This is a genomic window from Enterocloster sp. 210928-DFI.2.20, assembly GCF_020554465.1.
GTDB classification, from domain to species: domain Bacteria; phylum Bacillota; class Clostridia; order Lachnospirales; family Lachnospiraceae; genus Enterocloster; species Enterocloster bolteae.
Map to the genome: position 1 here is coordinate 1 of NZ_JAJCHK010000035.1, position 57,671 is coordinate 57,671.

The 57,671-nt window shown below is 49.7% G+C and carries 55 protein-coding genes (1 of these 55 running past the window's edge); 49 read left to right on the top strand and 6 right to left on the bottom strand.

Annotation, left to right across the window (positions count from 1 at the left end; all coding sequences use genetic code 11):
- Positions 1–198: 198 nt before the first annotated feature.
- From LI015_RS23035 to LI015_RS23060, 6 genes are all read left to right on the top strand, one after another.
- Positions 199–1,089, top strand: a complete 891-nt coding sequence (locus LI015_RS23035) for a PfkB family carbohydrate kinase (protein WP_118017220.1) — start codon at positions 199–201, stop codon at positions 1,087–1,089.
- 47 nt (positions 1,090–1,136) lie between these two features.
- Positions 1,137–1,976: a sugar phosphate isomerase/epimerase family protein gene (locus LI015_RS23040; RefSeq protein ID WP_118017222.1), complete on the top strand. Its 840-nt coding sequence runs from the start codon at positions 1,137–1,139 to the stop codon at positions 1,974–1,976.
- A 62-nt stretch (positions 1,977–2,038) separates the two neighbouring features.
- On the top strand, positions 2,039–3,361 hold the full coding sequence (locus LI015_RS23045) for an ABC transporter substrate-binding protein (RefSeq protein ID WP_227126462.1): 1,323 nt from the start codon (positions 2,039–2,041) through the stop codon (positions 3,359–3,361).
- A gap of 66 nt (positions 3,362–3,427) precedes the next feature.
- The gene (locus LI015_RS23050; RefSeq protein WP_118017226.1) at positions 3,428–4,309 is read left to right on the top strand and encodes a carbohydrate ABC transporter permease; all 882 of its coding nucleotides are present in this window, start codon (positions 3,428–3,430) and stop codon (positions 4,307–4,309) included.
- Positions 4,310–4,320: 11 nt separating this feature from the next.
- Positions 4,321–5,160 (top strand): carbohydrate ABC transporter permease, encoded by an 840-nt coding sequence (locus LI015_RS23055; protein ID WP_207660726.1) that lies wholly within the window; start codon positions 4,321–4,323, stop codon positions 5,158–5,160.
- 166 nt (positions 5,161–5,326) lie between these two features.
- A complete protein-coding gene (locus LI015_RS23060; protein WP_119204373.1) occupies positions 5,327–6,136 on the top strand; it encodes a histidinol-phosphatase HisJ family protein in 810 nt (269 codons plus the stop codon).
- Here LI015_RS23060 and LI015_RS23065 read toward each other — a convergent pair.
- The 3 genes from LI015_RS23065 to LI015_RS23075 all read right to left on the bottom strand — a co-directional run bounded on the left by LI015_RS23065 (position 6,133) and on the right by LI015_RS23075 (position 8,539).
- The gene (locus LI015_RS23065) at positions 6,133–7,011 is read right to left on the bottom strand and encodes a YitT family protein (RefSeq protein ID WP_002568413.1); all 879 of its coding nucleotides are present in this window, start codon (positions 7,009–7,011) and stop codon (positions 6,133–6,135) included. The genes LI015_RS23060 and LI015_RS23065 overlap by 4 nt on opposite strands.
- A 72-nt stretch (positions 7,012–7,083) precedes the next feature.
- Positions 7,084–8,052: an SIS domain-containing protein gene (locus LI015_RS23070; protein ID WP_227126463.1), complete on the bottom strand. Its 969-nt coding sequence runs from the start codon at positions 8,050–8,052 to the stop codon at positions 7,084–7,086.
- Between the two features lie 235 nt (positions 8,053–8,287).
- Positions 8,288–8,539, bottom strand: a complete 252-nt coding sequence (locus tag LI015_RS23075) for a GntR family transcriptional regulator (protein WP_227126464.1) — start codon at positions 8,537–8,539, stop codon at positions 8,288–8,290.
- Positions 8,540–8,729: 190 nt separating this feature from the next.
- Between LI015_RS23075 and LI015_RS23080 the strand changes: the two genes are divergently transcribed.
- The 13 genes from LI015_RS23080 to spoIIID all read left to right on the top strand — a co-directional run bounded on the left by LI015_RS23080 (position 8,730) and on the right by spoIIID (position 23,299).
- Positions 8,730–9,401 (top strand): aspartate/glutamate racemase family protein, encoded by a 672-nt coding sequence (locus LI015_RS23080; protein ID WP_002568410.1) that lies wholly within the window; start codon positions 8,730–8,732, stop codon positions 9,399–9,401.
- A gap of 153 nt (positions 9,402–9,554) precedes the next feature.
- Positions 9,555–10,574, top strand: a complete 1,020-nt coding sequence (locus LI015_RS23085) for a DctP family TRAP transporter solute-binding subunit (RefSeq protein ID WP_002568409.1) — start codon at positions 9,555–9,557, stop codon at positions 10,572–10,574.
- 10 nt (positions 10,575–10,584) lie between these two features.
- Positions 10,585–11,067, top strand: a complete 483-nt coding sequence (locus tag LI015_RS23090; RefSeq protein ID WP_002568408.1) for a TRAP transporter small permease — start codon at positions 10,585–10,587, stop codon at positions 11,065–11,067.
- A 1-nt stretch (position 11,068) separates the two neighbouring features.
- Positions 11,069–12,340, top strand: a complete 1,272-nt coding sequence (locus LI015_RS23095; RefSeq protein ID WP_002577375.1) for a TRAP transporter large permease — start codon at positions 11,069–11,071, stop codon at positions 12,338–12,340.
- A gap of 164 nt (positions 12,341–12,504) precedes the next feature.
- Positions 12,505–13,242 carry a FadR/GntR family transcriptional regulator gene (locus LI015_RS23100; protein ID WP_002568406.1) on the top strand — a complete coding sequence of 246 codons (738 nt, stop codon included), beginning with the start codon at positions 12,505–12,507 and terminating at the stop codon, positions 13,240–13,242.
- A 100-nt stretch (positions 13,243–13,342) separates the two neighbouring features.
- On the top strand, positions 13,343–13,696 hold the full coding sequence (locus tag LI015_RS23105; RefSeq protein WP_117625691.1) for a cupin domain-containing protein: 354 nt from the start codon (positions 13,343–13,345) through the stop codon (positions 13,694–13,696).
- 32 nt (positions 13,697–13,728) lie between these two features.
- The gene (locus LI015_RS23110; protein WP_002568403.1) at positions 13,729–14,541 is read left to right on the top strand and encodes a 3-keto-5-aminohexanoate cleavage protein; all 813 of its coding nucleotides are present in this window, start codon (positions 13,729–13,731) and stop codon (positions 14,539–14,541) included.
- 18 nt (positions 14,542–14,559) lie between these two features.
- Positions 14,560–15,978 carry a four-carbon acid sugar kinase family protein gene (locus LI015_RS23115; RefSeq protein ID WP_227126465.1) on the top strand — a complete coding sequence of 473 codons (1,419 nt, stop codon included), beginning with the start codon at positions 14,560–14,562 and terminating at the stop codon, positions 15,976–15,978.
- 350 nt (positions 15,979–16,328) lie between these two features.
- Entirely contained in the window at positions 16,329–17,237 is a 909-nt protein-coding gene (locus LI015_RS23120; RefSeq protein WP_002568401.1) for a MurR/RpiR family transcriptional regulator, read from the top strand.
- 229 nt (positions 17,238–17,466) lie between these two features.
- Entirely contained in the window at positions 17,467–18,252 is a 786-nt protein-coding gene (locus tag LI015_RS23125; RefSeq protein ID WP_021895430.1) for an ABC transporter ATP-binding protein, read from the top strand.
- A gap of 22 nt (positions 18,253–18,274) precedes the next feature.
- Positions 18,275–20,902 carry an extracellular solute-binding protein gene (locus LI015_RS23130; protein ID WP_227126466.1) on the top strand — a complete coding sequence of 876 codons (2,628 nt, stop codon included), beginning with the start codon at positions 18,275–18,277 and terminating at the stop codon, positions 20,900–20,902.
- A 98-nt stretch (positions 20,903–21,000) separates the two neighbouring features.
- The gene (phnW, locus tag LI015_RS28415; protein WP_002568398.1) at positions 21,001–22,878 is read left to right on the top strand and encodes a 2-aminoethylphosphonate--pyruvate transaminase; all 1,878 of its coding nucleotides are present in this window, start codon (positions 21,001–21,003) and stop codon (positions 22,876–22,878) included.
- A 145-nt stretch (positions 22,879–23,023) separates the two neighbouring features.
- On the top strand, positions 23,024–23,299 hold the full coding sequence (gene spoIIID / locus LI015_RS23145) for a sporulation transcriptional regulator SpoIIID (RefSeq protein ID WP_002568397.1): 276 nt from the start codon (positions 23,024–23,026) through the stop codon (positions 23,297–23,299).
- Between the two features lie 132 nt (positions 23,300–23,431).
- On the opposite strand, the gene LI015_RS23150 is transcribed toward spoIIID, so the two are convergent.
- Together LI015_RS23150 and LI015_RS23155 are read right to left on the bottom strand one after the other, a co-directional pair.
- Positions 23,432–24,967: a sodium/proline symporter gene (locus LI015_RS23150; protein WP_002568396.1), complete on the bottom strand. Its 1,536-nt coding sequence runs from the start codon at positions 24,965–24,967 to the stop codon at positions 23,432–23,434.
- Positions 24,968–25,200: 233 nt separating this feature from the next.
- Positions 25,201–25,794, bottom strand: coding sequence for a TetR/AcrR family transcriptional regulator (locus LI015_RS23155; RefSeq protein WP_002570329.1), 594 nt, complete (start codon positions 25,792–25,794; stop codon positions 25,201–25,203).
- Positions 25,795–26,012: 218 nt separating this feature from the next.
- Between LI015_RS23155 and LI015_RS23160 the strand changes: the two genes are divergently transcribed.
- The 13 genes from LI015_RS23160 to rpsR all read left to right on the top strand — a co-directional run bounded on the left by LI015_RS23160 (position 26,013) and on the right by rpsR (position 36,574).
- On the top strand, positions 26,013–27,053 hold the full coding sequence (locus tag LI015_RS23160; RefSeq protein ID WP_080548717.1) for a branched-chain amino acid aminotransferase: 1,041 nt from the start codon (positions 26,013–26,015) through the stop codon (positions 27,051–27,053).
- A gap of 126 nt (positions 27,054–27,179) precedes the next feature.
- Positions 27,180–27,605 carry a protease complex subunit PrcB family protein gene (locus LI015_RS23165; RefSeq protein ID WP_002568393.1) on the top strand — a complete coding sequence of 142 codons (426 nt, stop codon included), beginning with the start codon at positions 27,180–27,182 and terminating at the stop codon, positions 27,603–27,605.
- Between the two features lie 179 nt (positions 27,606–27,784).
- Complete coding sequence (gene cysE, locus LI015_RS23170; RefSeq protein WP_002568392.1) at positions 27,785–28,435, top strand: serine O-acetyltransferase; 651 nt, start codon at positions 27,785–27,787, stop codon at positions 28,433–28,435.
- 26 nt (positions 28,436–28,461) lie between these two features.
- Complete coding sequence (locus tag LI015_RS23175) at positions 28,462–29,334, top strand: tRNA 2-thiocytidine(32) synthetase TtcA (RefSeq protein WP_002570327.1); 873 nt, start codon at positions 28,462–28,464, stop codon at positions 29,332–29,334.
- Between the two features lie 72 nt (positions 29,335–29,406).
- Positions 29,407–31,020 (top strand): DUF3794 and LysM peptidoglycan-binding domain-containing protein, encoded by a 1,614-nt coding sequence (locus tag LI015_RS23180; RefSeq protein WP_002568390.1) that lies wholly within the window; start codon positions 29,407–29,409, stop codon positions 31,018–31,020.
- A 174-nt stretch (positions 31,021–31,194) separates the two neighbouring features.
- The gene (locus tag LI015_RS23185; RefSeq protein WP_002568389.1) at positions 31,195–32,106 is read left to right on the top strand and encodes a DUF2156 domain-containing protein; all 912 of its coding nucleotides are present in this window, start codon (positions 31,195–31,197) and stop codon (positions 32,104–32,106) included.
- On the top strand, positions 32,103–33,230 hold the full coding sequence (locus LI015_RS23190) for a GNAT family N-acetyltransferase (RefSeq protein WP_227126467.1): 1,128 nt from the start codon (positions 32,103–32,105) through the stop codon (positions 33,228–33,230). Before LI015_RS23185 ends, LI015_RS23190 begins: the two co-directional genes overlap by 4 nt.
- A gap of 88 nt (positions 33,231–33,318) precedes the next feature.
- A complete protein-coding gene (locus LI015_RS23195) occupies positions 33,319–34,041 on the top strand; it encodes an NAD-dependent protein deacylase (protein ID WP_002568387.1) in 723 nt (240 codons plus the stop codon).
- Positions 34,042–34,059: 18 nt separating this feature from the next.
- Positions 34,060–35,052, top strand: a complete 993-nt coding sequence (locus LI015_RS23200) for an aldo/keto reductase (protein WP_002568386.1) — start codon at positions 34,060–34,062, stop codon at positions 35,050–35,052.
- Positions 35,053–35,093: 41 nt separating this feature from the next.
- Positions 35,094–35,297 carry a DUF951 domain-containing protein gene (locus tag LI015_RS23205; protein ID WP_002577390.1) on the top strand — a complete coding sequence of 68 codons (204 nt, stop codon included), beginning with the start codon at positions 35,094–35,096 and terminating at the stop codon, positions 35,295–35,297.
- 168 nt (positions 35,298–35,465) lie between these two features.
- Positions 35,466–35,753, top strand: a complete 288-nt coding sequence (gene rpsF, locus LI015_RS23210) for a 30S ribosomal protein S6 (RefSeq protein ID WP_002568384.1) — start codon at positions 35,466–35,468, stop codon at positions 35,751–35,753.
- A gap of 49 nt (positions 35,754–35,802) precedes the next feature.
- Positions 35,803–36,267 carry a single-stranded DNA-binding protein gene (locus tag LI015_RS23215; protein WP_002568383.1) on the top strand — a complete coding sequence of 155 codons (465 nt, stop codon included), beginning with the start codon at positions 35,803–35,805 and terminating at the stop codon, positions 36,265–36,267.
- Positions 36,268–36,304: 37 nt separating this feature from the next.
- Complete coding sequence (rpsR, locus tag LI015_RS23220; protein WP_002568382.1) at positions 36,305–36,574, top strand: 30S ribosomal protein S18; 270 nt, start codon at positions 36,305–36,307, stop codon at positions 36,572–36,574.
- Between the two features lie 110 nt (positions 36,575–36,684).
- Here rpsR and LI015_RS23225 read toward each other — a convergent pair whose 3' ends face one another.
- Positions 36,685–37,026 carry a cyclic-di-AMP receptor gene (locus LI015_RS23225; RefSeq protein WP_002568381.1) on the bottom strand — a complete coding sequence of 114 codons (342 nt, stop codon included), beginning with the start codon at positions 37,024–37,026 and terminating at the stop codon, positions 36,685–36,687.
- A 387-nt stretch (positions 37,027–37,413) separates the two neighbouring features.
- Here LI015_RS23225 and LI015_RS23230 point away from each other — a divergent pair, with 387 nt between their 5' ends.
- The 17 genes from LI015_RS23230 to LI015_RS23310 form a co-directional block, all read left to right on the top strand.
- The gene (locus LI015_RS23230) at positions 37,414–39,099 is read left to right on the top strand and encodes an ABC transporter substrate-binding protein (protein ID WP_002568379.1); all 1,686 of its coding nucleotides are present in this window, start codon (positions 37,414–37,416) and stop codon (positions 39,097–39,099) included.
- Between the two features lie 139 nt (positions 39,100–39,238).
- Positions 39,239–40,219, top strand: coding sequence for an ABC transporter ATP-binding protein (locus LI015_RS23235; RefSeq protein WP_002568378.1), 981 nt, complete (start codon positions 39,239–39,241; stop codon positions 40,217–40,219).
- Positions 40,212–41,231 (top strand): ABC transporter ATP-binding protein, encoded by a 1,020-nt coding sequence (locus LI015_RS23240; RefSeq protein ID WP_227126468.1) that lies wholly within the window; start codon positions 40,212–40,214, stop codon positions 41,229–41,231. The genes LI015_RS23235 and LI015_RS23240 overlap by 8 nt, the downstream gene beginning before the upstream one ends.
- Positions 41,228–42,175, top strand: coding sequence for an ABC transporter permease (locus LI015_RS23245; protein WP_002568376.1), 948 nt, complete (start codon positions 41,228–41,230; stop codon positions 42,173–42,175). Before LI015_RS23240 ends, LI015_RS23245 begins: the two co-directional genes overlap by 4 nt.
- Before the next feature lie 41 nt (positions 42,176–42,216).
- Positions 42,217–43,170 (top strand): ABC transporter permease, encoded by a 954-nt coding sequence (locus LI015_RS23250; protein WP_002568375.1) that lies wholly within the window; start codon positions 42,217–42,219, stop codon positions 43,168–43,170.
- Between the two features lie 33 nt (positions 43,171–43,203).
- Positions 43,204–44,097: a LysR family transcriptional regulator gene (locus tag LI015_RS23255; protein ID WP_002568374.1), complete on the top strand. Its 894-nt coding sequence runs from the start codon at positions 43,204–43,206 to the stop codon at positions 44,095–44,097.
- A gap of 231 nt (positions 44,098–44,328) precedes the next feature.
- On the top strand, positions 44,329–45,507 hold the full coding sequence (locus tag LI015_RS23260) for an efflux RND transporter periplasmic adaptor subunit (RefSeq protein WP_195638349.1): 1,179 nt from the start codon (positions 44,329–44,331) through the stop codon (positions 45,505–45,507).
- 14 nt (positions 45,508–45,521) lie between these two features.
- The gene (locus LI015_RS23265) at positions 45,522–48,575 is read left to right on the top strand and encodes an efflux RND transporter permease subunit (protein WP_002568372.1); all 3,054 of its coding nucleotides are present in this window, start codon (positions 45,522–45,524) and stop codon (positions 48,573–48,575) included.
- A 480-nt stretch (positions 48,576–49,055) separates the two neighbouring features.
- Positions 49,056–49,364, top strand: a complete 309-nt coding sequence (locus tag LI015_RS23270) for a hypothetical protein (RefSeq protein ID WP_002577400.1) — start codon at positions 49,056–49,058, stop codon at positions 49,362–49,364.
- 18 nt (positions 49,365–49,382) lie between these two features.
- Positions 49,383–51,398 carry a V-type ATP synthase subunit I gene (locus tag LI015_RS23275; RefSeq protein ID WP_264468419.1) on the top strand — a complete coding sequence of 672 codons (2,016 nt, stop codon included), beginning with the start codon at positions 49,383–49,385 and terminating at the stop codon, positions 51,396–51,398.
- A gap of 2 nt (positions 51,399–51,400) precedes the next feature.
- Positions 51,401–51,883, top strand: a complete 483-nt coding sequence (locus tag LI015_RS23280) for a V-type ATP synthase subunit K (RefSeq protein WP_002568369.1) — start codon at positions 51,401–51,403, stop codon at positions 51,881–51,883.
- A 42-nt stretch (positions 51,884–51,925) separates the two neighbouring features.
- Positions 51,926–52,519: a V-type ATP synthase subunit E gene (locus LI015_RS23285; protein WP_002570322.1), complete on the top strand. Its 594-nt coding sequence runs from the start codon at positions 51,926–51,928 to the stop codon at positions 52,517–52,519.
- Positions 52,520–52,540: 21 nt separating this feature from the next.
- A complete protein-coding gene (locus LI015_RS23290; protein ID WP_002568367.1) occupies positions 52,541–53,509 on the top strand; it encodes a V-type ATPase subunit in 969 nt (322 codons plus the stop codon).
- A complete protein-coding gene (locus LI015_RS23295; protein WP_002568366.1) occupies positions 53,502–53,822 on the top strand; it encodes a V-type ATP synthase subunit F in 321 nt (106 codons plus the stop codon). The genes LI015_RS23290 and LI015_RS23295 overlap by 8 nt, the downstream gene beginning before the upstream one ends.
- A 15-nt stretch (positions 53,823–53,837) precedes the next feature.
- Positions 53,838–55,613, top strand: coding sequence for a V-type ATP synthase subunit A (locus LI015_RS23300; protein WP_002568365.1), 1,776 nt, complete (start codon positions 53,838–53,840; stop codon positions 55,611–55,613).
- Entirely contained in the window at positions 55,613–56,986 is a 1,374-nt protein-coding gene (locus tag LI015_RS23305) for a V-type ATP synthase subunit B (protein ID WP_002568364.1), read from the top strand. Before LI015_RS23300 ends, LI015_RS23305 begins: the two co-directional genes overlap by 1 nt.
- A 108-nt stretch (positions 56,987–57,094) precedes the next feature.
- A protein-coding gene (locus tag LI015_RS23310) for a V-type ATP synthase subunit D (RefSeq protein WP_002568363.1) crosses the window boundary here: on the top strand, positions 57,095–57,671 show its 5' portion. 107 nt of this gene lie beyond the right edge of the window; only the first 577 of its 684 coding nucleotides appear in the window; its start codon is at positions 57,095–57,097; the stop codon falls past the right edge of the window.

Sequence of the window (57,671 nt, forward strand, 5' to 3'; positions counted from 1 at the left end):
GAATGTTGGAAGTGTGCTTTTCAGCACACCCCAACATTCAGTATAGAACCTTTTTTGATTAATATGCATAAAAATAGTCCTGACAAATTTACATATCATACAAAAATAAGAATTTGCAGCATTTCATGTTTACAAATAATACATAACGTTATATAATGATTGTATAATATTTAAGACACAATTACAAGGGGTGAGGATATGTTAAGAGTTTTGGGGTTAGGAGATAATGTGGTGGATAAATATATGCATACACATACTATGTATCCAGGTGGGAACGCATTAAATTTTGCAGTATATGCCAAAATGTTTGGAATTGAGGCTGGTTATTTGGGTGTGTTTGGTGATGATGAAGCTGCGATTCATGTATACAACACAGCCCATGAATTACGATTAGATCTTTCGCACTGCCGTTTTCATACAGGAGAGAATGGATATGCAGAGGTACGACTGGATGATGGTGATCGGGTGTTTATTGGCTCTAACAAGGGTGGTGTATCTAAAAAATACCCGTTGGGACTGACAAAAATGGACAGAGAGTATCTTGCAGGCTTTGATATTGTTCATACAAGTATCTTCAGCTATGTGGAAGACATGCTTCCTTTTGTCAGGGATGCAGCTGGATTTGTATCCATGGATTTTTCTGACTGTGTAGATGATGCATATTTAAGACGTTGTCTGCCTTTCATTGATTGCGCCAGCATTTCCTGCGGAGATATGTCAAGGAATGAAATACTAAACCAGATAGAACAAATTCGCGAATATGGCTGTCGTCATATAGTGATTGCAACAAGAGGTTCCAAAGGGGCTCTGGTTTCTGTAGATGGCACTCTGTATGAACAGTCCCCTTGCTTGGTAGCTGCAACGGATACTATGGGGGCAGGTGATTCTTTTATCACATGTTTTTTAATAAACTATGTGGATGCTATGAAAGATGCTAGGGATTTCCCAGTTGTTTCGGGGGATAGGGGAATCACTACCATTGTAGATTATCAGAAGCTGGTTGTAAAAACTAGCCTGTACCGGGCGGCCGTATATTCTGCTTGCAATTGCCAAAAGGAGGGGGCCTTTGGATTTGGCAAGGTGTTTTAGATACAATAATAACAATATTATTCATAGCAAAGGAGATGCTAAATAAAATGAAACAAATTTTAGAAAACCAGATAGCGGTTGCAAACTATCCATATGGAAAATACTCTTTTGAATATGCGTTGGATTCATTAGAACGAATTGGTGGCAAAAAGATGGAATTATATGCTTGTGACCCACATTTCCATATTGATGATCTTTCACCATCTGATATTTCAGCAGCCAAAAGAAAGATACGGGACCATCATTTGCAGGTAATTTGCGTTACGCCGGAACAGTGTATTTATCCTATAAATATTGCAAATAAAAATTTGGTTTCAAGGAACCGCAGCATACAGACTTATGTGAGGTGTCTGGAGATTGCTAATGAAATGGAGTGCTCTCTATGTCAATTTTTGTCTGGTTTTGGTTGTCTAGATGAAGAGGATGCAGATATTTGGAAGAGAAGTAGGGAAGCCCTTGAATATCTCGCGGATATTGCGGAAACATATGGCGTGGATATTGCCTTGGAAACTTCTCCTAAATCTTATACGTGTTTAACAAGCGCCAGGGAGACAATAAAAATGCTTTCGGAAATTAAATCCCCTCGGCTTTACGGAATGCTGGATACAGCAGTTTTGGGGTATAGCGGTGAAGAAGTAAAGGAAGTTATTGAAACTTTAGGAAAGAGTCTAAGGCATATACATTTTGCAGATGGAATACCCAACGGACATTTGGTTCTGGGAGAAGGTGATTTGGACTTGAGATATATGCTTCAAAGTATTAACGAAGCAGGATATGAGTATGCCATATCTCTTGAAATCATGAATGGAAAATATGTGGAAGACCCAGAACGCGCTATGAAAGTATCTTTTGAATGGTTAAGAAGAGAAATCAAAGAGCTGGCGTAAGTAAAATATATTAAGAAATACTTGTACTAATAATATAAAATATATTGTGAGGAGGATATGTAATGAATAGAAAATCGTTGGTAAGTATTTTGACCATAGTGATGACAGGAGCTGTTCTGAGTTTGAACGCATGTGGAGGTTCAAATACTTCTGAAGTCGGTGAAACCTCTAGCGTAGCTAAAAGTGACAAGGTTACTATTTCATTTTGGCACAAATATTGCCAGCCTGGTCAAGTGGAGGTTTTTGAACAAATCTGCAAAGACTATGAAGCAAACCATCCTAATGTAGAAATAAAGATAACAACAACAACAGATGACGATATAAAAACAAAATTACAGGTTGCATTAGGAAGTGCAGAACTTCCGGATGTTTATCAAACATGGTCTGGAGAATACTGTGAAAAATTTGCAAGGGGCGGTTATGCGTTGGATTTAAAGCCTTACCTTGACAATGATTCCCAATGGAAGGATTCTTTTTATCCGGCGTGTTATAGCGCGTTCACCTACGGAGAGGCCCAGTTTGCACTGCCTACAAGATTTGACAGTCAGGTATTTGTATATAAAAAATCTGTTTTTGAACAGTATGGCTTAAAAGAACCGAAGACGTGGGACGATTTAATGAAGATTTGTGAAACATTAAAGGAAAATGGAGTTATTCCATTTATACTTGGAGATGGCACAACGTGGGATGCGCCACATTGGTACGGCGCATTATGGCAGCGGTGTGTACCTGAAGATGTTCTGGAAGGTCAGGATTTTAATGTAAAGACAGTAACTCTAGATGATCCGGGTTATCTGAAAGGGTTAGACTATTTCAAGTATGTGTTGGATAAGGGGTATTTTAAAGAGAACTGTGTGTCGTTGGAACATAATATGGCTCTTGAAACTTTTTATGCTGGAGAGGGTGCAATGGCCTATGTGGAGGTAGTGGAGTTTAATGACGTATACAATGGACTCGATGGTGATTTTGGGTTCTTTGCAATGCCTGAGTTTACTGATGAAGCTGGAAATCAGGGAAAGATTTTTGGCGCACCTGAAGGAATGATTGTCAATGCGAAGAGTAATCATGTAGAAGAGTCTGTAGACTTCTTAAAATACCTGACATCTCTTGATATTCAGAAAAAACTTGTGAGTGAGGCAAAACATACCAGTTCAATTATTGGAGCTACAACAGAGGATAATGCCATACCGCAATTAGTTGATGTTATGGACATGATTATGAATTTTTCAGGTATGAGCAACTGGACTGACTGCGGTTTGGAGTCTAGCATTGTTGATGTAATGAGAGCGCAGGGACAAGAATTCTATGCAGGAAAAATAACGGCGGAGCAGTATATGCAGAAGATGCAGGAGGCTGCTGTGAGGGTAAGGGACAGTAATCAGTAATCGGTTTTAAATATGAACTAGCTTGCAGCTAATTCAAGCTAGTTCATATTTTAGGAGGTATAGGACATGAAAATAAACAGTAGGAAAGTCTTGCCATTCCTTTATCTTTTTCCAGCCATTTTAATCCTTGGGGTATTTGTTTATTACCCTATTATCGAAAATATCTATAACAGTTTTTTTGATTGGTCAGTTTTCAAACCGGACAGAGCCTTTGTGGGGTTGGAATATTATAAAGAGCTATTTCGTGATGAGATTTTTTGGATATGTCTAAAAAACAATGCCTTATATGCATTGGTTTCCTTAATTGGACAGGTGTTTTTTGGGCTGATTATAGCAGCAGTTCTGGAATCAAAAATGTTTAGGAAGCATTCGGGATTTTTTCGTACCACTTATTTCCTTCCGTCTGTAATGTCTTTTATTGTGGTTGGTTTGTTGTGGTATCTGATTTATAATCCGATTGTCGGGCCATTTAATAAGATAATTGCACTTCTTGGGATTAACACATCATCTTTAGATATCTTGGGTGACTCCAGATATGCAATCTGGGGTGTTATGTTTGCTTCTCAGTGGATGTATTTTGGATATATGGCAATGTTATTGATTGTAGGTATTCAAAAAATTCCGTCTGAGTTATACGAAGCAGCTGAAATTGATGGAGCTGGAGCCATAGATGGGTTTTTCCATGTAACAATTCCCAACATTAAGGAGATGATTTTGGTAGATTGTATTATATGCGTTGTGGGCTCGTTTAAACTATTTGATGAGGTTTATATCATGACGACAGGCGGTCCTGGTAATTCTTCGGAAGTACTTTCAACATATTTATATAGGACGGCATTTCATGCAAATCAAATGGGCTATGCAAGTAGCATTGCAATAACGCTTTTCATAATTACGTTTGCACTGGCATTGATTCAGATGAAGATTTCAAATACAGGAAAAGAATAGGGGGGATTGACTTGAATAGGAAGCAAAAAAGCTTGGTGTTGACGATTCTTGGATGGATATTTTTAGTATCCATGTCAGCCATTATTCTGCTACCCATGTTTTGGATTTTGATATCTGGATTCAAAACCAACAATGAGATCTTTACAAATACGTTTGCATTGCCTAAGGAATGGCGGGTTAGTAATTATATACTGGCTTGGAAATATGGAGTCGGTGATTATTTCTTAAACAGTATTTTTGTAACTGGAATTTCAACTGCTGCAACAGTATTGATATCATTATTAGCATCATTCGCATTAACCCACTCCAGGTTTAACTTTAAACTTCGTAATCCAGTACTGATTTTTATAATATCCGGATTAATGCTGGCACCCCAAGTGGCGCTTTTGCCATTATATGATTTGTTGTCAAAACTAAAAATATATGATACTTATTTTGCTATGGTAATACCATATTTAGCTTTCCGGATTTCCTTTACAGTATTTCTTATGAGAGCATATCTTTTAAGTATACCAAAGGAATTAGAAGATGCGGCGTATATTGATGGATGTAATTCTCTTAAAGTTTTGACAAGCATTGTAATGCCGTTAAGTAAACCGATTATTGCTACCAGTGCTTTACTTACTGGTATGTATTGTTGGAATGAATTTATGTTTGCACTGGTATTTACTTCTAGCAATAATCTACGGACCATTCCGTTAGGACTTATGAATATGAGAGGCACGCTGCGAACAGAATGGGGGATTTTAATCGCGGCATTAGCCCTTTCCGCACTGCCAATAATTATAGTTTTCATATTGTTGCAAAAACAATTTATACGAGGCCTAGTTGCTGGAGGCGTTAAAGGGTGATAGAATAAAGTTAGTCAATAACTCTGGGTCCGGATAATTAAAAGACTATACTTAAAAAAACAGATATTAGCAGGAGGAAGAAAAAATGCTTCCTCCTGTTTTGTATGGTACGAAACTCATATATCCGGAGCCGGGGCAGGTAAAACAAAAAGGGAGCGAAAAAAACATGGAATATAAAACTGCAGATTATCACGTCCACAGCACAATTTCCCCCGATGCCAAGGGTACCATGGAGGAAATGTGCAATGCAGCCATGGCTGCGGGTATAGAAGAGATCGCATTTACAGACCACTATGAGTTTTACGCAGGCGGGATAACCGGGAAATATTTTAACCGGGGATATCTTATCCGTTATTTTGAAGAACTGGATAAATGCAGGCAGATGTATGAAGGCCGGCTTATTATCCGCAGCGCTATGGAATTCGGGCAGCTTCACCTGGACCCGGAGAAGGCATCCGGCATTATAAAGAGCTGGCCCTTTGACTATCTCATTGGTTCCGTGCACAAGATTGATAACATTGACTTAAGTCAGATGGAGTTTCGGAAGGATACGGTGCAGCAGATTGCGGACGCTTATTACAGTCACCTGCTGAAGCTGGCACGGACAGGGGATTTTGACTGTATGGGACATTTGGATCTGTACAAGCGTCATTGCAGGAAAGCGGGACTTCCGGATGATTATGATAAATATGAGGACAGGATAGTTCAGGTATTGACCGCGCTCATTGAGAGGGGAAAGGGAATTGAGGTCAACACATCAGGGCTGAGGCAGGGAGCAGGGGAAACCATGCCTGGAATCAGATGCCTTAAGCTGTACAAAGAGCTTGGAGGCACTGTGATTACAGTTGGTTCTGATGCGCATCTCCCGGAAGATGTGGGAAGCGGTTTCATAGAAGCCCTCGGCCTCGTAAAAAAAGCGGGCTTTGACAGAATCGCCCGCTATGAAAAACGTATGTGTTTGTTCCAGCCTCTCTAAAAACGCTTCTCAAAGTGGCCGGTGACGTCTATATTGTTCTGGATGGCAATAAAAGCATTATGGTCAGCAGTGAGGACCAGTTGCCTTAATGGTTCTATCTCGTTTTTGGAAATGACAGTCATGTAGACATAGGTGGACTGGCCGGTATAGCCGCCGGAGGCATTCCAGATTGTGACACCACGGTGCAGGTTGTTAAGTATTATATTCTGGATGTCTGGATGCCGGGAGATGATTGTGACACAGGCTTTGATGTTCTGATAATGAATTTTATCTGTGGCTACCCCTGCAATGATGGCAAAGAGGGCAGAGTATGCGGCTGTGGCCAGATTGTACCGGAATGCGCAGAACAGATAAATCAGTACATTAATCAAAATAGATATCCTGCCTACGCTGAACCTGGGAAACCGCTTGGTACAGTAGATTCCAACTATATCCACACCGCCGCCTGAACCGCCGCAGGTCAGGGTCAGACCCACTCCAAAGCCGGATATGGCACCTCCCACAAGGACCGATGCAAGTGGATCTGTGAACACAGGAATCTCCGGCGATGGGATAAACGCAATGAAGAGGGACTGCAGGCATACACATACAATTGTCTTATAGAAAAAGCTATGGCTGATGAGTACATAGGATAACAGGAACAGGGGGATATTAAGCATCCAGAAAATGATTCCGGTCCAGTCGATTCCTCCGGGAAGCGGGATTTTGAGAATGTCCTGAAAGACCAGATGTATGATTTGGGCAATGCCTGTGAAACCTCCGCTGTAAAGCCCCAGAGGCCGCAGAAACACACAGAATGAAAATGCAAAAAGGAATACCCCCGCGGTGGCACCGGCCATGGATAAGAGAGTATTCCTTCCGGATAATTTAGACATAGTCCTACCTCCATAAAAAGGGCTTCCGGCAAAGCATCAGCAGCCGGAAGCCCTTTTGAATGTGAAAGATAATTAGTATTCCAGTTTCCACATGTATCTTCTCTGGGTCAAGGGATGATTCCTGAGGATTGCCAGCTGCTCTGCATAAACCCGCAGCACTGCGGTAATCAGCATCGGGTTGAAGTAATCTTTGACCGTGGATGGTATTACGGACCCTAATCCAAAATCCTTTGCATCAATCAGGGTGGTCTTGGCCTGGAAACGGTTCAGGAAGTCCAGGGCTCTGGAATCCAATGCTCTGGTACTGCCGTCGTTCATCAGCAGAAGGAAGGGCACATCCTTATCTACGATTTCAAATGGACCATGGAAAAATTCGCCGTCATGGAAGGAGCCTGAATTGATCCACTGCATTTCCATCAGAAGGCATATGGAGAAGGAATAGGCCACCATATGGGTAGCTCCGGAGCTCATAACGTAAATAACAGGAGCATCCTTGTAGTTTTCTGCAAATTTTTTTGCGGAAGGGACTACGAAGGAAACTGCGTCTTCTATTAAGTCAAAGATTTTACCAAAACCGGTCATCATATCTTGGTAATGTTCATACCCTTCATACTGATTGAGAATTTCAGCTGCCAGCTGCAGACAGAAGGTCATTTTTTCCAGTTTGGCCGCATAATTCTTCTCAAATCCGTGAAGTACCACATAGTGTGCGCTGTTAGCCAGTGGTGAACCGGGGGTATGTGTGATGGCTATTACCTTAGCGCCCATATTCATGGCTTTTTTGGAGGCTTCCACTGTCTCGGGGGTATTGCCGCCAAGGGAGCAGGTAATGATTATACTTTCTTTGCCCACGCACGCAGGGGTGGCATGTACAAATTCATTGGCCGTGTACAGACTGGTCCTCAGCTTTTTTGCATTGCCCTCTAAGAAGTACTTGGCCGGATAAAGCTCTGCCTGGGATGCGCCGCATCCTACAAAGATGACTGAGGTGATTTCCGGGCGCTCTGCTTTGATTTCCTCGATAATTTTTTTTAGTTCCATAAAAATAGGGCCTCCTTTGAGAGATATGTAGTTTTTATTTGTCTTATAAATACATTATATAACGTTATATAAAAATAGTCAATAAGAATATAACATAATGTTCTATTACATTATAATAGTTTGCAGTATCTGGATGTAATAGAAGGGAGGAAAAAAAATAAAAATATCCCCAGGAAATACCGGTATATTTCATCCGTATCTCCTGGGGAGAAATCTTCTTTATTTCACAAAGTATTCAGGATATTGTCTCCGTCCTGAGATATTCTTTTAGTTTGTCCATATATTCCTGTGAAATACTTTCGCAGGCCAGCTTTAACACGGCATTCTCCAGCATCAGGCGCATGAACCGGGATTCTCCAATCAGTTCATAGTCAATCTTTGCGATACAACTTCCTCTTTGGGGCTGGATCTCCACCAAACCTACTTTGCTCAGTTCAATGAGGGCTTCACGTACCGGAGTGCGGGAGAGATGCAGAATGAAAAACATGGAAGAGATCCTGACTTGCAGGTTCTTTCCATGTTTTTTGTATTTTTAATAAGTAAAACTGCATAAAAGAGGTGTTATAATCATGTGCATTTTCACAATTTACAACCAACGTAGGATGTAGTATATTTATCTCATAAAACATAGGATGTTGGATGTTGGTTCTAATAGAAGTATATCAGGAGGATAATTCATGAAAGTAGCATTGGTTTACACAAGCACAACACCGGAGTTGATTGAATTAGTAGAAAAGGAAGTGGGGGATGTCCTTCCCCGGGAGACTGAGGTGGCCAGTTACCAGGATCCTTCCATCCTGGCAGAGGTCAGGGACGCAGGTTATGTGACGGCTCCTCCGGCAGCCAGGCTGGTGGGCATGTATATGACAGCTGTTTCGGAAGGAGCGGACGCTATTTTAAATCTTTGTTCTTCCGTAGGCGAGGTGGCGGACGCTGCCCAGGATATCGCCAGATACACGGGAATCCCCATTGTGCGTGTGGATGAGGAGATGTGCCGGGAGGCAGTAAGGCAGGGAAAAAGAATCGGGGTTATGGCAACCCTTCCCACCACACTGAATCCCACAAAGAACACTATTTTAAGGGTTGCCAGGGAGATGAACCGTCAGGTGGAGCTGGTGGACGCGCTGGTGGATGGCGGCTTCGGCCTGGACCAGGAACAGTTTAAGGCCCTTATGAGTGAATACGCGGGAACCATTGCGGACAAGGTGGATGTAATTCTCTTTGCCCAGGGATCCATGGCCTACTGTGAGGAGTATATTCATGAAAAGTATGGTAAAGTAGTATTATCCAGTCCGAGATTCGGCGCTGCTGCACTAAAGGACGCTCTTGTTAAGAAGGGACTAATGTAATATACGGGATTCCTTGGGATGTATTGCTTAGAATATATTGCTTAGAATCTATTACTTAGAATGTATTACTTGAAATGTACTGCGTTAGAACATATCGCGCACAGGCAGCGAAAGCACAGAGGCCGGGTGCACGCAACGAAGGGAGAGGGAAGTATGTTTAAAAGGTTAAAAAAGGCGGCGGCAGTCATATGCGCTGCGGCCATGGTTTTGTCCATGACGGCCTGCGGTTCTGCCGGAGATAAGAAGGTAGTGCTTCATTTTACCCATACACAGAGTCCGGGGTCCATCAGCGACCTGACTGCCCAGGAGTTTAAGAAGCTGGTGGAGGAGCGGAGTGACGGAAGGATTGAAGTCAGCATTTATTCCAACTGCGGACTGTCCGGAGGAGACCTGACAAAGGCCATCGAGCTGGTACAGGCCGGCAACATTGACATCCACTCCTGCGCACCGCCAAACATTGCCAATTATGATAAGAAGTTTTATTCCTTCTGGCTGCCGTTCCTGTTCCCTAATTCAGATGATCTGCTGGCGTTCTGCCACAGCGATAAGGTGCATGAGGTGGTAAACGGCTGGTGCAATGACCTGGAGATGGAAATGCTGGGCATCAATAACGCCGGTTCCAGACAGATATCCAACAGCAAGAAGGAGATCACAAAGCCTGAGGACCTGAAGGGCATGAATATCCGTGTGCCGGGCGCCAATATTTTCATTGACCTGTACAGGAATTACTTTGGGGCAAATCCCACTGCCATGGATTTCTCAGAGGTGTACACCTCCCTTCAGCAGAAGACCATAGACGGGCAGGAGAACCCAATCGCGGTTTTTGACTCTTCTAAATTTGCAGAGGTACAGCAGTATGTTACCCTGTGGGACGGGGTAAGGGATACCACCATCTGGGTCATGAGCCGCAAGACCATGAACAAGCTGTCCCCTGAGGACCAGGAGCTGGTAAAGGAGTGCGCGGCAGAAGCCCTGGACTGGGGAAATGATTATCTGGCTGACAACGAGGCTGTGATTATCCAGAAGCTGAAGGACGGAGGCACCGTTATCACAGAGCTGACAGAGGAGCAGAAGGCGGAGTTCCAGAAGGCCTGCGCCGGAATCTATGATGATTATGCAAAATCTGTGGGACAGGATGTAATCGACTTGTTTACCGGCGGTTATAAGAATTAGGAGGGGCGTTATGAAGGAAAAAGGATTGTTAAAGGACTTCTGGGAGAATTTTGAGGAATATCTCTGTTCAGCCGCATTGCTTGTTATGACCTTTGTCACATTTATGAATGTGTTCTCAAGAAAGATTACATGGTTCAACATGTCATTTACTCAGGAACTGGTGACCACCATGTTTGTGTGGGTCTGCTGCCTGGCCGCGGCCAGTGTGTTTAAGACAGATTCCCACATGGGCTTTAATTACCTGACTGATAAATTCACCGGAACTAAACGTAAGGTTTACCGTATCTGCAGGCTCCTTTTATGCTCTGCCAACTATGGAATCTGGATTATATGGGGAGCACAGATGGTTTACAGGCAGTATCACTATCATCTGCTTACAGGCGTTCTGGAGATGCCTCAGTGGACCATCGGAATTGCCATTCCATTGTCAGCGGTTTTTTCCATAGCCCGTATGGTACAGTATGAGATCAGATTAGCAAAGGAGGGAAATTAATATGTCGGCAGCGATTCTATTTGGTTCCATGGCAGTGATGATTGGATTCGGCATTCCCATTGCCATTGTGCTGGGCGTGTCCAGCGCACTGACCCTGATATTTTCAGGCGCCCCTCTGGGCGTTATTCCTTCCATGATGCAGGCCACTGTACAGAAATTTTCCCTTCTGACCATTCCGCTTTTCGTTCTTGCAGGCGCAATCATGGACAAGGGAGGCATTTCCAAACGCCTTATCAACCTGGCGGACAGCATCATCGGACCGGTTCACGGCGGACTGGGGTATGTGGCAGTGGTGGCAGCCCTGTTCTTTGCGGCCATCTCCGGTTCCGGCACAGCAACCGTTGCAGCCATGGGATCCATCCTGATTCCGGCCATGGTGGCCCAGGGATATGACGCAGGATTTTCCAGCGCCCTTTCCGCTATATCGGGCTCCCTGGGAACGGTTATTCCTCCCAGTATTACATTCATTATCTATGGCATGATTACAGGGGAATCCATTGGAGACCTGTTCCTGTCAGGTATTGTACCCGGACTTATATTCGGCTTCATGCTCTGTATTATGGTGTTCATTAAGTCCAAGAAGAACGGATGGAAGGGGGAAACCCAGAGGGCATCCTTAAAGGAAATCGGCAGGCTGTTCCTGGATACAATATGGGGACTTTTAAGCCCGGTCATTGTACTGGGAGGCATTTATTCGGGACTTTTTACACCTACGGAGGCAGCGGCGGTTGCCGTTGTTTACAGCCTGATAGTGGGAATTTTCATCTATAAGGAGCTGCGCCTGGCGGAGCTTAAGGAGACACTGTTTTCCACTGCCAAGACAACGGGCATGATTCTTCTCATCATCATGAATGCAGGCATTTTCTCCTGGGTACTGACTCAGCAGGGGATTGCTGCTTCCCTTACGGAAATGGCCCTGGCCCTTACAGATAACAAGTATATCATGCTGGTTATCATCAACATTGTATTCCTGTGCGCAGGCTGCGTTATGGATAATACAAGCGCCCTCTATATCCTGGTTCCCATCATCATGCCTATCGCAAAGGCCCTGGATATTAACATGATTCAGCTGGGCGTCATCCTGGTATTGAACCTGTCCATTGGCCAGGTAACGCCGCCGGTAGGACCCAATCTGTATGTTGCGGCTGATATCGGAAAGGTTAAGTTTGAGGAAATATGCCGAAAGATGGTGCCGTTACTGCTTATGTCCCTTCTGGCCCTGCTGTGCATTACATATATACCGGCATTGTCCCTGTGCCTGATTCCTTCCTAGCCTGGGAACAGAAGATTGCGCTGAACCAACATATGATGTATACTTATGGATAAGTGGACTGCCACGCCAGGCCCCTGACGGGTCTGGTTGAGCGGAGGCGGTAAGCACTGCACATAGGCGGCCAAAGCAGGGCTGCCAGGTGTATGCAGCAAAGGAGGTTCAGCATGGAAAAGACCAGTTTTTTAAAAGAACCTGTCGGAGGACAGTCAGTTGTTAATAAGATTGTAGACAACATTACCAATGCTATCATAAATGGAGAGCTAAACCCAGGGGACAAAATCCCTACAGAAGCAGAATTGTCGGAGTCAATGGGGGCCGGAAGAAATTCGGTCCGGGAAGCCATCAAGGTGTTAGAGGCATATGGCGTGGTACATATCAAGCGGGCAGAGGGCACCTTTGTGAGTCAGGAATATGACAGCAGGATGATTTATCCGGTGCTTTACGGTATCATACTGCAGAAGGATTCCACCAGCCAGATTGTGGAGCTGAGAAAGGTGATTGATGTGGGCCTCCTCCAGCTGGCTGTGGATAAACTGAGGTCCAAATCCCTGGAGCAGACTCAGATGGAAGCCATTGAGAAGGCCATGGAGGAGCTGGAGTACCAGGCCCATATGGATAAGCCCCAGGCGCGCAGCCTGTATGAGGCGGATGTACAGTTCCATATGGCCATTGTGGGAATCACGGAAAATGTGATGCTCCAGTCCATCTGCAACTATGTGGACAAAATCACCCGCCGTTCCCGTATGGTGACCATAGACCGGATATTCCTGGACGGGGAAGTGGAAAACTTCCTGGACCTGCACCGCAGAATCGTGAAGCTTCTGCAGGACAGGGATTCGGCCGGCATCTATGCGATTGTAGAGGAACATTACCAGTACTGGGCAAAAGTAAAAGATGAATAGCAAGGTGGTTGCTGCATGATGACCGGAACAGGACAGATGATATGTCTGAAGCCAATGATGCGGCAGCCCCTTTATTTTTTTGAGAGAATGGAGCGTTTTTATGATATATAGAACGAAAAATGAGCTGGAAAGAACGCCGATCGAAGGCTGTATGGGCGGAAATGGAACCGTCTGGATGGAGAAGCTTCTCACAGGCCAGGAGGAAATGATGGGAAAGGGGAGAGCGTATGTGCGCCATACGCTGAATCCGGGAGTTTCAATCGGCATCCATACCCATGAGGGGGAAATGGAAACCATGGTTATTGTAAGAGGAAAAGCCGTTCACACTATAAACGGACAGGACCAGTATCTGGAGGAAGGGGACATCATCGCAGCCCAGCCCGGGGACAGCCATGGGATTGCACAGACAGGGGATGAACCTCTGGTGCTGATTGCACAGGTGCTGTTTGCGTAAATGCAGAAATTGTAAAAAGGGAGATTAGATAAATGACAGACATGGATAATAAGGTTCTGGTAAACGTTGCGCCGGTATCGGCAGAGGACAAGGTCATCATACCGGAGAAGATAGCGGAGGATGTATATAAGTGTTATAAGGCAGGGGCTGCCATGGTGCACCTTCATGTAAGAGACAGGGAAGGCCGGCTGACGCCGGATATGTCCCTGTTAGAGGAGACGCTGGCCATGATTCGCCGGGATTCGGACATCATCATCGAGGTGTCCACGGGCGGGGTATCGGACCTGAACATACGGGAGCGCTGCGCCCCTCTGTATTCTGAGCTGGTGGAAGCCTGCTCCCTGAACGTGGGATCCACTAATCTGGGAAAGGCTGTGTACTGCAATCCCATAGACGACGTGGAGTACTGTATCCGGGAAATACTGAAACAGAAAAAGACTCCGGAGGTGGAGACGTTTGAAATAGGCCACACCTGGACCATGGCCCGGCTGATGGAGAAGTATGACTTCGCGGATCCGGTTCTGTTCAGTGTGGTGCTGGGCCATGAGGGAGAAGCCCCGGCAACGCCCCAGGCCCTGGCTGCCATGATACAGATGATTCCTTCCAATGCCGTGTGGGGCATTACACAGGCCCACAGAAAGGATTTTTCGCTGCTGGCCGGTGCCCTGGGCATGGGAGCCAGGACCGTAAGAATTGGATTTGAGGACAGCAATTATCTGGACGCACAGACCCAGGTAACATCCAACGCCCCCCTTGTGGAAAAGACAGTGAAGCTTCTCAGGGCCATGGATAAAGAGCCCATGCTGCCGGATGAGGCAAGGGAGCTGTTTCGCATTGGAAGATAAGAGAGAGGAGAACAGACCATGTTGAATGCATCTGTATTAGACCAGTATCCCGGGGTGGACACCGACGCCGTGCAGGCTCTGCTGGAAGAAAAATGCCGGCAGGACAGACATAAAATCATAGTCCTGGACGATGATCCCACCGGCGTGCAGACGGTCCATGATGTTTCCGTGTATACGGATTGGTCCTATGACAGTATTAAGAAAGGCTTTGAAGAGGACGGGAAGCTGTTCTACATACTGACGAATTCCAGGGGATTTACCGTGGAACAGACCACCAGGGCCCACCTGGAAATCGGGGAAACCGCGGCAAAGGTGTCGGAGGAAACCGGAATTGACTATGTGATTGTCAGCAGGGGAGATTCCACACTGAGGGGACATTACCCTCTGGAGACAGAGCTGCTGGCCCGGGCAGAGGAAAAGCACAGGGGCCGGGCTGTTGACGGGGAAATCATTTGTCCCTATTTTAAGGAGGGCGGGCGTTTTACCATCGGCAATGTGCACTATGTAAAGTATGGAAATGAGCTGATACCTGCCGGGGAGACAGAATTTGCAGAGGATAAGACCTTTGGGTACCATTGCTCCAATCTAAAGGAATATGTGGAGGAAAAGACAGGGGGAAGATATCCGGCCCGGGAAGTGCTGGATGTTTCCCTGGAGGAGCTTCGCAGCCTGGATTATGCCGCCATTACAGATAAACTGCTGGCGCTCCATGATTTTGGGAAAATCGTGGTGAACGCAGTGGATGCCTGCGACCTGAAGGTGTTCTGCATTGCCCTTTATGACGCCATGAACCAGGGGCGCAGGTTTATGTTCCGCACAGCCGCAGGCTTTGTGAAGGAATTCGGGGCCATCCGTGAGAGACCCCTTCTGTCCAGGGAAGAGATGGTGCAGGAAAACTGCGGTACAGGCGGAATCATAGTGGTGGGATCCCATACAAAAAAAACAACCAGCCAGCTGGAGGCTTTAAAAACCGTTGAGGGAATCAGGTTCATTGAGTTTAATTCCGATTTGGTCCTGGACGAGGAAAAATTCCAGGAGGAAATCAGTTCTGTGATAAGCCAGGAAGAGGAGCTGATTGGCCGTGGGGTGACGGTCGCCGTATATACCAGGAGGAAGCTGCTGTCCCTGGAACATGACAGTCCTGAGGAGGCATTGGTGCGGTCGGTCAGGATTTCCGACGCAGTCCAGTCACTGGTGGGCAGGCTGAAGGTGAGGCCGGCATTTGTGGTGGCTAAGGGCGGCATCACCTCCAGCGATGTGGGAACCAAGGCTTTGCAGGTAAAGCATGCAGCGGTCCTGGGACAGATCCGCCCCGGCATACCGGTATGGCGCACAGGTCCGGAGAGCCGTTTTCCGGGAACGCCTTATATCATATTCCCCGGTAATGTGGGGGAAGTGGAGACGCTTAAGGAGGCGGTGGAGATATTGTTGGGGTAAATCCTGCATTGGCCCCCGGTTTCCTGGCTGAAGTACAATTTTTGTGGTGCGGGAGACAAAGATAAGCTATAATAGGGAGTACAGAGGACTTCATATATCAGAAACAGAATGCTGTTTTGGCAGGGAAATTGTGCCGGAACAGCATTGTATTGAAAAAAATGCAATTTCCCGGACAGAGGATTTTATCTGTGGGAAGCTGAATTGACATATTGGCAGAAACGTGCAGAACCGGATATTTGTAGAAAAAGTACCGCGTATATCCTGTGTATGTATGGCATGAGAGCATTGGTATTTGCATCCGAAGAGTCTGAAACTGAAGACCGGAGAATCTGGAAACCGAGGTATGGGACATGGCGAAACCGTTTGAATTTAATATAAAGAAGCTATATGCGGATTTACGGCCTTCGGAACAGAAGGTGGCGGACTATTATCTGGGATATGCGGGACAGTTGGAGGAGCTTTCCCTGGTTCCCATGGCAAAGGCAGCGGGAGTCAGCCAGCCCACGGTCATGAGATTTGTGAAGGCCCTGGGTTTCGGGGGCTTCCGGGAATTTAAGTATGCGGTGCTGAAGGCAGCCTCCGGCAGAGGCAATATGGAAGCGGATGCAAAGGCGGACAGCCGGGCGGACGGGTCCGGCGGGGCTGTGCCGCCTCCTCTGGTCTGCGGTTATGGCATATCAGAGGAGGACAGGCCGGAGGAGGTTCCGGGCCAGGTGATTACCAGGACGATTTCCTATCTGGACGATGCGCTTAAACATATTTCACCTTCGGAAATCATCAAAGCCGCCGGGATGATTTGCAGCGCCGGACAGGTGGCTGTATATTATGTGGAAAACTCAGCCACGGTTGCCAATGACCTGGTGACTAAGCTTCTGTATCTGGGGATTAACTGTGTGACCTATAACGACGTCTATCTTCAGCAGATCAGCGCAGGAAACCTTGGGGAGCAGGATGTGGCAATCGGTATTTCGTACTCAGGTACATCAAAGAGCACAGTGGATGTGATGAAGCTTGCAAAGCGGAAGGGAGCTTCCACCATTGTGCTGACGAATTACGATGATGTGCTGATTGGAAAATATGCGGATATCATGTTGTGCACCGGCAACCGGCAGCAGCTCTACGGCAATGCCATTTTCTCCAGGACATCCCAGATTGCGGTGGTAGATATGATTTACACAGGGATCATTCTCCGGGACTATCCAAAATACACCAAAAAGCTGGACGAAAGCAGCCGTATTGTGCGGAACCAGACGTACTAGAGCGGGTCTGCTGCTCCATCAGGCAGTGCCGGGCGGACAGAAGGTTTGTAGAAAATCTACAAGCCTTCTTTTTTTGCGCCGGAACGGGTTTACACGGGCTTTACACAAGAATTACAGGAATTTTGTTGAGTTTACGTCTGCCGTTGTGTTTTAATTTGACTGTCCGTTAGGGACAAACGAGTAACGGCACAATTACAGCAAGGGGCAATTTTTGAAAGGAGCATATTATATGCTGGAACTGAACAAAATCAGGAAATCTTACGATGGGGTTACAATTTTAGATAACATCAGCCTGTCTATTGAGAGTGGAGAAATTCTGTCCATTCTGGGACCATCCGGCTGCGGCAAGACAACGCTTCTTAACCTGATTCTGGGTATTACAGATGCAGACAGCGGTGAAATATGGTTTGAAGGCCGCAACATCACCCGTGTTCCCATGGAGGAACGGGGATTCAACATTGTGTTTCAGGATTACGCACTGTTCCCTAATTTAAATGTATATAAAAATATTACCTACGGACTGCGGAACAAACCTGACATTTCCACCGGACAGGAGGTGCAGGAGCTCATTGATCTTCTGGGGCTGAGGGAACATCTGGCCAAGGGAATTGACCAGCTCTCCGGCGGCCAGAAGCAGCGTGTGGCCCTGGCCAGAACCATGGTGATGAAGCCCAGGATACTTCTGTTAGATGAGCCGTTAAGCGCTCTGGACGGTGTGATTAAAGAGTCCATCAAGGAGAAGATCAAGGAAATTGCCAGGGAGTTTAAGCTGACAACCATTATTGTAACCCATGACCCGGAGGAGGCGCTGACCTTGTCGGACAAGGTGCTGATTGTCAATGAGGGGAACATTGCCCAGTTCGGCAGGCCGGAGGAAATCATAGGACAGCCCGCAGACAGCTTTGTAAAGAATTTTATTTTAAATCAGCTTGAGGTCAAGAGAAATAATATTTTCACTCTGTTCAGCCGGGAAATGACACGGAGCAGCAGTCAGAGAATCAGCTGCACAGCATGAAAGCGTGAGGACAAAGAAATCTATGATAAAGACTAAAGAGAGGGAGCTCAAACAGATTTACGCAATGGTAGTCATTGTTTTCCTGGTATTTCTTCTGATTCCCATTGTACTGCTTCTGGGAAAATCCTTTGAAGGAGGAGGCAGCATCAGCCTTGAGCACTACGCGGATGTGGCGGGAGGAAAGGGATTTGCGGCTGCCTTTGGCCGGAGCATCTTTGTATCCTGTGTCAGTGCAGTGCTGACCACAGCGTTGGCTTTTGTGCTGGCCTATACCATACATTATACCAATGTGCCGGAAGGCCTAAAAAAATTCATACGCCTGGCGGCAGTGGTACCCATGCTTCTTCCCACCATTACATACGGATTTGCCATTATCTATTCCTTTGGCAGGCAGGGGTTTATCACAGGAATGATAGGGCATCAGATGTTTGAGATTTACGGCTTTTGCGGACTGCTTCTGGGATATGTTATCTACACGCTGCCTATCTCATTTATGCTGATACTGAACACCATGAGTTTTATTGATAAGAAGTTCATGATTGTCTCAAGGATTATGGGGGACAGCCCGTTAAAGACTTTTTTGGGAACAGTTATCAGGCCTCTGCTCGGCACCCTGGCCGCTTCCTTCGTTCAATGCTTTTTTCTGTGTTTTACGGATTTTGGGATACCGGCTTCTGTAGGCGGACAGTATGATGTGGTGGCAACAGTGCTCTACAATGAAATGCTGGGTAGTGTACCGGATTTTAACAGAGGGGCTGTGGTGGCTATGTTTATGCTGGTTCCGTCGGTGGTGAGCATTTCCCTGCTCCAGTTTCTGGAACGGTTTAATATACGCTACAGCAAGGTCTCCGGCATAGAGCTGAGAAAGGGGAGAATCCGCGACATATGCTGCGGGGCGGCGTCCGTACTCATTCTGGCTTCGGTACTGTGTATATTTGCGGTAATTTTCGTAGTGCCTATGGTGGAGGAATGGCCCTACAGGAGGCAGTTTACCACGGAGCATATAAAAACTGTGTTTACGGATTCCAGACTGCTTTCTGTGTATAAGAACTCCATCCTGGTATCCATTTGTACGGCGCTCACCGGTTCACTGGTGGCATACGCAGCTGCGCTGGCCACGGCCCGCAGCCAGTTAAGCAGCCGGCTTAAATCTGTTATTGAGAGCATTGCCCTGGTCACGAACACCATTCCGGGCATGGTAATCGGTATTGCATTTTTATTTACATTTTCCGGGACGCCCATTCAGAATACCTTTTTCATCATAGTGATTTGTAATGTGGTGCATTTCTTTTCCACCCCCTATCTGATGATGAAGAGCTCCCTGGCAAAGATGAATGCGTCCTGGGAGACCACAGCCCTTTTAATGGGGGACAGCTGGCTTAAGACCATTGTCCGCGTGGTGACGCCCAATGCGGTAAGCACCCTTCTGGAAGTGTTCAGCTATTATTTTGTCAATGCCATGGTGACTGTCAGCGCTGTTATTTTCATAGCAGGAGCCAGGACCATGGTCATTACCACGAAAATTAAGGAACTGCAGTATTACACAAAGTTTAATGAGATTTTTGTGCTGTCACTGCTGATTCTCATAACGAACCTGGCGGCAAAGGGACTGTTCGGATATCTGGCAGGAGGCCGCTGCAAAAACAAAAGGAGAAAAACAATCATGAAGAATTGGAAAAAAGCTGCTGTCATGGGATGTCTGGCCGCTGTTCTGGCTGCCGCTGCCGCCGTAACCGGCTGTCAAAAGAAAGAAGCCCAGGTCATTATCTACTCCAACGCAGATGACGAAGCCGTGGAGGCAATGAAGCATGCTCTGGACGGAAACGGATACGGGGGAAAATATTTATTCCAGACCTTTGGCACCTCGGAGCTGGGAGGCAAATTGCTGGCAGAAGGGACGGATATCGAGGCTGACCTGGTGACCATGAGTTCCTTCTATCTGGAGAGCGCCCAGGAACAGAATCACATGTTCCTTGATTTGACTTTTGACGCAAAACCCCTGGAGAAATATCCGGCCTACTACAGCCCGGTTACCAGACAGGAGGGAGCTATTATTCTTAACACTGAGATGATGAAGGAACATCAGCTTCCAACGCCGTCCAGTATTAAAGATCTGGTAAATCCCGCGTACGCTGATTTGATTTCCGTTACAGATATAAAGAGTTCTTCCACTGCGTGGCTTTTAATGCAGGCCATTGTCAGCGAATACGGAGAGGACGGGGCAAAGGAGGTTCTCAGCGGAATCTATCAAAATGCAGGCCCCCATATTGAAAGCTCGGGCTCTGCACCCCTGAAAAAAGTACGTGCCGGCGAGGTGGCCGTCGGTTTCGGCCTGCGTCACCAGGCAGTTGCGGATAAGGCAGAAGGGCTTCCTGTTGATTATGTGGATCCCACCGAGGGAAATTTTTCTCTGACTGAGTCCGCGGCTGTCATTGACAAGGGAGATAAGACAAATAAGCTGGCCATGGAAATGGCGGAGTGTATTATCAAAAACGGCCGTCAGGAGCTGCTGACCACCTATCCCCTTCCAATCTATGAGGGTGAAACCAGCAATTCAAAGAACCAGTCCGCTTATCCCAGGGTGTTTCCGGAAAAGCTGACCGTGGACTTGCTGAAAAAGCATCAGGAGCTGTCTGAAAGCTGCAAATAGGGAAAAAATCCTCCGGCAAAAAGGCTGCTAAGAGAGGCTGCGGGAAATAAAGTGAAGCATTAAAAATAGAGAAAGATAAGACAAGGAGAAAATTAGGTATGCCGAATTATAAACTGTTGACCCCGGGTCCGCTGACCACTACGGACACTGTAAAAAAAGAGATGATGTTTGACCACTGCACCTGGGATGAGGATTACAAAAAGATTACCCAGGAAATCCGCTCAGGGCTGCTTAAGCTGGCCCGCGTTTCTGAAGATACCTATACCTGCGTGCTGATGCAGGGCAGCGGTACGTTTGGGGTGGAGTCTGTGCTTACCAGCTCTGTGGGGGCGGATGACAGGCTGCTGATTGCCTCAAACGGTGCGTATGGAGAACGTATGGCGGATATAGCAGAACATGCCGGTCTTTCTTATATTCTTTACAGCGAGACCTATGACCAGGTTCCGTCCGCGGATAAAATTCAGAAGCTGCTCAATGAGCATCCGGAGATTACCCATGTTTCCATGGTACACAGTGAGACCACATCGGGAATCCTGAATGACATTGCTTCTGTGGCAGGCGTGGTAAAGGCGTCAGGGCGCACTTTTATCGTGGACGCCATGTCCAGCTTCGGCGGCGTGGATATCCCGGCGGAAGAGCTGGGAATTGATTTTATCATAAGCAGCGCAAACAAATGCATCCAGGGTGTTCCGGGATTTTCCTTTATCATTTGCAGGCGGGACTGCCTGGCTGCATGTGAGGGAAAGGCTAAAAGCCTGTCCCTGGATTTATATGACCAGTGGAAGACAATGGAGAAGGACGGGAAATGGCGTTTTACCTCCCCAACCCATGTGGTTCTGGCATTTGCCCAGGCAATGCGGGAGATGGAAGCAGAGGGCGGAATTGAGGCCAGACATCAGCGCTATACTTCCAATAACAGGCTGCTGATTGAGCTGATGGCTGAGATGGGGATTCGTCCTTATATTGACAGCCGGCATCAGGGACCAATCATTACCACCTTCTTCTACCCTGAAAACCATGCGTTTTCTTTTGACGAGATGTATCACTATATCAAGGAGCGGGGATATGCCATTTATCCGGGAAAGGTGACGGATGCGGATACGTTCCGAATCGGCAATATTGGGGAAATCTACGAGGAAGATATCCGCAGGCTGTGTGCAATCATTGGTGAGTTCCTGAACAAAAAGATACAAAAGCGTGAAAAAAGCCATACAGCCTTTGATGCGGTGATATTTGACTGGGCAGGCACCACGGTGGACTATGGATGTTTTGCGCCGGTCCAGGCATTCATGGATGCGTTTGAGGAATTTGGAATTGTTCCCACCATGGACGAGGTCAGGGCTCCTATGGGAATGCTGAAAATTGACCATGTGCGCACCATGCTTCAGATGGAGCGCCTTACAGCGGAGTGGGAACGGATATACGGCCGTCCGTTTACAGAAGAGGATGTGTACCAGGTGTATCAGTTAAGCGAGAAGAAAATTCTGGAGAACGTTCCCAGGTTTACAGATGTAAAGCCCTATGTAACTGAAACCGTGGAAACGCTTCGGGGGATGGGAATAAAAATCGGCTCCACAACCGGCTATACCGATGAGATGATGGAGATTGTTGCCGCGGCCGCAGCAACAAAGGGATATAAGCCGGACTGCTGGTTCAGCCCGGACTCCGTGGACCGCAAGGGCAGACCCAATCCCTATATGATATTCAGAAACATGCAGTTTCTGGGGCTCACGGATGTAAGACGGGTCATGAAAGTGGGCGATACGGTATCAGATATCAGAGAAGGTAAAAATGCAGGGCTGTTTACAGTTGGAGTAATTGAGGGAAGCTCTGCCATGGGACTGTCCAGGGAGGAATTTAAGGCGCTTTCCCCAAAGGAAAAGGAAGAACGCAGCCGGAAGGTAAGGCAGATGTACTTGGAAGCCGGCGCGGACGCAGTGGTCACGGATATACGTGGCGTGCTGGAATATATTTAAAAGCTGCACTCTGCCGGCCGGCACAGGACAGTCCGCCTGAGGCGGACATGCGCGGACGGAAAATATTCCTGCCGGAAAACGTACAGGGTGTGCTAATCCCGGGATTTTCTGCATATGATGTAAAAAAATCCTCAGGAGACTCATTTTGAAGGAGTATATTGAAGAACGTGCGGTAGCCATCGCCAATTACATCATAGACCACAATGCCACGGTAAGGCAGACGGCGAAGAAGTTTGGAATAAGCAAATCCACGGTACATAAGGATGTAACTGACAGGCTTGAGCACATCAATCCCACCTTGGCGGCCCAGGCCAGAATCGTGCTGGATGTGAATAAGTCAGAGCGCCATATCCGGGGAGGGCTGGCTACCAGGGAGAAGTACCAGCACAGGCTGGCAATCTGCAGCAAGCAGGAGGACTAAGAAAGTACGGGAGAGAAGCCGGCACCGGGCCGATAAGCCGCAGATGAGAGAGCAATAGGAAAAGAGAAAACCGCAGTTTTCAGATGGAAACAGTCTTATCTGAAAATTGCGGTTTTGGTATTTCATTCAATCCTATCTTCCCACAGAATCGTATTCATCACAGATTTCTTTGGATGGCGCTTCAGTCATCAGCGACACGGCCACAATGGCAATGCAGGCCACGATGAAGGCGGGAAGCAGTTCATAGATGTTCCAGGCGCCGCCTAAGGGGCGCACGCCGTATTTCCACACAAATACCATGACACCTCCGCAAATCATGCCTGCCAGGGCGCCGTTCAGATTGCTGCGTTTCCAGAACAGGGCAAAGAGCATCACCGGGCCAAAGGACGCGCCGAAACCGGCCCAGGCAAAGGATACGATGGTAAATACGGAGCTGTCCGGATTCCAGGCCAGCAGGATGGCTACCAGGGCAATGCCCACTACGGTAAGACGGGCAGCTGTCATGGACGCTTTTGTATCCATTTTAATCTTCAGGAAATCCTGGAGCAGGTTCTGGGATACGCCTGAGGCGGCTGTCAGCAGCTGGGAGTCAGCCGTGGACATGGTACAGGCCAGGATTCCTGCCAGAACCACTCCGGCCACAACAGACAGCAGGATTCCGTGGCGTCCCAGCAAATCCGCCAGACGGATGATAACGGTCTCGGATTCAGAGCTGGATGAAAACATGGGGATCCCGCCTGCCACAGAGGCGCCGTATCCGATGATGCCGATCAGGATGGCCACAAACATGGAGATGACAACCCAGATGGACGCAATCCGCCGCGACGTCTTAAGCTTATCCTCATGGCTGATGGCCATGAAGCGCAGAAGGATATGGGGCATTCCAAAATACCCTAATCCCCATGCCAGGGTGGACAGTATGGTTATGAAGCCATAGGGGGATGCTGTGTTGTCAGCCATGTTGTGGACATGGGTCATGCTCAGGTATCCTGCCAGGGAACGGGCGTTGTCTGTCACGGCGTCCCAGCCGCCGGCTACATGGATGCCGAAGAATACAATGATAACCAGCGCAATGCTCATGACGATGCTCTGAATCAGGTCCGTGGTGGATACTGCCATAAAGCCTCCCATGACCGTGTAACCGATAATAACCACTGCGCCTGCTATCATTGCAGCGTGATAGTTCACGCCGAACAGGCTGTTGAACAGGGTTCCCACTGCCTTGAATCCGGAGGCGGTGTAGGGAATAAAGAAAATCAGAATTACGATGGCGGCAATACACATCAGTATGTTCCTGTCATCCCGGTAACGGCGGGAGAAAAAGTCCGGTATGGTAATGGCCCCGCACGCTACGGAATAGCGGCGCAGGCGCTTGGCAACAATCAGCCAGTTGAGATATGTACCAACAGCCAGACCAATGGCGGTCCAGCCTGCATCCGCGATGCCGGTCAGGTATGCAACTCCCGGCAGACCCATGAGAAGCCAGCTGCTCATATCCGAAGCTTCGGCGCTCATGGCGGTTACCAGCGCCCCAAGTTTGCGGCCTCCCAGATAGAATTCGTCGGCAGAATCACCGCCGCCCTTTTTGCTGAAATAAAAACCTACATATACCATGGCTGCCAGATACACGATGATGGCTGCCAGGATTCCTATTTGTCCAGTACTCATTTTTACCCTCCTGTTATGCGTTCCTTTGCGGAAAACGGACATAATGCTGACATTATAGCATGGGGTTAAGGGGAACGCAATACAGAACGAAGTATAGACTACATACTAGACTAATTATTAAAAAATATAAATAAAACAACGTATTTATAATAAAAATAGACTAGACGATACTTGAAAAATATATAAGAAAAATTTTTTATACATATAAAGGCTTCATCTCCGGTCTCCTGCAATCATCCCCGCCGCGGCAGGAAATGGCTCAGGAACGCAGGCATGACTGAGGCGCTGTACCTGCGCAGGGAGTATTCGCCGGCGCACAGACACCAGTCGTATAACAGGGCGCGTTCTGACAGGGCGTAAAGCTTAACCATCTCATTGACACTGGTTTCGGCATTCAGCTCGCCGGATTCCTGGCCCTGGGCGATGATTCTGCGGAGCAGCTTATAGTAGGTGCGGTTGTGGTCCAGCAGGTGCTTTTCACCGCTGGTTACCAGCTGGGTGGAGAGCAGGCGGGCCAGCAGGTCCAGGGATATGCTGTTTTCAATCATGCCGAAGAGCTCGCTGTTTAGAAAGAGAAGTTTGTCCATGGCCGACATTTCCGGTGTAAGGGTATCCATGAGTTCTTCGTATTTTTCATCAAAGAGCAGGCTCAGCGTGCTCAAAAGAGCATCCTTTCCGTCGAAATAGTGGTAAAAGGATCCCTTGGATGTATGGGAGAGTTCTATGATTTCCTCCACTGTGGTATCTTCATAGCCCTGTTCATAGAACAGCTGCCATGCTGCATTTACAATCTTTCCGCGGGTGTTGCGGGCATTTTTCTTGGCCATGTATGTACATCTCCTTGTGTTGGTTTATTCCTATTTTATAACTTAACACAGTTTTGTGGGATTCGCAATGCGGCCTGAGAGTGTTTTTGCATGTATGAATTCCGGCTGAGGTTATGGCTGATATGCAGGAATTGTATAGTATATTTGCAAGGAACCCATTGATTTTGAGGATTAATACGATTATAATTGTGTTCAAAATACATCTTATATCTACCCGAATGGAGGAACAGACTATGGAAAAGAAAGACCTGGACTGGGGAAATATCGGATTTTCCTATATGCCGACGGACAAGCGCTATGTGGCGAATTATAAAGACGGAGCATGGGACGAGGGCGGGATGACCTCTGACCCCAATGTGGTGATTAATGAATGCGCGGGCATCCTTCAGTACTGCCAGGAGATTTTTGAAGGACTTAAGGCTTATACCACTGAGGATGGAAGCATTGTCACGTTCCGCCCTGATCTGAACGCGGAGCGTATGATGGATTCGGCCAGGAGGCTGGAGATGCCGCCCTTCCCGAAGGAGCGATTCCTGGAGGCAGTGGACCAGGTGGTGAAGGCCAATGCAGCCTGGGTACCTCCATTCGGAAGCGGAGCCACCCTCTACCTCAGGCCCTATATGTTTGCCACAGGCCCTGTCATTGGCGTTAAGCCCTCCCAGGAGTACCAGTTCAGGCTTTTTGGAACGCCTGTAGGCCCTTACTTTAAGGGCGGAGCCAAACCTCTGACTCTTTGCGTCAGCGATTTTGACCGGGCAGCGCCCAACGGTACAGGCCACGTAAAGGCCGGACTGAACTACGCCATGAGCCTTCACGCGTCTGTCACGGCCCATGCCGCCGGATATGACGAGAACGTGTTCCTGGATCCCGGTACCAGAACCTATATTGAGGAGACGGGCGGAGCCAATTTCCTGTTTGTCACCAAGGACGGCGAGGTGGTGACACCTAAGTCTGATTCCATCCTTCCATCCATCACAAGACGCTCTCTTGTGTACGTGGCAGAGCATTATCTGGGCCTTAAGGTAACCCAGAGGCCTGTGAAGCTTTCTGAACTGGATGAGTTCGCAGAGTGCGGACTGTGCGGAACAGCAGCCGTTATCTCCCCGGTGGGCAGGATTGTGGACCACGGAAAGGAAATCTGCTTCCCAAGCGGCATGGACGCCATGGGACCTGTTACCAAGAAGCTGTATGATACCCTTACAGGCATTCAGATGGGAACCATCGAAGCGCCTGAGGGATGGATCCGCAAAATCGTATAACACCATATAATATCGGTTTGACTATTATAAAGTCAGAATATACGCAAACATGTGTTTAAACGCATAATCAGGGCCTCCCGGAATATATTGATAGTAATTGTATCATATATTCCGGGAGGTTTTAACATGAAAGGAACTATTAAGGGTAAAGTGTACCTTGGGCTCATGATGCTGTTTGCCATGACCCTGTGGCTGGCCGGCTGCTCCGCGTCAAAGGACAGCGGGGATAAGGTCAGGGACCTGGATTTCACAGTGGCAGGCGATATGGATGTGCCGGATGAGCTTAAGAATCTGATTGCTGAAAAACAGCAGCAGCCGTTTAAGCTCACATACAGTGATGAACAGAATCTGTACATAGCGGTGGGATACGGCGTACAGCCCACAGGCGGCTACAGCATCAGCGTCAATGAGCTCTATCTGACCGACAACTCTATTGTGGTAAATACGGAGCTTAAGGGCCCAGAAAAGGGGGAGAATGCCGGTGCGGAACAGTCTTTTCCATATATTGTAATCAGGACAGAGTATCTGGAAAATCCTGTGGTATTCCAGTAGCATAACCGGGCCGGGGGGAGGCAAAAGCCTGAAAAGAGGTATGAAACAGGGCGCAAACTGTAAAAAGCTCTTTTTAATTTGAATATCATATGCTATACTATACGATATTTAATCTTTTTAGGAAAATGTCGTATTACCGTAGCGTTGTATTAACTTGTTAAAGAAAGGCTGGAGTAAATATGATATTCAAGGACATATGGCTTGACATAAAGGCCGTACAGGAACGTGACCCCGCTGCCCGCAACGCCCTGGAGGTATTTCTTCTGTACCAGGGAATCCACGCCCTTATATGGCACCGGTTTGCCCACTGGTTCTATAATCACAGGATGTTTTTTGTGGCCAGGCTGATTTCACAGATTGCCCGTTTTTTCACCCTTATCGAGATTCATCCCGGCGCCCGGCTGGGCCGGGGCATCCTGATTGACCATGGATGCGGAGTGGTTATCGGAGAGACCGCAGTGGTGGGCGATAACTGCACCATTTACCAGGGGGTTACCCTGGGCGGCGTGGGAACCAAGAAGGGCAAACGCCATCCCACCCTGGGCAACAATGTGATGGTAGGAGCAGGCGCCAAGATTCTGGGCGCCTTTGAGGTGGGGGATAACTGCTCCATTGCAGCCAATGCAGTTTTGCTGAAGCCGCTGGAGGACAATGTGACCGCCGTGGGCATACCTGCCCGTCCAATCAAAAAGGATGGGGTTACCATACCAAAGGAAAAGAAAAGCCTGACGCTGGAGGAATACGAGACAATGAAACGGCGGATGGAACAGATGGAGAAGGAGATTGATTTCCTTAAGGGCGCCTTAAAAGAGGCCCGGTCTGAAAAATAACCTACCCAGGAGAAGATACACGGCAAATGAAACAGGAAGCACCCCATGTAAATATAGAGCGGAGCATCATAAAACAGTTCCGCAAGGAAATATGGCGCCCCTTTGTGAAGGGGCTTCAGGATTATGAGATGATAAAGGACGGCGACAAGGTGGCTGTCTGTATATCCGGCGGAAAGGATTCCATGCTTCTGGCCAAATGCCTCCAGCAGTTAAAGCGGCAGAGCCGGACGGATTTTGAGCTGGAGTTCATTGTCATGGATCCCGGATACAATCCGGACAACAGGAAGCTGATTGAAGATAATGCAGCCCTTATGAATATACCGGTGCGCATCTTTGACTCGGATATATTTGACATTGTGGTGGACGTGGAGCAGTCCCCCTGCTACCTGTGCGCCAGAATGAGAAGAGGGTATCTGTACGCCCATGCCAGGGAGCTGGGGTGCAATAAGATAGCACTGGGACATCATTTTGACGATGTGATTGAGACTATTCTTATGGGAATCCTTTACGGAGGCCAGATTAATACCATGATGCCCAAGCTTCACAGCACGAATTTCCAGGGCATGGAATTAATCCGTCCCCTGTACTATGTAAAGGAAGAGGATATACTGGACTGGAAGGATTACAACGGTCTGCATTTCCTCCAGTGTGCCTGCCGGTTTACGGAGCGGATTGCAAAGGAACAGGCTGCAAGGGGCATGGCAGGGGAGGCGGCTGATATCGTGCACACCTCCAAGCGCCAGGAGATGAAGGAGCTTATCCGCTCCCTCAGAAAGACCAGCCCCTTCATAGACGCCAATATCATGAAAAGCGTGGAGAACATCAACCTGGATGCCTGCCTTGGCTATGTGAAGGACGGGGTGCGCCGCCACTTTATGGACGAATACGATGAAAGATAGAAAAAGAGCATAAATCACCTGCTGCCCGCATAGATTTTTCTAAAAGACTATGAGAGATGGCAGGTGTTTTTTATGGAATTGATAAAGAAGCAGATACATATGAACCAATGGAAGGGCAACGTGACCACGCAGATTACCCTGGACGATGACTTTATTGTACCGGATACCCTGGATGATATGGAGCAGGTCATGCTGGACACCGGCGAAATACAGATTGAGACAGTGAAGAACCAGGGGGATAAGGTGGCGGTAAAGGGGAAGCTGGAATTCCAGGTGCTGTACCGCAAGGAGAGCGGCGGGCTCCAGACCCTGGGCGGCAATATTCCCTTTGAGGAGGTTGTCAATGTCCAGGGCCTGGAGGAAAAGGATTACGTGGGGCTTAACTGGATGTTGGAAGACCTGAACACGGATATGATTAATTCCAGGAAGCTGGGAGTCCAGGCCATCATTACCCTTCAGGTGCGGGTGGAGACCCTGAGGGACGTGGAAGCTGCTGTGGATGTGGACATGGAAAATAACAGCCGTCCCGCAGGGGCCGGCATGTCTGACACGGACGGAGCGGGACAGGTGCAGGTGGAGACGCTTAAGCGCACGGCCAACGCGGCTGCCATTGCTGTCAGGCGCAAGGATACATACCGGATTAAGGAGGAACTGAGCCTTACCGGAGGCAAGCCCAACATAGGCCAGCTGTTATGGCGGGAAATGAAGCTGCGGGACGTGACCGCTAAACCACTGGACGGAAGGCTCCATCTGGACGGCGAACTCAGTGTTTTTGTTATTTACGGGGCAGAGGATGAAAATATGCCTGTCCAGTGGCTGGAGGAGACCATACCATTTTCAGGGGACATGGAAATGGGTGATGTGAAGGAGGACCAAATCCCCATGGTGACAGTGCGCCTGGCCCATAAGGACATGGAAGCCAAGCCTGATTACGACGGGGAAATGCGGGAAATGGATGTGGACGCGGTGCTGGAGCTGGATATCAAGCTCTACGAGGAGGAGGAGGTCGAGCTTTTAAGCGATATGTACTCCAACAACCGGGAGATAGAGCTGAACCGTTCAGACGCCTGTTTTGACCAGATACTGACCAGGAATGTGTGCAAATCCAAGGTGGCAGAGAAGCTGAGTCTGCCCCAGGCTGAGCGGATTCTCCAGATTTGCCACAACGAGGGCACCATCAAACTGGATGAGGTGGAAATCGGGGATGACTGCCTGGAGATTGACGGTGTGCTGGAAGTGACCCTTTTATATCTCACCAGCGATGACACGTCACCGGTCCAGTCCTCTGTGGAGCAGGTGCCCTTCCACTGCGTGGCGGAGGCCAGAGGAATCCGGGAGGACAGCGTGTACCAGCTGGATGCAGGGCTGGAACAGCTCAGCGCCGTGATGATGGGCGGGGACATGGTGGAAGTGAAGGCAGTGATTGCCCTGGACTTTCTGGTTCTGCAGCCGGTGTGCGAACCGGTGATTACAGGGGCAGCCATCCATCCCATGGATCTGCAGAAGCTCCAGGAGCTGCCGGGAATCGTGGGATACATCGTACAGCCGGGAGACAGCCTGTGGGAAATCGCAAAAAAATTCCATACAACAGTGGGCAATATCATATCCACCAACGAGCTGGCGGACGACCAGGTGAAACCGGGGCAGAGGCTGCTGCTGGTGAAAGAGATTGCCCAGGGACTGTAAGGGAGGTTCCTGCCGGAAGAGGCCGGCGGTTTTGGAAAAATGAGGTCCGGAAAGTGAAAGAGATCTGGAAACAAGACGGCTTCCAGGTCTTTTTCCTGTGATGCAAAAAAACTGTTATAGAACCCGGTTTTATGGTATACTATCAGAAGTTAAATGAAAAGAAGGTGCTATGCTATGGAATTGGAATTTAAGCCGGTGGTGGCCGGGGATATAGACAGGCTTCGGCCTTTTTACGGGCTGAGGCCCAATAAAACATGTGACAGTGTGTTTCTGGACAGTTTTTTGTGGAAGGACTATTATCATGTACAGTGCGCGGTGAGCGAGGGAAGAGCTGTTTTGTGGCTTATGGAAAAGGACGGCCAGGTTTCCACGGCCATGCCTCTGTGCAGGGAGGAGGACCTGCCTTACTTTTTTCAGCAGATGGTGGATTATTTTTCGGGTGTGCTTCACAAGCCTTTTTATATCTCCCTGGCCGATGAGGAAGCGGTACAGTGCCTGAACCTGGATCCGGCCCTTTTTGAGGTGGAGGAACAGGTGGATTTAAAGGACTACCTCTACAGCGGCGAGGAGCTGAGAAAGCTGGAGGGAAAGAAGTTTGTCAAGAAGAGAAACCACCTGAACGGCTTTAAGCGCACCTATGAAGGCCGGTATGAGTACAGGCGTCTGTGCTGCTCCGACCGTCATGAGGTGTGGCAGTTTATGGAGCGCTGGAGGCAGCACAAGGAGGAAGTGGGCGCCATGGAGCTGTCCCTGGATTATGAGGTGGCAGGGATCCACGATATACTTAAAAACTGTTCCAGCCTCTACGTGAGGATGGCCGGGGTATATATCGACGGCCAGCTGGAGGCGTTTACCATTGGAAGCCTGAATGTGCGTGAGAATATGGCTGTCATTCATATTGAGAAGGCCAACCCTGAAATCAGAGGTCTGTACCAGTTTATCAACCAGCAGTTCCTAATCAATGAATTTCCTGAGGCTGAACTGGTGAACAGGGAGGACGATGTGGGCATGGAGGGACTGAGAAAGGCCAAGATGAGCTATTGTCCCATTGGATTTGCTAGAAAATATATGGTGAGGGAACGATGATCCGGTATTTGGAGAAAAGTGAGTTCGGGGCGTGCAGGCCCCTTTGGCAGGAAGCGTTTCCGGAGGATTCCCGGGAATTTGCAGACTATTATTTTGATAAAAAAATACTACAGAGCTCCGTACTAGTGAAGGAGGACGGCACAGGCCGTATCGTCACCATGGCCCATATGAACCCATACAGGATCAATATGGGAAAGAAGATGTGGAAGCTGGATTATATCGTGGGCGTGGCTACGGCTGCCGACAGCCGCCACCGCGGACATATGAGGGATGTGCTCATGAAGATGCTGGGGGACATGCATCAGGACAGGAAGCCCTTCTGCTACCTCATGCCGGCCTCGCCGGATATCTACAGGCCCTTTGGGTTCCGGTATATATTTGACCAGCCTCAGTACAGACTGGGATCTGAGGCAAAGGAATGCCTTCAGAGGCGGGAACTTCGGCTGGACGGAAATCTCTGTTCCTCGCTGGCCGGATGGATGAACCACTGGCTCTCCTCCAGGTACCAGGTCTATGCGTTGCGCGACCGGGATTATATGGAGATGCTTCAGTCGGAGTTAGACAGCGAGGCGGGAAGCGTATATGGATGGTATGATGTGTCGGGGTCATTGCAGGCGTTCCAGGCCTTTTGGGGGCGTGAGAAGCAGGAGCAGAGGTTCCTGTATGCGGGCAGGGACAGATGGCTGGAACCGGCCAGCGGCCAGCATGCGCCCAGACCGGCAATCATGGCCCGCATTACCGATGTGCGCTCCTTTATGGAGGCCATTGTCCTGGATGAAGGGTGTCCCTGTCCTGCCATGGATGTGATGGTCAATATCCATGACCCGCTGATACCGGGCAACAGCGGTTTGTGGAGATGGAAAATTGACGGAAACGGATCCTCCCTTACAAAGAAAGGGGTATCCCTGCCAAAGATTCATACCGGGGAATGCGCAGAGGAGCCGGATTATCCGGGGACGCTGGTTTCCACAGAGGTTTTGGATATTACCATAGAACAGCTGGCATCCTGGCTGTTTGGATACAGCGCCCTGGAGGAGCTGGCAGAGGGGGAACAAAATGGAGTGCCTTTCTGGTGCGCATATGTGCAGGTCCTGGACGGCGTGTATCTGGATGAGGTGGTGTAGATAAGGCTATAGATAAGGCTGCAAGATAAGGCTTATAGATAAGTCTATAGATAAGGCATGGGTTGCAGAGGCAGGAAGGGGTAATGTTATGAACGAAAAATGGCAGCAGTTAAAGGAATGGATTGGCGGCAGTGATAACATTGTGTTCTTTGGCGGAGCCGGAGTATCCACGGAAAGCGGGATTCCGGATTTCCGCAGTGTGGACGGGCTCTATAACCAGCAGTATAAGTACCCGCCTGAGACCATCATAAGCCATAGCTTTTATATGCGGTATCCGGAGGAATTCTACCGATTTTATAAGGACAGGATGCTGTTTACCGATGCTGTCCCAAACCAGGCCCACAAGGCCCTGGCCCGGCTGGAGGAGAGGGGGAAGCTTAAGGCGGTCATTACCCAGAACATTGACGGCCTCCACCAGATGGCGGGAAGCAGGGAGGTGCTGGAGCTTCACGGCAGTGTACATAGGAATTACTGTACCAGATGCGGACAGTTTTATGATCTGGACTACGTTGTAAAGAGCGATGGCGTGCCTCATTGCAGCTGCGGCGGTGTGATTAAACCCGACGTGGTCCTGTATGAGGAAGGGCTGGATGACAGGACACTGCAGAAATCCGTGGACTATATCAGACATGCGGACATACTCATCATAGGAGGGACATCCCTGGTGGTGTATCCTGCGGCAGGACTGATTGACTACTACAGAGGCCATAAACTGGTGCTCATCAATAAAGCGGCCACCTCAAGGGATTCCCAGGCGGATCTGGTTATCAGCGATCCGATTGGAGAGGTCCTTGGGACTGTGGTTGATTAGGAAAGGAAGGTATCACAGATGTATCAGGCGGCAGAGAACAGATACGGCAGCATGGAATATAAACGCAGCGGCAGAAGCGGTGTCCTGCTTCCAAGAATATCCCTGGGACTGTGGCAGAATTTTGGACTGGAAAAGAGCCTGGAGGAACAGGAGGCTGTTCTTTTCAGGGCATTTGATATGGGTATCACCCATTTTGACCTGGCAAATAACTATGGATTTCCGGCGGTGGGAAAGGCGGAGGAAAATTTTGGTTCCGCTCTCCGGGACGGTCTGGGAAGGTACAGGGATGAGCTGTTTATCTCCACAAAGGCAGGGTTTGATTTCTGGCCGGGACCATACGGCAACTGGGGATCGAGGAAGTACCTTATGGCCAGTCTGGATTCCAGCCTAAAGCGTATGGGACTGGAGTACGTGGATGTATTTTACCATCACCGTCCTGACCCTGAGACACCCCTGGAGGAGACCATGGGTGCCCTGTCAGACATGGTGCGCCAGGGAAAAGCGCTGTATGTGGGGATTTCCAATTATCAGGCAGAGGAAGCAGAGGCAGCCATCCGCATACTGAGGGAGAACAAAACCCCCTGTCTGCTTCACCAGCCGCGGTACAATATGTTCGAGCGCTGGGCGGAGGACGGCCTTTTCGAGCTTCTGGACCGTGAGGGCGTGGGCTGCATATGCTACAGCCCCCTGGCACAGGGCGCCCTGACGGGCAGATATCTGGATGGGATACCGGAAGGATCCAGGGCTTCAAAGGAAGGGACCACTGTGGGCGGCAGATATCTGACAGAGGACAAGCTGGTAAAAATCAGGGCTCTGAACAAAATGGCAGGGGAGCGCGGACAGTCCCTGGCCCAGATGGCCCTGGCCTGGGTGCTTCGCAGGAAGGAAGTCACCAGCGTTCTCATAGGGGCCAGCAGTATTGCCCAGCTGGAGGATAACGCAAAGGCCCTTGACAGCCCGGCATTCAGCTGTGAAGAGCTGGCTGACATAGAAGGCATACTGAAAGGGTGACAGGCAGCGGCCAGACCCATATACAGAAATGGAGATATGGCATGAATGAAAAGTTGAATTATGAAGTAGGGGACATAGTAAAGCTCAAAAAGACCCATCCCTGCGGCAGCAGCCAGTGGGAAATCCTCAGGGTGGGAGCTGATTTCCGGCTTAAATGCATGGGGTGCGGACATCAAATCATGATTGCCCGCAGGCTGGTGGAGAAAAATACCAGAGGACTTACCAAGGCAAAAGAGGATTCCTAAGCAGCCGCCCCCTGGAGATACCGCGAAATCCGTCATAAAAATGAAAGAAAACAAAAAAACATCTTGCATTTGTCCAGGGAATTTGTTAAAATAATACTCCGTGACATATTATATCCTTGCTCCTGTTACTGAAAGCAGGGGCCAGAGACCACAAGGAGGTAAAGCAAGATGAACAAGTATGAATTAACCGTTGTTCTGAATGTGAAGCTGGAAGACGAGCAGCGTGCAGCAGCAATCGAAAAGGTAAAGGGTTACATTACCCGTTTCGGCGGCACTGTAACAAATGTAGATGAATGGGGCAAGAAGAGACTTGCTTATGAAATTCAGAAGATGCACGAAGCTTACTACTACTTCATCCAGTTCGAGTCTGATTCTGTATGCCCGAATGAAGTAGAGGCTCACATTCGTATTATGGAACCAGTGATCAGATACTTATGCGTTAAGGCAGAGGCATAAGGGATACCCAGACCGCCTATGGCGGGAGAGAAAAAGGAAGTGTGACCGTATGAACAGAGTTATCTTAATGGGAAGATTGACAAGAGACCCGGAAGTCAGATATTCACAGGGAGAGCGTTCCATGGCTATAGCCAGGTACACCCTTGCAGTGGACAGAAGGGGACGCAGGGGCCAGGACAGCTCCGCGGAGCAGCAGACAGCCGATTTTATCAACTGTGTTGCATTTGACCGCGCTGCCGAGTTCGCCGAGAAGTATTTCCGTCAGGGAATGCGGGTGCTTGTGTCAGGCAGAATCCAGACAGGTAGCTATGTAAATAAGGAAGGTCAGAAAGTATACACCACCGAGGTCATTTTGGATGACCAGGAATTCGCAGACAGTAAGGGTGCGGCGTCTGAAATGGGAGGATATGCCCAGGCAGCTCCTTCTCAGAGACCGGCTCCTACCAGTGCGATTGGTGATGGGTTTATGAACATTCCTGATGGAGTGGAGGACGAAGGACTTCCATTTAACTAGGATGTTCCATGGTTAATAATAAAGGAGGACAACACCAATGGCATTTAATAAAACAGACAGACCAGATGGCGCTAAGATGAGAAGACCAGGCGGAATGCGCAGAAGAAAAAAAGTTTGTGTATTCTGTGGAGATAAGAACGGAACCATTGATTATAAGGATGTTAACAAGTTAAAGAGATACGTATCCGAGAGAGGAAAAATCCTTCCCCGCCGTATCACAGGCAACTGTGCAAAGCACCAGAGAGCCCTGACTGTAGCTATCAAGCGCGCACGTCATATCGCTCTTATGCCATATACCTGCGATTAATTCTTTGTTCAGCAGGGATTGATGGGTAAAATGATAACGGGATTCCATATGTGATGTATGGAGTCCCGTTTTTGCATTTGTGTTTTTTACCTTATGTTTTCCGGCTGCCCTTAATCCCCGCAGCATCCGCCCTTGACCTTCATCAGCCTGGCCTCCCCCAGGATGAAGATGGTAGCGCCGCCAATGACGATGGTTTTCTGTACATCCACAAACATATGGCCATTGTATTCCTGGTCCTCTATCTCCATGGCGCGTTCTTTGCAGTTGGAAGATACCAGCTGCAATACTTCGTCCGTCCGTTCCGTCCCCACCAGGAATACATTAAGTTTCCTGCTGGAAACCAGCCCTTTGGCGTCTATCCTGGTGGCCTGAATCTGGCTTCTCTTAAATGCGGATGCCAGTGATTCAGCATCATTCTCCTGTACGATAATCAGCATCAGGTTCATATCCATAAGCATACCTCCGTTACCTCATTGAGAGTTTTGTCTATAATAAGGCATTGTACCACAATGAGGCATGGATCAAAAGAAGAATCAGTAGTGTATTACATCTTTTGCCTCACGGATTTTACGAAGGACAGGAGCAGCCTCCCTGCTTAGCAGGTAACGCAGAGTGGACGGAGGAACAAGGGAGGGGAGAAGCTTACTCCTTTTAACCCTATTCTATAGCAGTATGGAGTAAATTTCCACTTTATTTTAAAAGCCGGGGGGACAGAGCTATTGACATTTTTTGCGTGTAATGATATAAATAAAACCATACTAATTTGCTATGAATAGTGTGGTTTTGCTGCGCGGCGCAGCGCTGTGCAGAGACGGATGCCGGTTTTAAGGAGGAAACTTATGAAACATACAAAAGGAACAGCAGGGAGAAGGGCAGGCAGATTTCTGGCCCTGGCTTTATCTGCGGCCATGGTCCTGTCATCGGCAGGATGTGCGGGCAAGGGCGGCAGCCAGCCGTCGGGCCAGGCGGAATCAGGCCAGGCAGCAGCGGGCCAGACCCAGTCAGCGGCCGCTGGCAGCGGGAAGATTGTCAATATCGGAGTGACCAGCTCTCTCAATACGCTGAATCCCCTGCTGATGGACGGCGTGGAGATGAATAAATATGCAACAGGTCTTATGTTCCTGCCCCTGGTGGAACTGGACCAGAACATGGAATTTGAGGGAATGCTGGCTGATTCCGTGACAGCTGAGGACGAGAGAAATTTCCTGGTGCACATTGATGATAAGGCCGTATGGTCCGACGGGACTCCGGTCACTGCGGACGACGTGGTGTACACGGCTCTCAGGCTGTGCAGCCCGGTCATCGGAAACCCGGCTATGATGTATTATGTATTTGAAGGCGTGGGCGACAACGGGTTTGTAGAAGAAGGGGCAGACCATGTGGAAGGCATTACCAGGGTGGATGATAAGACCGTGCGTTTTACCACCAAGGCACCCATGTCGCTCATAACCTTTAACAGTTCTTATGCCCGCTATCTCATGCCCCTTCCAAAGCATGTGATTGGGGATATAGATGAGAAGGCGCTGACGTCAGCCCCATGGTTTAGCCGCCCGGACGTGGTGAGCGGTCCCTATAAGGTGACAGAGTTTGATCGGGACCACTATGTGTCTTATGAGGCCAACAAAGACTACTGGAAGGGTGCTCCCAAGATTGAGCGCCTCAACATAAAAATCGTGGAAGGCAGCCAGCTTTATGCCGGGCTTAAGTCCGGGGAAATCGACATTACCCAGAACACCATGAGTACCATTCCCCTGGAGGACTATGAGAGTGTGGCGGCGCTGGAGAACGTGGAGGTTTCCTACGGAGACCCCATTACCAACCAGTCCGTATTCATCAATACAGCCAGAATCACCGATACAAAGGTGCGTCAGGCCATGCTGTACGCAGTGGACCGGAACCAGCTTCTGGAGCAGCTCTTAAAGGGAAACGGAGAAGTGGCGGACGGTTTCCTGTCATCAGCCAGCCCGTATTTTGACAGTACCCTGGTGCCTGTTTCCTATGATCCGGAAAAGGCAAAGAGCCTGCTGGCACAGAGCGGATGGGACCAGAGCAAAAGCATCCGTTTCTGCATTGACTCAGGCGACAGTACCTTTGTGAACGCTGCTTCTGTTATAGCAGCCCAGTGGGCCGCGGTGGGCATCAAGGCAGATATCCAGACCATGGACATCAATACGCTGATGAGCACTGCTTCCAGCGGTGATTTTGATGTGTTGTCCGTGCAGTATACGTATCCTCCGGTGGATCCTTACGCGGACGTTGCCTGGCTCTTAGGCGGCCAGGGCAGCTGGACCGGCTATACCAGGCCGGAGGTGGAGGAAGCCCTGTCAAATGTGGCCCTGACAAACGACAAGGACAAGTTGAAGGAGCTGTACGGGATTGTAGACCGGAGCGTCCAGGAGGATGTACCCATGTTTTCAGCCTACATTATCAAGACCATGGCAGCGGCCAATAAGCGCCTGACCGGGGTTAAGCCCAGCGTCTATGGCTTCTTCAATCATGTGGAGCAGTGGGATGTATCCCAATAGAATATGTTCCATTTGAATGTATCCCGGCAGGACAACCCCATAATCGGAACGTATGAACAGATTCCCGGAGGGCATATGCTCTCTGGGTATCTTCATTCATGGGAAATGGGCCATTAATATTAAGAAATGAGGAAACAATATGTCACATATCCTTGAAGTCACAAATCTGGAAGTTGAATTTTCCGGTGACGGGGGGAAGAATATCAGTGTGGACCACGTGGGATTCCATGTGGATTCGGGGGAGATAGTCTGTATTGTAGGGGAGTCGGGCTGCGGCAAAAGCGTCACAGCCCTGTCTGTCATGGGACTTTTGGGAAAAGGGGGCAAGGTGACGGCCGGCCGGGTCCTGTTTGAGGGAAGGGATTTGCTTTCCATGACGGAGCGGGAGTTGGACGGAGTCAGGGGAGACCGGCTGACCATGATATTCCAGGACCCTCTTACTTCCCTGAACCCAGTATTTACCATCGGGAGCCAGATGACGGAAAGCATCCGGGCCCACATGGGGCTGGGAAAAGATGAGGCCCGGGAGAGAGCGTTGTCCCTTCTTAAGAAGGTGGGGCTGCCGGACACCCTATCTGTGATGAAAAAATACCCGCACCTGCTGTCGGGAGGCATGCGCCAGCGCGTCATGATTGCAATGGCCCTTTCCTGTAATCCGTCCCTTCTGATTGCCGATGAGCCGACCACGGCTCTGGATGTGACGATTCAGGCCCAAATCATGGACCTGATTCTGGAGCTTAAGGAGGAAATGGGCATGGCGGTGCTGCTCATCACCCATGACATGGGACTGGTGGCTCAGATGGCAGACCGGGTGTTAGTGATGTATGCGGGGCAGCTCATTGAGCAGGCCCGGGTGCTGGAGCTGTTTGACCATCCGGCCCATCCCTACACCAGAGCATTGCTGCGTTCTGTACCCGGCATCAGGGATGAGGAGGACAGAAGACTGGAGTCCATAGAGGGGATTGTGCCGGAGCATTACGACCGGATTCGAGGGTGCCGTTTTGCCAGGAGATGTCCCTTCAGGACAGAGATATGCATGAAGCCGCAGCAGGAGATGTCTGTGGGGGACTCCCACATTGTGCGGTGCTGCAGGGCGAAGGAGGTGCTGGCAGATGGCTGATACATCCCGGGTCCCCCTGCTTTCTGTGGAGGGACTGAAAAAATATTATACGGCAAAGTCGGGCATGTTCTCCCGTTCCGCCGGTGTGGTGCGGGCTGTGGACGGGGTTTCCTTTCAGCTGTTTGAGGGGGAGACTCTGGGGCTGGTGGGTGAATCCGGCTGCGGTAAATCCACGCTGGGACGCCAGCTGGTAGGGTTGGAACATCCGACAGGAGGACGGGTTGTCTACGACGGTCATGACCTGGGCCATATGAGCCAGGCCCAGATGAAGCCCTTCCGCACCCAGCTGCAGATGATATTCCAGGATTCCTATTCATCCCTGAACCCCAGGAAGCATGTGTTTGAGATACTGGCAGAGCCCATGCTGTATCATGGGCTGGCCAAACGCGGGGATGTGTATTCCCATGTGGAGAGGCTGCTGGATATGGTGGGGCTTCCTAAGAACTGTCTGGGAAGATATCCCCATGAATTCTCCGGCGGACAGAGGCAGCGCATAGGTATTGCCAGGGCCCTTTCCCTGAATCCCAGACTGCTGGTGTGCGATGAACCGGTCAGCGCCCTGGATGTGTCCATCCAGGCCCAGATACTGAACCTGCTCAGGGATTTACAGAAGGAGCTGGGACTTACCTGCATCTTTATCGGCCACGGACTGGGGGCTGTGAACTATGTCAGCGACCGGATTGCCGTCATGTACCTGGGGAAGATGGTAGAGATTGCGGACCGGAAGGAGCTGTTTGACCACCCTCTTCATCCGTATTCCAGGGCTCTGTTCGAGGCGGTGCCCATTGCTGATCCGAGGAAACGAAGGAAGCGTTCAGAGGGAATTGTGGGCGGGGAGACTGCGTCAAATGTAAATACGCCTTCAGGATGTCCCTTCCACCCCAGATGCCCTCACTGTAAGGGGGAGTGCATGAGCGGGGAAATGGAGCTGAGGCCGGCGGTTCCCGGAAGCAGCCACCTGACAGCCTGTATCCGGTTTAAGGAATTAGAGAAGGAGGACGGGAAGGTATGACAAAATATATACTGAAGCGTATTCTGATTGCTATTCCCACCCTGCTTGGCATTACCATGATTGACTATGCCATCATGTGTTTTGCGGGCAGTCCCCTGGAAATGCTTCAGGGAGCCCGTATTTCCCAGGAAGCCATTGCTGCCAAGGAGGCGGCCATGGGACTGGACAAACCCTTTTATATACAGTACTTTATCTGGCTTGGGCAGCTTCTTTCCGGAAACATGGGGTACTCCGTGAAATCCTACGAGGCGGTCAGCGCCATGATTGGAAGCCATCTGGGACCAACCCTCCTTCTGATGGGGGTGTCGCTGATAGTAAGTCTTATCATGTCGGTGCCTGCCGGGATCTACAGCGCCATCCACCAGTATTCCAAGGGGGATTACGCTGTGGTCACAGCCTCCTTTTTCGGAAGCAGCATACCGGGATTTTTCCTGTCCCTGCTGTTAGTGTACCTGTTTACCGTGAATCTGGGCATACTGCCATCCGGAGGCATGACCACCCTGGGAACTGCGGGCGGCGCAGCGGATGTGGCGGCCCATATGGTGATGCCTGTGCTGGTGCTGTCTGTCTCCATGGCAGGTACCAATATCCGGTATATCCGCAGCGCCATGCTGGAAATCCTCCAGCAGGACTATCTGCGCACAGCCAGGGCCAAGGGAATCGGGCGCAGGATGGTCATATATAAGCACGCCCTGCGCAATGCCCTGGTGCCCATTGTGACGGTTATCGGCATGCAGATTCCGGTGCTGTTTGGCGGCGCGGTCATTGTGGAGCAGCTGTTTTCCTGGCCCGGACTGGGACTTATGACCATGAGCGCCATTCTGAACCGGGATTACCCGGTAATCATGGGCGTCTGCCTGCTTTCCGCCGTGGTGGTGCTGGCAGCCAACCTGGTGACGGATATTCTGTACGCCATTGTAAACCCGGCTATTCAGTATGACTGACAGACCGGCGCAAGTACTTGACAGGAGTAAGCATAGATAGAATGAAAATGAACAGAAAGAACCCTTATGGGGACATTGGAAGAGAAAATTACTGGCAGACCGTCAGGCGGCGGTTTCTCCACCACCGTCTGGCCTGCATCAGTCTGGTGGTGCTGGCAGTTATCTGCACAGCGGCCATCCTGGCGCCTGTCATAGCGCCCTATGACCCGGATGCCATCGCAGGACCCTTTGGCGCCCCGCCGGGCCCGGGGTTCCTGCTGGGAACAGACCAGATCGGACGGGATATGTTCTCCCGCTTATTATATGCAACGCGTATTTCTCTGCTGGTGGGCGTGCTGGCTACAGCCATATCCACTGCCATTGGAGTCAGCCTGGGTCTGCTGGGGGGATACTTTGGAGGCTGGCTGGACATAGCCATCATGCGTTTTACAGACATGGTCATGTCCTTTCCGTATATACTTCTGGTGCTGGTGGCGGCAGCCATCTTTGAACCGGGGCTCTGGAGCATCATACTGATTCTCGGATTTGTGGACTGGCCCGGCATTGCCCGGCTGGTGAGGGGCAATGTGCTGAGCCTGCGGGAGACTAATTTTGTCAAGAGCAGCATAGTAGCCGGGATGCCTGCCAGACATATCCTGTTTTCAGAGATACTTCCCAATACCGTTGCGCCCATTCTGGTGTACGCCACCTCGGTCATGGCATTGTCCATGCTGGATGAGGCTTCCTTAAGCTTTCTGGGCATGGGGGTGCAGCCGCCCACAGCCAGCCTGGGCAATATGCTCAACAGCGCCCAGTCCCTGACCGTGCTGACAAAGCAGCCCTGGCTCTGGATTCCGCCCGGACTCCTGATAGTGGTCCTGGTGGTTGCCATCAATTTTGTGGGCGATGCCCTGAGAGACGCCCTGGACCCGTCCGCGGTTCTGAATCTGGGCGGAGCAAAACAGGATACGCCAGAACAGGATGCAGCAAAACAGGATACGCCGGACAGCTTATAACAATACTGGAACGCACACAAAAGGAGTATATCCATGACCATCCATCAGATAGAATGTTTCCTGGAAGCAGCCAGGACCCTTAATTTTACGGAGGCAGCCAACCATCTGTATATATCCCAGCAGGGGTTGAGCCGCCAGATAGCATCTCTGGAAAAGGAACTGGAGCTGCGGCTTTTTGACAGGACCACCAGGGATGTGAGGCTGACCCGCAGCGGTGAGCTTCTTTTGTGGCGCTGGAAGGATATCCCCAAGGAAATATATGACTCCGTGGATATGGCCAGGGAGGAAGGGGAGAGAGCCAAACGCAGGATTAATCTGTCTGTGGTGGGCATGAGCGGCATCATAGAGATGGCGGGCAACATACTGGCTGATTATATGGCCTTTGACCCGGAGGTGGAATTTGAAATCAATGAATTCACCAATATAAAAGATATAACCAACGGAAACCCGGATTTGATGATGACGGTAAGTTTTACTCCTTCCTACGAGCAGCTTAAAGAGAAGTGCGGCCTGATGGTTATAAAAAAGCTGCCCTTATACTATGTCATGTCCAAGAAAAATCCCCTGGCACAGAAGGAAGATGTGGTCATGGAGGATTTTAAGGGAGAGACCATGCTCTGTCTCTTCAAGAATTTTTTTGCCGGCGCCGAGCTGCGGCTGTTTGAACTGATTGCCAAGCAGGAGCACGTCCTTCAGAAGGCCCGGTATTATGAAAATGTCAACAGCCTGGAGCTGGCAATTATTGCCAATGAAGGGATTCATATCGGCTTTAAAGAATTTTATCACAACTACGGGGAACGCCTGGTTATGCACCCTATGCCCAACTCCAGGAACCAGGCCTATGCCAGCGTCATCATTGTATGGCGTAAAGAAAATGAGAAAAGACTTGAAAGTTTTATTAAATTTTTGAAAAATAATTATAATTAACAACAATGTGTTGTTAATTATCCGCATTTTGGTGTTAGACAAAAAGGGGGGCAACTGTCTAAAATACAAGATGGTTGGTAAAAAAGAAGGAAGCCGTAATTTGGGGAAGGGCTGTGGACCAAAGCAGCTCATTTCCCTTGTTTTTTTCTGGTGCTGTATTCCATCACTGGACAGCGCCGGTGCTATGACAGATTCTCATACTAAAAAGGACATGAAAGGAAAGAGGAGAAGATGAAAAAGGCAAGGACGCGCATTATCTGGGGAATCGTGATTGTAATTATAGCAGTCATTGTGATTGCCCGAGTTTTCAAAAAGGAAGAGCCTGTTGTCCCTACCCCGGATCCGGTGGTAACGGTGCAGACGCCGCATATGGGCGACATATTACTGACAACAGACCTGGTAGGCACCATTGAGCCGGCCGACATTGTATACATATATCCCAAGGCAGGAGGCGACGTGACAGCTGTCAACGTGAAGGCCGGGGATGTGGTTGCAGCCGGACAGGTGCTGCTGGAGATTGATACAAAGCAGGTGGACACATCCAAAAACTCCATGGACGCGGCAAAGGTGGCATGGGATGACGCACAGTCTACCCTGGCCCGTATGGCTCCGCTCCATGCCTCAGGTTTTGTATCTGATAAAGAGTTTGAGGGCTATCAGACCGCTGCTGAGGCCAAGAGACTTCAGTATGAGTCCGCCAAGATTGCATATGAAAACCAGATGGAATTCAGCCATGTAACATCCCCTATAAGCGGACGGGTGGAGCAGCTCAATGTGGAGGTTCATGATACAGTCGGAAACTCCAACCAGCTCTGCGTTATCGCGGGAGACAGCGGCAATAATGTGACTTTCTATGTGACTGAGAAGGTAAAGAACCACCTGAACCCGGGTGATCCCATTACGGTCATCAAGGAAGGAACCGAATACGGCGGCAATGTCATTGAAGTCAGCAACATGGCTGAGGCATCCGTGGGCCTGTTCAAGATAAAGGCGTCTGTGGATGACAATGAGACCATGGCGGCCGGAACCAGTGTGGAGCTGCGGGTGCCTTCTGCATCTGCCAGGAATGCCATTCTGATTCCAAATAACTGTGTATATTATAAATCAGGCGATGCCTACGTATATACATATGACAACGGCATCATCCATGAGGTACCGGTGGAAGTGGGTATCTATGACAGTGAGAATATCGCGGTGCTTTCAGGAATCACCCTGGATGACCAGATCCTCACCACCTGGACCTCCGAATTAAAGGAGGGGACCAAGGTGACACTGGAGACCGAGGCGCCGGCAACCATTGAGATGAATGGAACGGAAACCGATGCCCAGATAAAGATGCAGGTCATCCAGGAAACCGATCAGACAGACAAAGCTGAAAGTCCGGCCGCAGACCAGAGTCAGGCACAATAGAAGGAGGCAGGAAAATGGGCTTAACAAAACTTGTCTTAAGAAGGCCGGTCAGTACGGTTCTCGCAATCCTGTGTCTGATTGTGTTCGGCTTATCCTCGGTGATGAAATCACCGCTGGAGCTGATGCCGGATATGAACATGTCCATGATGATTGTAATGACCGTTTACTCCGGCGCCAGCCCTGACGATGTCAGCGAGCTGGTCACCAAACCGATTGAGGACAGGGCCAGTACCCTGAGCGGTCTGGATACCATATCCTCCCAGTCAAAGGAGAACATGTCCATCGTCATGCTGAAATATAAGTACGGCACGGATATGAACGATGCGTATGATGATTTAAAGAAACAGATGGACCTGGCTAAGGTAGAGCTTCCTGAGGATGCGGATGACCCCATCATGCTGGAGCTGAATACCAGCCTGAAGCCAAATGTAATCATGGCGGTCAGCCATGGTGAGGACGACGATCTGTACAATTATGTAAACAATGAGATTGTCCCTGAATTTGAGAAGCTGTCAACAGCAGCCGAGGTTTCCATCACCGGCGGACTCCAGAAATACATCAAGGTGGAGCTGATGCCGGAGAAGCTGAAACAGTACGGCGTATCCATGAGCTCTATTGCCAGCGATATTGCGGGATCGGATATCACATATCCGGCAGGAGATACGCAGGTGGGTGACCAGAAGCTGTCTGTGTCAACCGAGCAGCCCTTTGAGACCATGGACAGTCTCAATGATATTCCGCTGACCGTATCCGGCGGCCAGACCGTATACCTGAGCGATGTGGCCAAGGTATATATGGGCGCGGATGATGTAGAGAGTATTGCGCGTTATAAGGCTGAGAACGGACTTCCCGAGGATATCGTGGCCCTGACTGTCAGCAAGCAGCAGGACGCCGCCACTCTGAATGTCTCAAAAGATGTAAAGCGGGTGGTGAATGAGCTTACCGCCAAGGATCCAAGCCTGCAGATTACCATAGTAGATGATGACAAGGATTCCATCATGTCGTCCCTGAGCTCTGTTATCGAGACAATGGTACTGGCCATTATCATTTCCATGGTCATCATTTGGCTGTTCTTCGGGGACCTGAAGGCGTCTATGATTGTAGGCAGCTCCATACCCGTATCCATCCTGTCGTCTCTCATACTGATGCAGCTCATGGGCTTCAGCCTTAATGTTATTACCCTGAGCGCCCTGGTGCTGGGCGTCGGTATGATGGTGGATAACTCCACTGTTGTGCTTGAGAGCTGTTTCAGGGCCACGGATGACACAGGATTCCGGGAATTTTCCAAGGCGGCCTTAAACGGTACCGGCGTGGTGTACCAGTCAGTTATCGGTTCCACGCTGACCACCTGCGTGGTATTCCTTCCGCTGGCCATGTTGGGCGGTATGACGGGGCAGATGTTCCGGCCTCTGGGCTTTACCATTGTGTTCTGTATGACGGCATCCCTTATATCGGCTATCACGGTGGTGCCTCTGTGCTATATGATTTACAAGCCGGTGGAGAAAAAGACAGCTCCCCTGTCCAGACCTGTTGAAAAGATGCAGGAAGCCTACAGGGGAATCATGACAAAGCTTCTGAACAAGAGGGGACTTGTCATGCTGGCATCTGTAGCGCTCCTTCTGTTCTCCTTCTTCATAGCCAAGTTCCTGCGTGTGGAGATGATGGCTGAGGATGACCAGGGCCAGATATCCATTACCGCGGAAGTAAAGCCGGGTATGACCATTGATAAAGTGGACCATATCATGAAGCAGATAGAGGATATTATCTCCCAGCAGGGGGATGTGGAATCCTACATTACTCTGGCCGGAAGTTCAGGACTGAGCATGAGCTCGGATCCCAACATCACTGTTTACCTTAAGAAGGACAGAAAGATGGAGACAGATGAGGTGGTCCGCCTCTGGAAGCAGCAGCTGGGCGGAATCTCCGATACCAATATAACAGTGGAAGCCTACTCACAGGTCAGCGCCATGATGGGTTCGGATGATGAATACTCCGTGGACCTTCAGAGTACAAATTACGATGACCTGAAGGCGGTCAGCGACCAGCTGGCAGAAAACTTAAGCAAACGTCCGGAGCTGACCAAGGTCCATTCCGACCTGGAGAACGCGGCCTCAGTTGTCAAGGTGACGGTGAATCCCATCAAGGCAAGGGCGGCAGGACTGACGCCGGCCCAGATTGGCGGTACCCTGAACAACATGCTCAGCGGCACCACTCCCACCTCCCTTAATATTGACGGAAATGATATTGATGTAAAGGTAGAGTATCCTAAGGAGCGCTATAAGACCCTGGATCAGATTGAGACAATTACCCTTCAGACGCCCAAGGGCAGCTCCGTGGCGCTGACAGATGTGGCTGACATTCACTTTGCAGACAGCCCGGCATCCATCACCAGGCAGGATAAGCAGTACCGCGCCACTATTAGCGGTATCTATACCGAGAATTCGGATAAAAACACAAAGGCCCTGCTTTTAAGCGAGGTGGTGCAGCCGGCTGTAAGTGATAATGCAAATGTAACCATTGCCCAGAACCAGATGGATGAATCCATGACAGAGGAGTTTACGGCTCTGTTCCAGGCCATTGCCCTGGCTATCTTCCTGGTATTCGTGGTCATGGCGGCCCAGTTCGAGTCGCCCAAGTTCTCAATCATGGTAATGACCACCATTCCGTTCTGCCTCATAGGTGCCTTTGGTCTTTTGTGGCTGGCAGACAGCGCCATCAGCATGACGTCCCTGCTGGGATTCCTGATGCTGGTTGGTACGGTTGTTAATAACGGTATTCTGTATGTGGATACGGTAAACCAGTACCGCAGGGAGATGGATTTAAATACTGCTCTGGTGGAAGCGGGCGCTACCCGTCTGAGACCTATCCTGATGACCACCCTGACCACGGTTGTGTCCATGGTGCCCATGGCCCTTGCTCTGGGCGACAGCGGTTCCACCACACAGGGTCTTGCCCTTGTTAATATCGGCGGCCTGACCGCATCCACCATTCTGTCGCTGCTTATGCTTCCTGCATACTACAGCCTGATGAACGGCGGCGGAAAGAAACGGATGATTATTGCGGATTAGTCCGGGTGCGTTAAAAAGATGTTAAAAAATTACTGTTTCAAATAACAGGATAAAATGATATGATGTTATTAAATAGGCTGTAGCTTATGACGCAGATGGAAGGCGTTGGGACTGCAGCCTATTTTAATAAAAAAATTTGTTATTAATGTAACAAATAGGTCCCGCCGGATGTGATGTTTAAGGGGGCAGCTATTAAAATATGGATAGAAGTTTTTTGTATGCTGTACAAAAATATTTAGAAAGTCTAAAATTTTTTCATGAAATATTGAGAAAGTGGATTGATAAATTTTTATGCATGGGTTATAATCTATTCATATTGTACAAAAATAATAGGAAAGCTATGGACAAATACTGGATAAGTTGTCATTTTGCAACACAAACGTATGGTCCATCGTATTCCCGGAGGCATATCTGCGCAAACTAACCATATATTCCGGCAGGATAGCTAACGGGATTCCGGTACAGAAAGGGGGATTTGGATTGGCCCAGGAGACGATTGACGCAATCCGTCAGGCAGAAACGGCCGCGGAAGCAGCCGAGAAGGAAGCAGTAAAAGAGGCGGAGGCAATTGTGGCAGAGGCAAAGGCTCAGGCGGCGCAGATGAAGGCAGAGATGACGAAATCTGCCAGAGAAGGCGCCATGGGGGCCGAGGAGGATGCCAAGGCTCAGAGCGAGCAGATGATGCAGGCGGCCGGTGCCGAGGAAGGCAAGGATTTGGAAGCATTGCAGAAGGCTGTAGCTGAGAAACAACAAAAGGCAGTTGAAGTTATCTTATCAGAACTGCTATAGGAAGGGAGGCGCTTAAGGTTGGCAGTAGTGCCTATGAAAAAAGTGCTGATATGCGGTCTGAAAAAGGATCGCAAGGGCACCCTTGAGCTTCTGCAGCGCCAAGGGGTACTTGAAATCAGCAATGTGCTGCAGGAAGATGACATGTTGGGCAGAATGGACGTGACGTCTTCCAAAACCGTATTTGAACGAAATGCCAATATAGCAGAGCAGGCCATTAATATTCTGGACAGGTACGCGCCTGAGGAGAAGGGCATGCTGTCCTCGTTCGAAGGCAGGGAAGTGCTTTCCCTGGACGAATATGAGGCCAATGCAGGCAAACACGACGAGGTCATGAAAAAAGCCTACCGCTTACAGGAACTTGCCAAGCAGATAGGCGAGCACAGTGCGGCGGTTCCAAAGCTGGAACAGCAGATGGAAGCACTGGTGCCATGGAGATCCTTTGACCTGCCCCTTGATTTTAAGGGAACTAAGAAAACTGCGGCATTTATCGGTTCCATCCAGGATGAAATTACCCTGGAACAGGTAACAGAGCAGCTTGGGGAGCTGGCACCTCAGGCAGAGACAATTGACGTGACCATTGTAAGTGCGTCCAAGGAGCAGACCTGTCTTTTCATTGTCTGCGCGAAAACGGATGCGGAAGCAGTGGAGGACGCTCTGAAGAAAATGAATTTTGTAAAACCGCCCCTGAGCTCAGCAGTGCCTGCAAAACGCCAGCAGCAGCTGGAAGAAGAGCTTGCAAAGGAAAAGGTGGAGATTGAGAAAGCGGAAAAGGCTGTGGCGGAGATGGCTCCGGACCGGGAACTCATAAAGTTCGTTATGGATTACTATACCATGCGTGCTGAGAAATACGGTGTGTTAAACGGCCTGGCCCAGTCAAGACGCGTATTCTTTATAACCGGATACGTACCTGAGAACGCGGCTCCAAAGCTTGAAAAGCTGCTTCAGGAAAAGTATGAGGTGGTTGTAGAGTACACAGAACCGGGCGACGAGGAGGATGTGCCCATCCTGCTCCACAACAATAAGTTCGCAGAACCGGTGGAGGGCGTTATTGAGAGCTACAGCGTTCCTTCCAAGGGCGAGATTGACCCGTCCATGATAGTGGCATTGTTCTACTATGTACAGTTCGGGCTCATGCTCTCGGACGCGGCTTACGGTCTTATCATGGTGGCAGGTACTGCGTACTGCCTTACCAAATTCAAGAACATGGAAGCCGGAATGAAGAAGTTCATGAAGATGTTCATGTACTGTGGTATCTCCACAACATTCTGGGGCTTTATGTTCGGCAGCTTTTTCGGAGATGCGGTTAATGTTATCGCGACCACATTCTTCAACCGGCCGGATATCAGGCTTGCTCCTCTCTGGTTTGAACCGGTAAGCCTTCCTATGAAGCTTCTGGTATTTGCGTTCGGACTTGGTATTCTTCACCTTTTCATTGGACTTGGAATCAAATTCTACTCCTGTGTGAAGAACGGCAGCCTGGCTGACGGTATTTATGACGCCATATTCTGGTATATGCTGGTTGGCGGCGGTATTGTATACCTGCTGACCATGTCCATGTTTACCGAGATGCTGGGTCTTACCTTTACGCTTCCGGCAGTTGCTGGCACCGTGGCAGCTTATGCGGCAGCCATTGGTTTTGTGGGTATTGTACTTACCAGCGGACGGGAGTCCAAAAACTGGGTTAAGAGGATACTTAAGGGTCTTTACGGGGCATACGGAGTCAGCTCATACCTGAGCGACATCCTGTCCTATTCCAGACTTCTGGCCCTGGGTCTGGCTACCAGCGTTATATCCACGGTATTTAACAAGATGGGAAGTATGATGGGAGGTTCCATTCCCGGAGCAATCATATTCATACTGGTATTCTTAATCGGACACAGCCTGAACCTGGCAATCAATGCCCTGGGCGCATATGTCCATACTAACCGTCTGCAGTATGTAGAGTTTTTTGGAAAGTTTTATGAAGGCGGCGGAAGGAAATTTGAGCCCTTTGCCGTTCACACCAAATATTATAAAGTCAAGGAGGACATTTAGTTATGGGAAATATGGGAGTTGCTTTAGCATTATTAGGAGCTGCAATCGCAGCACTTTTTGCAGGAGTAGGTTCTGCTATTGGAGTAGGTATTGCAGGTCAGGCTGCGGCCGGAGTTGTTACAGAGGATCCTAACAAGTTCAGTAAGGTTCTGGTTTTACAGCTGCTTCCCGGTACACAGGGTATCTACGGTCTGCTGATTGCATTCATCACACTGACACAGATTGGTATTATGGGCGGAAGCGCTGACCTTTCTTTGGTAAAGGGCGCTTTATATCTGGCAGCATGCCTTCCTATGGGTATTGTTGGCTGGATTTCCGGCGCATCACAGGGCAAGGCAGCAGCAGCAAGTATCGGCCTGGTTGCCAAGAGACCTGAGCAGTTTGGTAAAGCTATGATTTTCCCGGCCATGGTTGAGACTTACGCCATCCTGGCACTGCTGATCTCCATCCTTTCCATCTTTGGTATTGCAGGACTTAACATTTAATCAGCATACCAAATAGGAGACTTAAGGAAAGGAGAACATGGCATGGCGGGATTAGATAAGATCATCAGCCAGATTAAAGAAGAGTCCCAGAAAGCAGCGGAACGCACCAGGGCGGAAGCCCGTTCCAAGGCAGATGAGATTCTGGCACAGGCCCGTGCGGACGCAGAGAGGGAGTGCGTTGATATTGAGAGGCGCTCCAAACAGGCGGTAGCCAACATTCTGGAGAGAGGACGCACGGCAGCCGAACTTAAGAAGAGGGGTGCTGTTCTGGCTGAAAAGCAGAGACTCATCGGCGCAACCATTGGGATGGCCAAGGCCGAACTCAAAGGGCTTGAGACCGGTGCCTACTTTGATATGATTCTGAAACTTGCAGTTAAATCCGCACAGACCGGCGAAGGCGAGCTCCTGTTCTCAAAGAAGGACTTGGAACGCCTGCCCGAAGGCTTTGAGGACAGGTTAAATGCTGCTCTTAAGGACAAGGGGGCAGTGCTGCGCATATCCGGAGACACCCGGGATATAGACGGCGGTTTTGTGCTTACTTATGGAGGAATTGAGGAGAACTGTTCCATTGACGCTCTCTTTGACGCAGCACATGAGGTATTGCAGGATAAAGTGCAGGAGATTCTGTTTTCATGAACGTAGGGAGGAACTAATTAAATGGCAGACAAACAGTATGTTTATGCAGTAGCCCGCATCCGTTCCAAAGAATTGTCCCTGCTATCCGGTGCATTTTTAGAGCAGCTGACGGCTGCAAAAGACTATGACGAGTGTATCCAGCTTCTTATGGAGAAGGGCTGGGGAGAGGACGGCATGACAAATGCCGCTGACATCCTGGCCATTGAGAAGAGGAAGACCTGGGAGCTGATTAACGAGCTGGTGGAGGATATGTCGGTATTCGACGTGTTCCTGTACGCCAACGACTACCACAATCTGAAGGCAGCCATCAAGGAGGTCCGCATGGGTGATGAATACCCGGGCATCTTTATGGAGCAGGGGACTGTGGATGTGAAGCTCATACGTGAAGCAGTTCAGACCAGGGAATTCCAGAATCTTCCAGCGGCCATGAGAACACCTGCGGAGGAAGCCTACAAGGCTCTCCTTCACACCCAGGACGGACAGCTCTGCGATATCATAATCGACAAAGCAGCCCTGGATGCAATCTGCGCAGCCGGCAAATCCTCCGGCAATGAGTTCCTGGAACTCTATGCGGAGCTGACCGTTGCGGCGGCAGATATAAAGACGGCGGTGCGGGCATCCCGTACCGGCAAGGACAGGGCATTCCTGGAACAGGCGCTGGCACCATGCGGCAGCATCAACGTTGCCCGTCTGGCTCAGGCAGCCATAGAAGGCGTGGATTCCATCGGTTCATACCTGGAAACCACGGCCTATGCAGATGCAGTGGAAGAATTGCGGCGTTCACCTTCAGCTTTTGAGCGGTGGTGCGACAATCTGCTGATTCGTAAGATTAAGCCCCAGCAGTACAGCGCCTTTGGTCTGGGTCCGCTGGCAGCTTATATTCTGGCACGGGAGAACGAGATTAAATCAGTTCGGATTGTGCTTTCCGGGAAATTAAACCATCTTCCCGAGGAGTCCATCCGGGAAAGGATAAGGGAGATGTATGTATAAGATTGCAGTTATGGGCGACCGGGACAGTATCTACGGTTTCGCCAGCCTGGGTCTGGAACCATTTCCTTTGACAGACCCGGCGGAGGCAGGAAAGAAGGTTAAGGATCTGGCAGAAAGCGGCTATGCAGTAATTTACATTACAGAGGCCCTGGCCGCCCAGATTGAACCGGAGATCAACCGCTACCGTGAGGCTGGCCTTCCGGCCATTATACTGATTCCCGGCATATCAGGCAATACGGGAAAAGGTATTCTGGCAGTTAAGAAGTCAGTGGAGCAGGCAGTTGGCTCGGATATTATATTTAATGGGCAATAACAATGGAGGTAAAAGATGAGCAAAGGCGTAATTAAAAAAGTAGCCGGTCCGCTGGTCATCGCAGAAGGCATGCGCGACGCGAACATGTTCGACGTGGTTCGAGTCAGCGAACAGCGTCTGATTGGCGAAATTATAGAGATTCATGGCGATAAGGCTTCCGTCCAGGTATACGAGGAGACATCCGGACTGGGACCCGGGGAGCCGGTGGAATCCACAGGCGTACCCATGAGCGTGGAGCTGGGGCCTGGCCTGATTGGAAGTATATACGACGGTATCCAGCGTCCCCTGGATGCCATTATGGAGAAAACAGGCGGAAACCTGTTAAACCGCGGCGTGGAGGTTCCCTCCCTGAAGCGTGAGAAGAAGTGGACCTTCGTACCCGCTGCAAATGCGGGCGACAAGGTAGGCGGCGGCGACATCATCGGTACGGTTCAGGAGACCGATGTGGTACAGCAGAAGATCATGATTCCTGTTGGCGTTAGCGGCACCCTTACCTATATCAGCGGCGGAGAGTATACGGTTACCGATACAGTGGCTGTTGTGACAGACGAGAAGGGACAGGAGCATCCTGTTTCACTGATGCAGAAGTGGCCTGTACGTAAGGGCCGTCCCTATCAGAGAAAGCTGTCCCCTGATATGCCTCTTGTAACAGGACAGCGTGTTATCGACTGTCTGTTCCCAATTGCAAAGGGCGGTGTTGCGGCTGTTCCCGGACCTTTCGGTTCCGGCAAGACGGTTGTACAGCACCAGCTGGCCAAGTGGGCTGACGCAGATATCGTGGTTTACATTGGCTGCGGCGAGCGCGGAAACGAGATGACCGACGTTCTGAACGAGTTCCCGGAACTGAAGGACCCAAAGACAGGCAAGTCTTTGATGGAGCGTACTGTGCTGATTGCCAATACCTCCGACATGCCTGTTGCCGCCCGTGAGGCATCTATCTATACAGGTATCACCATTGCAGAGTATTTCCGTGACATGGGTTATTCCGTAGCCCTGATGGCAGACTCCACTTCCCGTTGGGCCGAGGCTCTTCGAGAGATGTCAGGACGTCTGGAGGAGATGCCTGGTGAGGAAGGTTATCCTGCATACCTGGGTTCCCGTCTGGCACAGTTCTACGAGCGTGCCGGCCGTGTTATCTCCCTGGGCCAGGACAACCGCGAGGGCGCTCTTTCCGTTATCGGAGCAGTATCCCCTGCAGGCGGCGATATTTCCGAGCCGGTTACACAGGCTACCCTGCGTATCGTAAAGGTATTCTGGTCCCTGGATGCGGATCTGGCATATAAGAGACATTTCCCGGCCATCAACTGGCTGACCAGCTACTCCCTGTATGTGGACACCATGGAAAAATGGTTCAACGCAGAGGTGGAGAGCGACTGGACCGAGCTGCGCGCCCGTCTTATGCGCCTGCTGCAGGAAGAGTCTGAGTTAAATGAAATCGTACAGCTGGTAGGTATGGACGCATTATCCGCACCTGACCGCCTGAAACTGGAAGCAGCCCGTTCCATCCGTGAGGACTTCCTTCACCAGAACGCCTTCCATGAGATTGATACATTTACGTCCTTGAAGAAGCAGCACATGATGATGATGCTGATGCTGGCATACTATGACAAAGCAGGGGAGGCTCTGGCACAGGGCGTGAATATCGAGCGTCTTGTAGGCCTTCCTGTGCGCGAGGCTATCGGCCGTTTCAAATATACAGAGGAAGCTGACCTGGATAAGGTTTACGAGGATGTCATCAAGACCCTGGAGTCAGAGATTAACAGTGAGCTGAGCAGAAAGGAGGACTTCTAATGCCCAAGGAATATAGAACAATTGAAGAGGTAGCAGGTCCTATTATGCTGGTCCGCGGCGTACAGGGAGTAACCTATGATGAGATGGGAGAAATCGAGCTGGTTAACGGCGAGAGACGCCGCTGCAAGGTATTGGAGATAGACGGCGGCAATGCCATGGTACAGCTGTACGAGGCGTCTACAGGTATCAACCTGGATTCCAGTAAGGTGCGTTTCTTAGGACGTACCATGGAGTTAGGCGTGTCTGAGGATATGCTCAGCCGTATGTTTGACGGCATGGGCAAGCCCATTGACGGCGGTCCCGACATCCTGCCTGAGAAGCGTATGGATATCAACGGCCTGCCTATGAACCCGGCAGCCAGAAGCTATCCTGAGGAGTTTATCCAGACTGGCGTTTCCGCCATAGATGGTCTGAACACCCTGGTCCGCGGCCAGAAGCTGCCTATTTTCTCGGCATCCGGTCTTCCGCACGCCAACCTGGCTGCCCAGATTGCGCGTCAGGCAAAGGTGCGCGGCACCGACGAGTCCTTCGCCGTTGTGTTTGCAGCCATGGGTATTACCTTTGAGGAGGCAAACTTCTTCATGGAGAGCTTCCGCGAGACAGGCGCTATCGACCGAAGCGTTATGTTCATCAACCTGGCTAACGACCCTGCCGTAGAGCGTATCGCAACTCCGCGTATGGCTCTGACAGCAGCAGAGTACCTGGCATTTGAAAAGAACATGCACGTACTGGTTATCCTGACTGATATTACCAACTACGCAGACTCTCTGCGTGAGATTTCCGCAGCCCGTAAGGAAGTTCCGGGCCGCCGCGGTTATCCGGGATATATGTACACTGACCTGGCTTCCCTGTATGAGAGAGCCGGACGTCAGAAGGGCAAGAACGGCTCCATCACCATGATTCCGATTCTTACCATGCCTGAGGATGATAAGACCCATCCGATTCCTGACCTTACAGGCTACATCACAGAGGGACAGATTATCCTGAGCCGTGAGCTGTACCGTAAGAATGTAACACCTCCTATTGATGTACTGCCATCCCTGTCCCGTCTTAAGGATAAGGGTATCGGTGAAGGCAAGACACGCGCAGACCACGCAGATGTCATGAACCAGCTCTTTGCAGCCTATGCCCGCGGCAAGGACGCAAAGGAACTGATGATCATTCTGGGCGAGGCGGCCCTGACAGATATGGATAAGCTGTATGCCAAGTTTGCTGACGAGTTCGAGAAGGAGTATGTATCCCAGGGCTACTATGCTGACCGTGATATCGAAGAGACCATGGAAATCGGCTGGAAGCTTCTGCGCATCCTCCCAAGGAGCGAGCTGAAACGTATTAAGGACAAATTCCTTGATTTATATTACGAAGCAAAATAACTGGCAGTCACAGCCCGGCAGGGACAGCCAGGGTGTGCAGCCCCGCCGCCATGTGCGGTATGGATGCGCGCCCAGGTTTCCGGCCGGCAGAAAGGAAGTTGACATAACATGGGTGCAAAACATGTAAATCCCACCCGTATGGAGCTTACCCGCCTTAAGAAAAAGCTGGCAACAGCCATTCGCGGGCACAAACTTCTGAAAGACAAGCGGGATGAATTGATGCGTCAGTTCCTGGACCTGGTGCGTGAGAACAAGGCCCTCCGCGAGAAGGTGGAGGCAGGCATCGCTGCGGCTAACCAGAATTTCGTGCTGGCACGTTCCGGCATGACAGATGAGGCCCTGAACGTAGCCCTGATGGCTCCCAAGCAGGAGGTCTATCTGGAAACTGAGACAAAAAACGTCATGAGTGTGGAGATTCCTGTGTTCAAGTATAAGACCAGGACTTCAGACCCTAACGACATCTATTCCTACGGCTTTGCATTTACTTCCAGTGACCTGGATGATGCGGTAAAGAGTCTGGCAGATTTACTGCCTGACATGCTGCGTCTGGCTGAGTGCGAAAAATCCTGCCAGCTCATGGCAGCGGAGATTGAAAAGACCCGCCGCCGTGTAAACGCGCTGGAGCATGTGATGATTCCCGATACCCAGTCAAACATCCGCTATATCACCATGAAGCTGGATGAGA

Bases quoted from the DNA above. Each gene is read 5' to 3' on its own strand.
- LI015_RS23035 (WP_118017220.1), top strand. From the start codon at position 199: ATGTTAAGAGTTTTGGGGTTAGGAGATAATGTGGTGGATAAATATATG.
- LI015_RS23040 (WP_118017222.1), top strand. From the start codon at position 1,137: ATGAAACAAATTTTAGAAAACCAGATAGCGGTTGCAAACTATCCATAT.
- LI015_RS23045 (WP_227126462.1), top strand. From the start codon at position 2,039: ATGAATAGAAAATCGTTGGTAAGTATTTTGACCATAGTGATGACAGGA.
- LI015_RS23050 (WP_118017226.1), top strand. From the start codon at position 3,428: ATGAAAATAAACAGTAGGAAAGTCTTGCCATTCCTTTATCTTTTTCCA.
- LI015_RS23060 (WP_119204373.1), top strand. From the start codon at position 5,327: ATGGAATATAAAACTGCAGATTATCACGTCCACAGCACAATTTCCCCC.
- LI015_RS23065 (WP_002568413.1), bottom strand. From the start codon at position 7,011: ATGTCTAAATTATCCGGAAGGAATACTCTCTTATCCATGGCCGGTGCC.
- LI015_RS23070 (WP_227126463.1), bottom strand. From the start codon at position 8,052: ATGGAACTAAAAAAAATTATCGAGGAAATCAAAGCAGAGCGCCCGGAA.
- LI015_RS23075 (WP_227126464.1), bottom strand. From the start codon at position 8,539: ATGTTTTTCATTCTGCATCTCTCCCGCACTCCGGTACGTGAAGCCCTC.
- LI015_RS23080 (WP_002568410.1), top strand. From the start codon at position 8,730: ATGAAAGTAGCATTGGTTTACACAAGCACAACACCGGAGTTGATTGAA.
- LI015_RS23085 (WP_002568409.1), top strand. From the start codon at position 9,555: ATGTTTAAAAGGTTAAAAAAGGCGGCGGCAGTCATATGCGCTGCGGCC.
- LI015_RS23090 (WP_002568408.1), top strand. From the start codon at position 10,585: ATGAAGGAAAAAGGATTGTTAAAGGACTTCTGGGAGAATTTTGAGGAA.
- LI015_RS23095 (WP_002577375.1), top strand. From the start codon at position 11,069: ATGTCGGCAGCGATTCTATTTGGTTCCATGGCAGTGATGATTGGATTC.
- LI015_RS23100 (WP_002568406.1), top strand. From the start codon at position 12,505: ATGGAAAAGACCAGTTTTTTAAAAGAACCTGTCGGAGGACAGTCAGTT.
- LI015_RS23105 (WP_117625691.1), top strand. From the start codon at position 13,343: ATGATATATAGAACGAAAAATGAGCTGGAAAGAACGCCGATCGAAGGC.
- LI015_RS23110 (WP_002568403.1), top strand. From the start codon at position 13,729: ATGACAGACATGGATAATAAGGTTCTGGTAAACGTTGCGCCGGTATCG.
- LI015_RS23115 (WP_227126465.1), top strand. From the start codon at position 14,560: ATGTTGAATGCATCTGTATTAGACCAGTATCCCGGGGTGGACACCGAC.
- LI015_RS23120 (WP_002568401.1), top strand. From the start codon at position 16,329: ATGGCGAAACCGTTTGAATTTAATATAAAGAAGCTATATGCGGATTTA.
- LI015_RS23125 (WP_021895430.1), top strand. From the start codon at position 17,467: ATGCTGGAACTGAACAAAATCAGGAAATCTTACGATGGGGTTACAATT.
- LI015_RS23130 (WP_227126466.1), top strand. From the start codon at position 18,275: ATGATAAAGACTAAAGAGAGGGAGCTCAAACAGATTTACGCAATGGTA.
- phnW (WP_002568398.1), top strand. From the start codon at position 21,001: ATGCCGAATTATAAACTGTTGACCCCGGGTCCGCTGACCACTACGGAC.
- LI015_RS23150 (WP_002568396.1), bottom strand. From the start codon at position 24,967: ATGAGTACTGGACAAATAGGAATCCTGGCAGCCATCATCGTGTATCTG.
- LI015_RS23155 (WP_002570329.1), bottom strand. From the start codon at position 25,794: ATGGCCAAGAAAAATGCCCGCAACACCCGCGGAAAGATTGTAAATGCA.
- LI015_RS23160 (WP_080548717.1), top strand. From the start codon at position 26,013: ATGGAGGAACAGACTATGGAAAAGAAAGACCTGGACTGGGGAAATATC.
- LI015_RS23165 (WP_002568393.1), top strand. From the start codon at position 27,180: ATGAAAGGAACTATTAAGGGTAAAGTGTACCTTGGGCTCATGATGCTG.
- cysE (WP_002568392.1), top strand. From the start codon at position 27,785: ATGATATTCAAGGACATATGGCTTGACATAAAGGCCGTACAGGAACGT.
- LI015_RS23175 (WP_002570327.1), top strand. From the start codon at position 28,462: ATGAAACAGGAAGCACCCCATGTAAATATAGAGCGGAGCATCATAAAA.
- LI015_RS23180 (WP_002568390.1), top strand. From the start codon at position 29,407: ATGGAATTGATAAAGAAGCAGATACATATGAACCAATGGAAGGGCAAC.
- LI015_RS23185 (WP_002568389.1), top strand. From the start codon at position 31,195: ATGGAATTGGAATTTAAGCCGGTGGTGGCCGGGGATATAGACAGGCTT.
- LI015_RS23190 (WP_227126467.1), top strand. From the start codon at position 32,103: ATGATCCGGTATTTGGAGAAAAGTGAGTTCGGGGCGTGCAGGCCCCTT.
- LI015_RS23195 (WP_002568387.1), top strand. From the start codon at position 33,319: ATGAACGAAAAATGGCAGCAGTTAAAGGAATGGATTGGCGGCAGTGAT.
- LI015_RS23200 (WP_002568386.1), top strand. From the start codon at position 34,060: ATGTATCAGGCGGCAGAGAACAGATACGGCAGCATGGAATATAAACGC.
- LI015_RS23205 (WP_002577390.1), top strand. From the start codon at position 35,094: ATGAATGAAAAGTTGAATTATGAAGTAGGGGACATAGTAAAGCTCAAA.
- rpsF (WP_002568384.1), top strand. From the start codon at position 35,466: ATGAACAAGTATGAATTAACCGTTGTTCTGAATGTGAAGCTGGAAGAC.
- LI015_RS23215 (WP_002568383.1), top strand. From the start codon at position 35,803: ATGAACAGAGTTATCTTAATGGGAAGATTGACAAGAGACCCGGAAGTC.
- rpsR (WP_002568382.1), top strand. From the start codon at position 36,305: ATGGCATTTAATAAAACAGACAGACCAGATGGCGCTAAGATGAGAAGA.
- LI015_RS23225 (WP_002568381.1), bottom strand. From the start codon at position 37,026: ATGGATATGAACCTGATGCTGATTATCGTACAGGAGAATGATGCTGAA.
- LI015_RS23230 (WP_002568379.1), top strand. From the start codon at position 37,414: ATGAAACATACAAAAGGAACAGCAGGGAGAAGGGCAGGCAGATTTCTG.
- LI015_RS23235 (WP_002568378.1), top strand. From the start codon at position 39,239: ATGTCACATATCCTTGAAGTCACAAATCTGGAAGTTGAATTTTCCGGT.
- LI015_RS23240 (WP_227126468.1), top strand. From the start codon at position 40,212: ATGGCTGATACATCCCGGGTCCCCCTGCTTTCTGTGGAGGGACTGAAA.
- LI015_RS23245 (WP_002568376.1), top strand. From the start codon at position 41,228: ATGACAAAATATATACTGAAGCGTATTCTGATTGCTATTCCCACCCTG.
- LI015_RS23250 (WP_002568375.1), top strand. From the start codon at position 42,217: ATGAAAATGAACAGAAAGAACCCTTATGGGGACATTGGAAGAGAAAAT.
- LI015_RS23255 (WP_002568374.1), top strand. From the start codon at position 43,204: ATGACCATCCATCAGATAGAATGTTTCCTGGAAGCAGCCAGGACCCTT.
- LI015_RS23260 (WP_195638349.1), top strand. From the start codon at position 44,329: ATGAAAAAGGCAAGGACGCGCATTATCTGGGGAATCGTGATTGTAATT.
- LI015_RS23265 (WP_002568372.1), top strand. From the start codon at position 45,522: ATGGGCTTAACAAAACTTGTCTTAAGAAGGCCGGTCAGTACGGTTCTC.
- LI015_RS23280 (WP_002568369.1), top strand. From the start codon at position 51,401: ATGGGAAATATGGGAGTTGCTTTAGCATTATTAGGAGCTGCAATCGCA.
- LI015_RS23285 (WP_002570322.1), top strand. From the start codon at position 51,926: ATGGCGGGATTAGATAAGATCATCAGCCAGATTAAAGAAGAGTCCCAG.
- LI015_RS23290 (WP_002568367.1), top strand. From the start codon at position 52,541: ATGGCAGACAAACAGTATGTTTATGCAGTAGCCCGCATCCGTTCCAAA.
- LI015_RS23295 (WP_002568366.1), top strand. From the start codon at position 53,502: ATGTATAAGATTGCAGTTATGGGCGACCGGGACAGTATCTACGGTTTC.
- LI015_RS23300 (WP_002568365.1), top strand. From the start codon at position 53,838: ATGAGCAAAGGCGTAATTAAAAAAGTAGCCGGTCCGCTGGTCATCGCA.
- LI015_RS23305 (WP_002568364.1), top strand. From the start codon at position 55,613: ATGCCCAAGGAATATAGAACAATTGAAGAGGTAGCAGGTCCTATTATG.